53 protein-coding genes (2 of these 53 running past the window's edge) are annotated in these 56,277 nt (G+C 73.9%); 32 read left to right on the forward strand and 21 right to left on the reverse strand.

All coding sequences use genetic code 11. The features are described 5' to 3' along the window. The 5 genes from H7X46_RS19740 to H7X46_RS19760 all read right to left on the reverse strand — a co-directional run. Nucleotides 1–64 carry the beginning of an ATP-dependent Clp protease proteolytic subunit gene (locus tag H7X46_RS19740; RefSeq protein WP_255426176.1) on the reverse strand. 629 nt of this gene lie to the left of the window's left edge, so 64 of the gene's 693 nt are visible here — the first part of the coding sequence; its start codon is at nt 62–64; the stop codon falls past the left edge of the window. Next, nucleotides 64–657, reverse strand: coding sequence for an ATP-dependent Clp protease proteolytic subunit (locus H7X46_RS19745; RefSeq protein WP_186362786.1), 594 nt, complete (start codon nt 655–657; stop codon nt 64–66). Before H7X46_RS19745 ends, H7X46_RS19740 begins: the two co-directional genes overlap by 1 nt. 306 nt (nt 658–963) lie before the next feature. Then, on the reverse strand, nt 964–2,439 hold the full coding sequence (gene tig, locus H7X46_RS19750) for a trigger factor (protein ID WP_186360807.1): 1,476 nt from the start codon (nt 2,437–2,439) through the stop codon (nt 964–966). Nucleotides 2,440–2,658: 219 nt separating this feature from the next. Further along, entirely contained in the window at nt 2,659–2,970 is a 312-nt protein-coding gene (locus H7X46_RS19755; RefSeq protein ID WP_186360808.1) for a hypothetical protein, read from the reverse strand. Between the two features lie 92 nt (nt 2,971–3,062). Further along, nucleotides 3,063–3,245, reverse strand: coding sequence for a CsbD family protein (locus H7X46_RS19760; RefSeq protein WP_186360809.1), 183 nt, complete (start codon nt 3,243–3,245; stop codon nt 3,063–3,065). A 154-nt stretch (nt 3,246–3,399) separates the two neighbouring features. On the opposite strand from H7X46_RS19760, the gene H7X46_RS19765 reads away from it, so the two are divergent. The 3 genes from H7X46_RS19765 to H7X46_RS19775 are packed head-to-tail and all read left to right on the forward strand — an operon-like array spanning nt 3,400 to nt 4,897. After that, nucleotides 3,400–3,999: a sigma-70 family RNA polymerase sigma factor gene (locus H7X46_RS19765; protein WP_186360810.1), complete on the forward strand. Its 600-nt coding sequence runs from the start codon at nt 3,400–3,402 to the stop codon at nt 3,997–3,999. After that, nucleotides 3,990–4,541 (forward strand): Asp23/Gls24 family envelope stress response protein, encoded by a 552-nt coding sequence (locus tag H7X46_RS19770; RefSeq protein WP_186360811.1) that lies wholly within the window; start codon nt 3,990–3,992, stop codon nt 4,539–4,541. Before H7X46_RS19765 ends, H7X46_RS19770 begins: the two co-directional genes overlap by 10 nt. Further along, nucleotides 4,538–4,897 carry an Asp23/Gls24 family envelope stress response protein gene (locus H7X46_RS19775; protein WP_186360812.1) on the forward strand — a complete coding sequence of 120 codons (360 nt, stop codon included), beginning with the start codon at nt 4,538–4,540 and terminating at the stop codon, nt 4,895–4,897. Before H7X46_RS19770 ends, H7X46_RS19775 begins: the two co-directional genes overlap by 4 nt. A gap of 140 nt (nt 4,898–5,037) precedes the next feature. On the opposite strand, the gene H7X46_RS19780 is transcribed toward H7X46_RS19775, so the two are convergent. After that, on the reverse strand, nt 5,038–5,892 hold the full coding sequence (locus H7X46_RS19780) for a (2Fe-2S)-binding protein (RefSeq protein ID WP_222131366.1): 855 nt from the start codon (nt 5,890–5,892) through the stop codon (nt 5,038–5,040). Between the two features lie 536 nt (nt 5,893–6,428). On the opposite strand from H7X46_RS19780, the gene gltB reads away from it, so the two are divergent. Then, nucleotides 6,429–11,000 (forward strand): glutamate synthase large subunit, encoded by a 4,572-nt coding sequence (gltB, locus tag H7X46_RS19785; RefSeq protein ID WP_186360814.1) that lies wholly within the window; start codon nt 6,429–6,431, stop codon nt 10,998–11,000. Then, nucleotides 10,993–12,444: a glutamate synthase subunit beta gene (locus tag H7X46_RS19790; RefSeq protein WP_186360815.1), complete on the forward strand. Its 1,452-nt coding sequence runs from the start codon at nt 10,993–10,995 to the stop codon at nt 12,442–12,444. The genes gltB and H7X46_RS19790 overlap by 8 nt, the downstream gene beginning before the upstream one ends. A gap of 1,191 nt (nt 12,445–13,635) precedes the next feature. Here the strand turns inward: H7X46_RS19790 and H7X46_RS19795 are convergent. Beyond that, nucleotides 13,636–14,259 (reverse strand): VTT domain-containing protein, encoded by a 624-nt coding sequence (locus H7X46_RS19795; protein WP_186360816.1) that lies wholly within the window; start codon nt 14,257–14,259, stop codon nt 13,636–13,638. 160 nt (nt 14,260–14,419) lie between these two features. Between H7X46_RS19795 and H7X46_RS19800 the strand changes: the two genes are divergently transcribed. Together H7X46_RS19800 and H7X46_RS19805 are read left to right on the forward strand one after the other, a co-directional pair. Further along, nucleotides 14,420–14,818, forward strand: a complete 399-nt coding sequence (locus H7X46_RS19800) for a DoxX family protein (protein WP_186360817.1) — start codon at nt 14,420–14,422, stop codon at nt 14,816–14,818. Nucleotides 14,819–14,913: 95 nt separating this feature from the next. Continuing rightward, nucleotides 14,914–15,621, forward strand: a complete 708-nt coding sequence (locus tag H7X46_RS19805) for a DUF2188 domain-containing protein (protein ID WP_186360818.1) — start codon at nt 14,914–14,916, stop codon at nt 15,619–15,621. Nucleotides 15,622–15,690: 69 nt separating this feature from the next. On the opposite strand, the gene H7X46_RS19810 is transcribed toward H7X46_RS19805, so the two are convergent. Then, entirely contained in the window at nt 15,691–16,836 is a 1,146-nt protein-coding gene (locus H7X46_RS19810) for a PIN domain-containing protein (RefSeq protein ID WP_186360819.1), read from the reverse strand. A gap of 99 nt (nt 16,837–16,935) precedes the next feature. On the opposite strand from H7X46_RS19810, the gene H7X46_RS19815 reads away from it, so the two are divergent. After that, nucleotides 16,936–17,931 (forward strand): nitroreductase family protein, encoded by a 996-nt coding sequence (locus H7X46_RS19815; protein WP_186360820.1) that lies wholly within the window; start codon nt 16,936–16,938, stop codon nt 17,929–17,931. Nucleotides 17,932–17,991: 60 nt separating this feature from the next. Then, the gene (locus H7X46_RS19820; RefSeq protein WP_186360821.1) at nt 17,992–18,636 is read left to right on the forward strand and encodes a response regulator transcription factor; all 645 of its coding nucleotides are present in this window, start codon (nt 17,992–17,994) and stop codon (nt 18,634–18,636) included. Between the two features lie 15 nt (nt 18,637–18,651). Here H7X46_RS19820 and H7X46_RS19825 read toward each other — a convergent pair whose 3' ends face one another. Continuing rightward, entirely contained in the window at nt 18,652–20,346 is a 1,695-nt protein-coding gene (locus tag H7X46_RS19825) for a GAF domain-containing protein (protein WP_186360822.1), read from the reverse strand. 191 nt (nt 20,347–20,537) lie between these two features. Between H7X46_RS19825 and H7X46_RS19830 the strand changes: the two genes are divergently transcribed. Next, complete coding sequence (locus H7X46_RS19830; protein WP_186360823.1) at nt 20,538–21,491, forward strand: nitroreductase; 954 nt, start codon at nt 20,538–20,540, stop codon at nt 21,489–21,491. 5 nt (nt 21,492–21,496) lie between these two features. On the opposite strand, the gene modA is transcribed toward H7X46_RS19830, so the two are convergent. Both modA and H7X46_RS19840 read right to left on the reverse strand, forming a co-directional pair. Continuing rightward, nucleotides 21,497–22,270 carry a molybdate ABC transporter substrate-binding protein gene (modA, locus tag H7X46_RS19835; protein ID WP_370588868.1) on the reverse strand — a complete coding sequence of 258 codons (774 nt, stop codon included), beginning with the start codon at nt 22,268–22,270 and terminating at the stop codon, nt 21,497–21,499. An 88-nt stretch (nt 22,271–22,358) separates the two neighbouring features. Beyond that, a complete protein-coding gene (locus tag H7X46_RS19840) occupies nt 22,359–23,528 on the reverse strand; it encodes a low temperature requirement protein A (RefSeq protein WP_222131367.1) in 1,170 nt (389 codons plus the stop codon). Nucleotides 23,529–23,592: 64 nt separating this feature from the next. Between H7X46_RS19840 and H7X46_RS19845 the strand changes: the two genes are divergently transcribed. The 4 genes from H7X46_RS19845 to H7X46_RS19860 all read left to right on the forward strand — a co-directional run bounded on the left by H7X46_RS19845 (nt 23,593) and on the right by H7X46_RS19860 (nt 26,454). Beyond that, nucleotides 23,593–24,759 carry a low temperature requirement protein A gene (locus H7X46_RS19845; RefSeq protein ID WP_370588869.1) on the forward strand — a complete coding sequence of 389 codons (1,167 nt, stop codon included), beginning with the start codon at nt 23,593–23,595 and terminating at the stop codon, nt 24,757–24,759. A gap of 15 nt (nt 24,760–24,774) precedes the next feature. Then, entirely contained in the window at nt 24,775–25,110 is a 336-nt protein-coding gene (locus H7X46_RS19850; RefSeq protein ID WP_186360824.1) for a GNAT family N-acetyltransferase, read from the forward strand. After that, nucleotides 25,107–26,075 carry a pirin family protein gene (locus H7X46_RS19855; protein ID WP_186360825.1) on the forward strand — a complete coding sequence of 323 codons (969 nt, stop codon included), beginning with the start codon at nt 25,107–25,109 and terminating at the stop codon, nt 26,073–26,075. The genes H7X46_RS19850 and H7X46_RS19855 overlap by 4 nt, the downstream gene beginning before the upstream one ends. A gap of 124 nt (nt 26,076–26,199) precedes the next feature. Beyond that, entirely contained in the window at nt 26,200–26,454 is a 255-nt protein-coding gene (locus H7X46_RS19860; RefSeq protein WP_186360826.1) for a DUF2795 domain-containing protein, read from the forward strand. A 15-nt stretch (nt 26,455–26,469) separates the two neighbouring features. Here the strand turns inward: H7X46_RS19860 and paaK are convergent, their stop codons facing one another. Together paaK and paaZ are read right to left on the reverse strand one after the other, a co-directional pair. After that, nucleotides 26,470–27,729 carry a phenylacetate--CoA ligase PaaK gene (gene paaK, locus H7X46_RS19865; RefSeq protein WP_255426722.1) on the reverse strand — a complete coding sequence of 420 codons (1,260 nt, stop codon included), beginning with the start codon at nt 27,727–27,729 and terminating at the stop codon, nt 26,470–26,472. A gap of 65 nt (nt 27,730–27,794) precedes the next feature. After that, nucleotides 27,795–29,831 carry a phenylacetic acid degradation bifunctional protein PaaZ gene (gene paaZ, locus H7X46_RS19870; RefSeq protein WP_186360828.1) on the reverse strand — a complete coding sequence of 679 codons (2,037 nt, stop codon included), beginning with the start codon at nt 29,829–29,831 and terminating at the stop codon, nt 27,795–27,797. Between the two features lie 189 nt (nt 29,832–30,020). Here paaZ and H7X46_RS19875 point away from each other — a divergent pair, with 189 nt between their 5' ends. Continuing rightward, the gene (locus tag H7X46_RS19875) at nt 30,021–30,830 is read left to right on the forward strand and encodes an enoyl-CoA hydratase/isomerase family protein (RefSeq protein ID WP_186360829.1); all 810 of its coding nucleotides are present in this window, start codon (nt 30,021–30,023) and stop codon (nt 30,828–30,830) included. 4 nt (nt 30,831–30,834) lie between these two features. Next, nucleotides 30,835–31,434, forward strand: a complete 600-nt coding sequence (locus H7X46_RS19880; RefSeq protein WP_370588870.1) for a TetR/AcrR family transcriptional regulator — start codon at nt 30,835–30,837, stop codon at nt 31,432–31,434. Nucleotides 31,435–32,033: 599 nt separating this feature from the next. On the opposite strand, the gene H7X46_RS19885 is transcribed toward H7X46_RS19880, so the two are convergent. Beyond that, nucleotides 32,034–32,981, reverse strand: a complete 948-nt coding sequence (locus H7X46_RS19885; RefSeq protein WP_186360830.1) for a DUF559 domain-containing protein — start codon at nt 32,979–32,981, stop codon at nt 32,034–32,036. A gap of 1,347 nt (nt 32,982–34,328) precedes the next feature. Between H7X46_RS19885 and paaA the strand changes: the two genes are divergently transcribed. The 7 genes from paaA (at nt 34,329) to H7X46_RS29900 (ending at nt 40,056) form a co-directional block, all read left to right on the forward strand. Next, the gene (gene paaA / locus H7X46_RS19890; protein ID WP_186360831.1) at nt 34,329–35,288 is read left to right on the forward strand and encodes a 1,2-phenylacetyl-CoA epoxidase subunit PaaA; all 960 of its coding nucleotides are present in this window, start codon (nt 34,329–34,331) and stop codon (nt 35,286–35,288) included. Beyond that, the gene (gene paaB, locus H7X46_RS19895; protein WP_186360832.1) at nt 35,285–35,653 is read left to right on the forward strand and encodes a 1,2-phenylacetyl-CoA epoxidase subunit PaaB; all 369 of its coding nucleotides are present in this window, start codon (nt 35,285–35,287) and stop codon (nt 35,651–35,653) included. The genes paaA and paaB overlap by 4 nt, the downstream gene beginning before the upstream one ends. Then, entirely contained in the window at nt 35,650–36,564 is a 915-nt protein-coding gene (gene paaC / locus H7X46_RS19900; protein ID WP_186360833.1) for a 1,2-phenylacetyl-CoA epoxidase subunit PaaC, read from the forward strand. The genes paaB and paaC overlap by 4 nt, the downstream gene beginning before the upstream one ends. After that, nucleotides 36,561–37,064, forward strand: a complete 504-nt coding sequence (gene paaD / locus H7X46_RS19905; protein WP_186360834.1) for a 1,2-phenylacetyl-CoA epoxidase subunit PaaD — start codon at nt 36,561–36,563, stop codon at nt 37,062–37,064. The genes paaC and paaD overlap by 4 nt, the downstream gene beginning before the upstream one ends. After that, nucleotides 37,064–38,263: a 1,2-phenylacetyl-CoA epoxidase subunit PaaE gene (gene paaE / locus H7X46_RS19910; RefSeq protein WP_186360835.1), complete on the forward strand. Its 1,200-nt coding sequence runs from the start codon at nt 37,064–37,066 to the stop codon at nt 38,261–38,263. Before paaD ends, paaE begins: the two co-directional genes overlap by 1 nt. A gap of 23 nt (nt 38,264–38,286) precedes the next feature. After that, nucleotides 38,287–38,889, forward strand: coding sequence for a phosphoribosylanthranilate isomerase (locus tag H7X46_RS19915; RefSeq protein WP_186360836.1), 603 nt, complete (start codon nt 38,287–38,289; stop codon nt 38,887–38,889). A gap of 246 nt (nt 38,890–39,135) precedes the next feature. Continuing rightward, nucleotides 39,136–40,056: a hypothetical protein gene (locus H7X46_RS29900; RefSeq protein ID WP_255426177.1), complete on the forward strand. Its 921-nt coding sequence runs from the start codon at nt 39,136–39,138 to the stop codon at nt 40,054–40,056. Nucleotides 40,057–40,065: 9 nt separating this feature from the next. On the opposite strand, the gene H7X46_RS19925 is transcribed toward H7X46_RS29900, so the two are convergent. After that, the gene (locus tag H7X46_RS19925; RefSeq protein ID WP_186360837.1) at nt 40,066–40,884 is read right to left on the reverse strand and encodes an IclR family transcriptional regulator C-terminal domain-containing protein; all 819 of its coding nucleotides are present in this window, start codon (nt 40,882–40,884) and stop codon (nt 40,066–40,068) included. Between the two features lie 153 nt (nt 40,885–41,037). Between H7X46_RS19925 and H7X46_RS19930 the strand changes: the two genes are divergently transcribed. Further along, on the forward strand, nt 41,038–41,589 hold the full coding sequence (locus H7X46_RS19930) for a flavin reductase family protein (RefSeq protein WP_186360838.1): 552 nt from the start codon (nt 41,038–41,040) through the stop codon (nt 41,587–41,589). A 61-nt stretch (nt 41,590–41,650) separates the two neighbouring features. Further along, entirely contained in the window at nt 41,651–43,231 is a 1,581-nt protein-coding gene (locus H7X46_RS19935; protein WP_186360839.1) for a 4-hydroxyphenylacetate 3-hydroxylase family protein, read from the forward strand. Nucleotides 43,232–43,315: 84 nt separating this feature from the next. Here H7X46_RS19935 and H7X46_RS19940 read toward each other — a convergent pair whose 3' ends face one another. After that, nucleotides 43,316–44,110, reverse strand: a complete 795-nt coding sequence (locus H7X46_RS19940; protein WP_186360840.1) for a GAF and ANTAR domain-containing protein — start codon at nt 44,108–44,110, stop codon at nt 43,316–43,318. A gap of 210 nt (nt 44,111–44,320) precedes the next feature. On the opposite strand from H7X46_RS19940, the gene H7X46_RS19945 reads away from it, so the two are divergent. From H7X46_RS19945 to H7X46_RS19960, 4 genes are all read left to right on the forward strand, one after another. After that, nucleotides 44,321–44,602: a metal-sensitive transcriptional regulator gene (locus H7X46_RS19945; RefSeq protein ID WP_186360841.1), complete on the forward strand. Its 282-nt coding sequence runs from the start codon at nt 44,321–44,323 to the stop codon at nt 44,600–44,602. 25 nt (nt 44,603–44,627) lie between these two features. Beyond that, nucleotides 44,628–44,840 carry a heavy-metal-associated domain-containing protein gene (locus tag H7X46_RS19950; RefSeq protein ID WP_186360842.1) on the forward strand — a complete coding sequence of 71 codons (213 nt, stop codon included), beginning with the start codon at nt 44,628–44,630 and terminating at the stop codon, nt 44,838–44,840. 89 nt (nt 44,841–44,929) lie between these two features. Next, complete coding sequence (locus H7X46_RS19955) at nt 44,930–45,892, forward strand: hypothetical protein (protein ID WP_186360843.1); 963 nt, start codon at nt 44,930–44,932, stop codon at nt 45,890–45,892. After that, entirely contained in the window at nt 45,892–48,189 is a 2,298-nt protein-coding gene (locus H7X46_RS19960; protein ID WP_186360844.1) for a cation-translocating P-type ATPase, read from the forward strand. Before H7X46_RS19955 ends, H7X46_RS19960 begins: the two co-directional genes overlap by 1 nt. A 972-nt stretch (nt 48,190–49,161) precedes the next feature. Here the strand turns inward: H7X46_RS19960 and H7X46_RS19965 are convergent. After that, nucleotides 49,162–50,703 (reverse strand): long-chain fatty acid--CoA ligase, encoded by a 1,542-nt coding sequence (locus tag H7X46_RS19965; RefSeq protein ID WP_186360845.1) that lies wholly within the window; start codon nt 50,701–50,703, stop codon nt 49,162–49,164. A gap of 201 nt (nt 50,704–50,904) precedes the next feature. Here H7X46_RS19965 and H7X46_RS19970 point away from each other — a divergent pair, with 201 nt between their 5' ends. The 3 genes from H7X46_RS19970 to H7X46_RS19980 are packed head-to-tail and all read left to right on the forward strand — an operon-like array spanning nt 50,905 to nt 53,349. Next, nucleotides 50,905–52,053 (forward strand): acyl-CoA dehydrogenase family protein, encoded by a 1,149-nt coding sequence (locus H7X46_RS19970; protein ID WP_186360846.1) that lies wholly within the window; start codon nt 50,905–50,907, stop codon nt 52,051–52,053. Nucleotides 52,054–52,079: 26 nt separating this feature from the next. Beyond that, complete coding sequence (locus H7X46_RS19975) at nt 52,080–52,694, forward strand: TetR/AcrR family transcriptional regulator (RefSeq protein WP_186360847.1); 615 nt, start codon at nt 52,080–52,082, stop codon at nt 52,692–52,694. A gap of 10 nt (nt 52,695–52,704) precedes the next feature. Beyond that, nucleotides 52,705–53,349 carry a trimeric intracellular cation channel family protein gene (locus tag H7X46_RS19980; RefSeq protein ID WP_186360848.1) on the forward strand — a complete coding sequence of 215 codons (645 nt, stop codon included), beginning with the start codon at nt 52,705–52,707 and terminating at the stop codon, nt 53,347–53,349. Nucleotides 53,350–53,360: 11 nt separating this feature from the next. Here the strand turns inward: H7X46_RS19980 and H7X46_RS19985 are convergent, their stop codons facing one another. The 4 genes in view from H7X46_RS19985 to H7X46_RS20000 are tightly spaced (at most 31 nt apart) and all read right to left on the reverse strand, a layout consistent with a single transcriptional unit that may run on beyond the window. After that, complete coding sequence (locus H7X46_RS19985; RefSeq protein ID WP_222131368.1) at nt 53,361–54,689, reverse strand: MFS transporter; 1,329 nt, start codon at nt 54,687–54,689, stop codon at nt 53,361–53,363. Between the two features lie 31 nt (nt 54,690–54,720). Further along, nucleotides 54,721–55,968 carry an alpha/beta hydrolase gene (locus tag H7X46_RS19990; protein ID WP_186360849.1) on the reverse strand — a complete coding sequence of 416 codons (1,248 nt, stop codon included), beginning with the start codon at nt 55,966–55,968 and terminating at the stop codon, nt 54,721–54,723. Then, nucleotides 55,965–56,213 (reverse strand): hypothetical protein, encoded by a 249-nt coding sequence (locus tag H7X46_RS19995; protein WP_186360850.1) that lies wholly within the window; start codon nt 56,211–56,213, stop codon nt 55,965–55,967. The genes H7X46_RS19990 and H7X46_RS19995 overlap by 4 nt, the downstream gene beginning before the upstream one ends. Then, on the reverse strand, nt 56,210–56,277 hold the 3' portion of the coding sequence (locus H7X46_RS20000) for a VOC family protein (RefSeq protein WP_186360851.1). 574 nt of this gene lie beyond the right edge of the window; only the last 68 of its 642 coding nucleotides appear in the window; the start codon falls outside the window, past its right edge; the stop codon is at nt 56,210–56,212. Before H7X46_RS20000 ends, H7X46_RS19995 begins: the two co-directional genes overlap by 4 nt.

Below are 56,277 nucleotides of genomic sequence, written 5' to 3' on the forward strand. Positions count from 1 at the left end.
CGTACCCGCCGGGACCGCGGAGGTCGGCGACCGACTCGGGGTGGCGCGGATCGAAGGTGCTCATCAGGCGCTCCCGTTCTGCGACCCGACACCGCCGGCGTGGGTCACGACGTGGTCGACGAAGCCGTACTCCTTGGCCTCCTGCGCGGAGAACCAGCGGTCACGGTCGGAGTCCCGCTCGATGGTCTCGAGCGACTGCCCGGTGTGCTGGGCGATCAGCTCGGCCATCTCCCGCTTGGTCTTGCGGAGCTGGTCGGCCAGGATCGTGATGTCGGCCTCGGTCCCGCCGATGCCGCCCGAGGGCTGGTGCATCATGATCCGCGCGTGCGGCAGCGCGAAGCGCTTGCCGGGGGTTCCCGCGGACAGCAGGAACTGTCCCATCGACGCGGCGAGCCCCATCGCGGTCGTCGACACGTCGCACGGGATCAGGTTCATGGTGTCGAAGACGGCCATGCCGTCGTTCACCGAACCGCCCGGCGAGTTGATGTAGAGCTGGATGTCCTTCTCGGGGTCCTCGGCCGCGAGCAGCAGCATCTGCGCCGCGATCCGGTTCGAGATCTCCGAGTCCACCTGCTGGCCGAGCACGATGATCCGCTGCTGGAGCAGCCGCTCGTACACCGAGTCGGACAACGACATGCTGTGGTTCACGGACCGCATCTGCGGTCCGGTACCGCGGCCCGCGAGCGGGCCGATGTCCTGCTGGCTCACTTCACCCTGCTTTCCGAAGTCGGGCCCGTGCCGGCACGACACGCGCGCCGGTGCGGGTCGGAGAAAGTCTTCCTCTGGATCGCTCTCGGTTCTCCGGTGTCGGGTCTTGCGAACCCGTTCACGGCCCCTCGCCGGGACCGGTTCGAGGTCGACCCTACGCGGGCCGGAGGGCCCGCGTAGGGAACGACGCCCGATGTTCGCCCAGAGCGCACCGCCTGCCGTGCCGGGGTGCGCTCCGGACGGCGAACGGCCAGGTCAGGCCTTGGCGTCCGCGGTCTCGCCGGTGGCGTCCGACCCGGTGCCACCGTCCTCACCGGACGCGGCCTCCTCGGTGCCGGCCCCGTCGGTGGCCTCGGCGTCGGCCTCGTCGGACCCGGCCGGGGCCTCCTCGACGGTGGTCTCCTCGTCGTCCGGGCCCAGGAGGTCGGACAGGTCGACGGCGTCGCCGTTCGGGAGGGTGACCGACGCGGCCCGCACGGCGGTGATCAGCGCCTTGGACCGGCGGACGTCCTGGTAGATCGCCGGGATCTGGCCGGCCTGCTGGATCTGCTGGACGAACTGCTCCGGCGCCATGCCGTACTGCTGGGCCTGGTACAGGATCCGCTCGGTGAGCTCCTGGTCGTTGACCGAGACCTCCTCCTTGTCCGCCAGCGCGTCGAGCACCAGGCGGTAACGGACGGCCTTCTCGGCCTCCTCGCGCGACTCGGTGTCGAACTGCTCGCGGGTGCGGTCCTGCGAGGCGAGGAACTCGGCGAAGCGCTCCTCGTCGTGGTCGAACGCGTGCACCGCGTCGTGCAGCCGGTTGTCGACCTCGGCCTGGACGACGCTCTCCGGCAGCGGGACCTCGGTGCCCTCGACCAGCTTCTCGAGCAGCCGGTCCCGGGCCTGGGTGGCCTGCTCCATGCGCTTGGACCGGCCGAGGCGCTCCCGGAGGTCGGCCTTCAGCTCGTCGAGCGTGTCGAACTCGGAGGCGAGCTGGGCGAACTCGTCGTCGGCGTCGGGGAGGTGACGCTCCTTGACCGTGGTCACCTTGACGGTGATCTCCGCGTCCGCGCCGGCGTGCTCCCCCGCCACCAGCTGCGAGGTGAAGGTCTTCTCCTCGCCGGCCGACATGCCCTCGAGGGCCTCGTCGATGCCCTCGATCAGGCCGCCCTGGCCGACCTCGTACGAGAAGCCGGTGGTGGTGGCCTCCTCGATCTCCTTGCCGTCGACCGAGGCCGAGAGGTCGATCTGGACGAAGTCGCCGGTCCGTGCCGGGCGCTCGACGCCGGCCAGGGTGCCGAACCGGGCCCGCAGCTGGTCGAGCTGCTCGGTGACCTCCTCGTCGGTCACCTCGGTCTCGTCGACCTCGACGGCCAGGCCGTCGAGCTCGGGCAGCTCGATCTCCGGCCGGACGTCGACCTCGGCGGTGAACGCGAGGCGCTCGCCGTCGGCGATCTCGGTGACCTCGATGTCGGGCTGGCCGATCGGCTTGACGTCCTCGGAGGAGACGACGGCCTCCTGGTACTTGACCGGGATCGCGTTGTTGACGACCTCGTCGAGGACCGGGGCGCGGCCGATGCGTGCCTCGAGGATGCGGGCCGGGGCCTTGCCCGGACGGAAGCCGGGGACACGGACCTGCTGGGCGATCTTCTTGTACGCGCGGTCGAAGTCGGGCTTGAGCTCGTCGAACGGCACCTCGACGTTGATCCGGACGCGCGTCGGGCTGAGGTGCTCGACGGTGCTCTTCACGGTGGAACTCCTTGCCGGTACGGGCTGGTGTGCTGGCGGGCCGCGGCGAGCGGCCCGATCTGTTCTCCCGCCCCCGCCCGGACGGAACGGGCGGACGACCCCGGGATCGCACCGGGCGTCCCCTCCCGGCCCACGGGGCACGCGAACGTGCCGCTGCGGCGGCGGGGGCCCGCGCGAGTCTAGGCGAGGCCGGTCACGGCGGGTCCGGCCGGGCGTGCGTCACGGCGCGGCGCCGCCGCCCGCCGGTTCCCCGGCCGTGCCCACGTCGGCCACGGTGACCTCGACGGCGACGGTGTCGTCGCGCAGCGCGGCACGGACCAGGGCGGCGATCCCGTCGGCGATCTCGGGAAACGGGACACCCAGCGCGACGACGACGGCGATCTCGACCGGGTCGCCGAGCCGCACCCCCCACACCCGGCGGCCGGGGAGGTAGGAGGCGATCGACCCGAACGGGCCGCCGTCGAGCCGAAGCACCGACGGGTGCCCCAGGACGGCCGCCGCCACGTCCTCGGGGCCGGCTTCATCGGTCACGCGGTCACCGTAGCGGGGCGCGCCACCGGCCCCGGGCACACGACGGCGGCGGCGCCCCCGCACGGGGACGCCGCCGCCGGACGGTGCACGCGTCAGCGCTTGAACGCGTCCTTGAGCTTGTCGCCGGCCTGCTTGAGGCTCCCGGTCGCCCGGTCGCCCTTGCCCTCGGCCTCCAGACGCTCGTCGTCCGTGGCCCGGCCGGCGGCCTCCTTGGCCTTGCCCGACAGCTCCTCGGTCTTGTGCTCGAGCTTGTCCTTCTTGTCGTCGAGGCTCATCGGCTCACCTGCTTCCTCTGCGTGTCCGGCGGGCGACCGCACGTGGCGGTCACTACCGTCGTGTGCGACTCCCGCGTACCCCGCCGGCCGGTCCCCACACACGACCGGCCCCGGCGGACCCGGAGCCACCCGACCAGCGACGGAGACGACGGACGTGCAGGTCACCGAGCGGAGGGCCCGGGACCGGCCGCCCCCGGCCGCGCCCGGCTCCCCGGCCGCCCTCGACGAGGCGACCCTGGTCGCCCGCGCCCAGGACGGTGACGTGCACGCCTTCACCGAGCTCGCCCGCCGGCACCAGGACGCGCTCTACCGGGTCGCGGTCCGCGTGCTCGGCCAGCGCGCCGACGCCGAGGACGCGCTGCAGGAGGCGCTGCTGGACGCGTGGCGGAGGATCGGGACGTTCCGTGGCGACGCCGCCTTCTCCACCTGGATGTATCGCATCGTGACGAACCGCTGCACGGCCCTGGCACGGCGGAACCGGCGGACGGCCCCGCTGCCCGACGACACCCCGGCCCCGGACCCCGGCGCCCGCTCGCCGGAGCGGGCCGCCGAGGTGGACGCCGAGCTGGCGGCGCTCTCGCAGGCGGTCCGCGAGCTGCCGCACGACCAGCGCACCTGCTGGGTGCTGCGGGAGCTGGAGGGCCTGGGGTACGCCGAGATCGCCGAGGTCACCGGCGCCGGGGAGGCCGCGGTACGGGGGCGGATCCACCGGGCACGAGCGGCGCTGGCCGAGAGGATGCGGTCATGGCGGTAGAGCAGGTGGAGCCACTGGCCTGCGGCCGGGACGCCGCCGACGTGTGGGAGCACGCCGAGGCAGGGACGCTCGACGAGCACGAGCGGACCTGCCCGCACTGCCGGTCGGCGCGCGCCGACCACGACCGGCTCGGCGTGCTGGTCGGCCGGCTGGCGGCCGAGCAGCTGCGGCCGCCGCCGTCGGTGCTGGACGAGGTCCGGGGAGCGGTCGTCGCCGACCTGCGCCCGCACCAGCTGCTCGACATCGGCCCGGACGCCCGGCTGGGCCGGCCGGCCGCCGAGTCGGCGTTGCGGCACGTCGTCGACACCATGGACGGGCTGCGGGCGCTGCGCTGCCGGGTCGAGCAGTCCGCGCGCACCCCGGACGGGGGCGCCCCGCCGGTCTGGGTCCGGATGACGGTCACGGCCCGGTTCGGCGTCGACCTCGCCTCGGTGACCGCCCGGGTCCGCCAGATGATCATCTCGGCCGGGGACCGGACGCTCGGCGTGCCGGTCTCCGGGGTCGACATCCACGTGGAGGACCTGTGGGAGGACCCGGCATGAACGGCGCGCGCCTGCACGTCTCCGACCTGGCCGTCGCCCGGGTCGCCGCCCGCCGCGCCCGCGCGGTGCCGGGCGTCACGGCGCTGTTCGGGGACGCCCGGCAGGCTTTGCGGGGGCTCGCGGCCGACCGGCTGCCCCGCGAACCGGTGCCCGACGAGCTGCGCACCCGGGGCGTCGTCGCCACCGTGGACGGCCGGGAGGCGGAGATCCGGGTGACCGTCGGCGTCCGGCTCGGGACGCCGTGCGCGGAGCTCGCCGCGCGGGTGCGGCGCGAGGTGGCCGAGGAGGTCGCGGCGGTGACCGGCCTGACCGCGCGGGTGCACGTGACGATCGCCGACATCGCGCTCCCCCGCTGACCGCGCCCGCCCCGCCACGAACCCGTACGTGCCCGGACCACCCCCGCCGAGGTGCAGTGCAGCGCGAATTGTCGATCCTTGCCGAACCGTGAGCCGCATCTCGGCGGGGAACGGGCCGGGCCCGACGTGGGGGCGGCGGGTCAGCGGCGCGTGGTGAGGACGCAGTCGCCGCAGGTGCCCCCGCCGGGCACCCGCACGTAGAGGCAGCAGGACCGGCGCCGGAACGACCACTCGGTGTCCGGGTCGGCGTCGTCCAGCCGCAGCAGCCGCCCGGTCGCGCCCTCCGGCAGCGGCCCGCGCAGCGCCGGGTGCCCGGCCAGCGCGCCGAGCAGGGCGAGGAACGCGGGGCGGTCCGCCCGGCGCATCGCCTCCATCACCCGGGCCGCGCCGGCGATCGCGGAGACCACGTTGCCGCGCAGCACCCGCTCGGACACCGACACCCGGGCGGTGACGGCGGCGTACAGGGGTTCGAGGTGGGTGCCGGCGAGCTCGCGGGCCAGCAGGTCCGCGGCACCGTCCGGATCCTGGCGCGGATCCGGCGTCCGGACGCCCGCCGGCACGCCCACCGCCGGCCCGGGATCGGCCGATCCGGCCGCGGACCGGAACGTCGCGGCCCCGGCGTGCGAGGACCCGGCCGTGGACACCTCGTCAGCGGCCGGCAGCGCGGGCGCCCACGGGTCGTCCGCCGCCGGGTCCCGGTGGAGCTCGCCCAGCCGCGGGAGCACGCCGTGCAGCGCCACCGCTGCGAACGGCATCGACACCAGCCGGGCCGCCATCCCCTGCACCGCGATCGAGGCCGCCACCCGCCGGCCGGTGCCCAGCGACGCCGCGACCTGGGCGATCCGGGCCGACAGCGGGTCGGCGCCCGCGCCCGGCGGCGTGTACAGCTCGTCCCACCGGCGCCATCCCGCCGGCGGCCGGCCCGGCGGCAGGACACCGACCGCGAACCACGGGCCGATCCGGGCGACGTCCGCGAGCTCCCTCCCGACAGGCACCCGTTCGGGTGACGCAGGCATGACGGGACGCGCAGCGGGGACGGACATCACGACCCAGTCTCCCCCATCTCCCGGAGACGTAACGGACCGAACACGATCAGCGATAGGCCCTGAGAAAGCCCCTCCTGCCGGACTGTCACGCGTCGCTCACCGTCCGGACACGAGTGGGCAACATTGCGCTGCTCTACTGGCCAGCGATCCACATCACGGGACGAGGCACCACTCGTCTGTAGCGCACTCGGGTAGCGGCGTGCGACTCTGTGCACTCGCCAGACCGCACTCGCCGGGGTGTGCGGTCGAACCGTGCCGCAGGGATGGCCGGGTTCTGAAAGCCAGCGCCCGGCCGCTCGTCGTGCCCGAAGGAGAACTCCGTCGGCCCCGCGCCGGCGGCACGGTGCACCCGAACGGCCTACGTCGCACGTCCCGCTCCGGGGCTCGCTGTACTCTGAAAACCCTTTTCGGACCGCAGCAAGCTGCCGGGTCCCGGGTCGTCCGATGCGGGTGGCAGAGGTGCACCGAGACGACAGGAGGAGCAGTTGGCCGCGATCAGTGACCAGACGCGTCGCCCCTCGCCCGGTGGTCTGTACGCCGCCGATCACGAGCACGACGCCTGCGGTGTGGCCATGTTGGCCGACGTCACCGGCAAGCGCGACCACGCCATCGTGCAGAAGGCCATCGAGGCACTGCTGAGATTGGAACACCGTGGTGCACGCGGCGCCGAGCACAACACCGGTGACGGCGCCGGGATCCTGATCCAGGTTCCCGACGAGTTCTACCGCGAGGTCACCGACTTCGAGCTGCCCGCTGAAGGCGCCTACGCGACCGGTATCGCGATGCTGCCGCGGGACGCCGAGGAGGCCGCCGCGGCCGTGGCCGCGATCGCCGGCCTGGCCGCCGAGGAGAACCTCACGGTGCTGGGGTGGCGCGAGGTGCCCACCGACCCGGACGCCGCCGAGCTGGGCCCGACCGCACTGGCGGCGATGCCCGCGTTCCGGCAGCTGTTCGTGGGCGGCATCGAGCTGGCCGGCGACGCGCCGGAGAGCGCGCCGACCGGGATCGAGCTGGAGCGGCGCACGTTCTGCCTGCGCAAGCGGATCGAGCACGCGCACGACACGTACTTCGCCTCGCTGTCGCCGCGCACCATCGTCTACAAGGGCATGCTCGCCGAGCCGCAGGTCGCCGCGTTCTACCCGGACCTGACCGACGAGCGCGTCACCTCGGCGCTGGCCATCGTGCACTCGCGGTTCTCCACGAACACGTTCCCCGCCTGGCCGCTGGCCCACCCGTTCCGCTACGTCGCGCACAACGGTGAGATCAACACCCTGCGCGGGAACCGGAACTGGATGGCCGCGCGCGAGGCCCTGCTGGAGTCCGCGAACCTGCCGGGCGACCTGTCGCGGCTGACCCCGATCGTCACCCCGGACGCGTCGGACTCGGCCACCTTCGACGAGGTCCTCGAGCTGCTGCACCTGGGCGGCCGCAGCCTGCCGCACGCGGTGCTGATGATGATCCCGGAGGCCTGGGAGCACAACACCGAGATGGACCCCGCCCGGCGGGCGTTCTACGAGTACCACTCCACCCTGATGGAGCCCTGGGACGGACCGGCGCTGGTCGCGTTCACCGACGGCACCCGGATCGGTGCGGTGCTCGACCGCAACGGCCTCCGCCCCGCCCGCTACTGGGTCACCGAGGACGGCCTGGTCGTGCTCGCCTCCGAGGTCGGCGTGCTGGACGTCGAGCCGGAGCGGATCGTCCGCAAGGGCCGGCTCGAGCCGGGCCGCATGTTCCTCATCGACACCGAGCGCGGCAAGATCGTCGACGACGCCGAGATCAAGGGCGAGCTGGCCGCCGAGCACCCGTACGCCGAGTGGCTGCACGCCGGCCTCATCCGGCTCGAGGAGCTGCCCGACCGCACCCGCGAGGTCCCGTCGCACGACACGCTGACCCGCCGCCAGCAGGCCCTGGGCTACACCGAGGAGGAGCTCAACGTCATCCTCCGCCCGATGGCCGCGTCGGGGGCCGAGCCGATCGGTTCGATGGGCAACGACGCGCCGCTCGCCGCGATCTCCGAGCGCCCGCGGCAGCTCTACGACTACTTCAACCAGCTGTTCGCCCAGGTCACGAACCCGCCGCTGGACGCGATCCGCGAGGAGCTCGTCACCTCGCTGTTCAGCCAGCTCGGGCCGGAGCAGAACCTGCTGGACGCGACGCCGGCGCACTGCCGCACGATCGTCGTCCCGTTCCCGGTGCTGACCAACGACGACCTCGCGAAGATCGTCCACATCAACGACGACAACGAGCTGCCCGGGTTCGCCTCGCACGTCGTCTGCGGCACCTTCCTGGCCCGCGACGGCGGCAAGGGCCTGCTGTCCCGGCTCGCCGAGATCAAGCAGGAGGTGTCCCGCGCGATCGAGCGCGGCGCCCGGCTGATCGTGCTGTCCCAGCGCGGTGTCGACGCCGAGCGCGCGCCGATCCCGTCGCTGCTGCTGACCGGGGCCGTCCACCAGCACCTGGTGCGGGAGCGCACGCGCACCCGGGTCGGCCTGGTCGTCGAGTCCGCCGACGCCCGCGAGGTGCACCACATCGCGCTGCTGCTGGGCTACGGCGCGTCCGCGGTGAACCCGTTCCTGGCGATGGCCACCGTCGAGGACCTCGCCGATCGCGGTGACATCCCCGGCGTCGACGGCCGGACCGCGGCGAAGAACCTGGTCAAGGCGCTCGGCAAGGGTGTCCGCAAGACCATGTCCAAGATGGGCGTCTCGACCGTGGCGTCCTACACCGGCGCGCAGATCTTCGAGGCCGTCGGCCTGGGGCAGGACGTCATCGACTCCTGCTTCACCGGCACCTCGTCGCGGCTGGGTGGGGTGGGCTTCGATGTCCTCGCCGAGGAGGTCCTGGCCCACCACCGGCGCGCCTTCCCGGCCGACGACGTCCGCGCGTCGCACCGGGCCCTCCCGGTCGGCGGCGAGTACCAGTGGCGCCGCGAGGGCGAGCTGCACCTGTTCAACCCGCAGACCGTCTTCAAGCTCCAGCACTCGACGCGCTCCGGGCGCTACGAGATCTTCAAGGAGTACACGACGGCGGTCGACGAGCAGGCCAAGCGGCTCATGACGCTGCGCGGCCTGTTCCGGTTCAAGGACGGGTTGCGGCCGCCGGTGCCGATCGACGAGGTCGAACCGATCGAATCGATCATGACCCGGTTCGCGACCGGCGCGATCTCCTACGGCTCCATCTCCCAGGAGATGCACGAGACCCTCGCGATCGCGATGAACCGCATCGGCGGCCGGTCGAACACCGGCGAGGGCGGCGAGGACCCCGACCGGTTCACCACCGACCCGAACGGCGACTCCCGCCGCAGCGCGGTCAAGCAGGCCGCGTCCGGCCGGTTCGGCGTGACCAGCGAGTACCTGGTCAACGCGGACGACATCCAGATCAAGATCGCGCAGGGCGCCAAGCCCGGCGAGGGCGGCCAGCTGCCCGGCAGCAAGGTCTACCCGTGGATCGCGACCACCCGGTACTCGACGCCGGGCGTCGGCCTCATCTCGCCGCCGCCGCACCACGACATCTACTCGATCGAGGACATCAAGCAGCTCATCCACGACCTGAAGAACGCCAACCCGCGGGCCCGCATCCACGTGAAGCTGGTGTCCCAGGTCGGCGTCGGGACCGTGGCGGCCGGCGTGTCCAAGGCGCACTCCGACGTCGTGCTCATCTCGGGCCACGACGGCGGCACCGGCGCCTCCCCGCTGTCGTCGATCAAGCACGCCGGCGGGCCGTGGGAGCTCGGCCTGGCCGAGACCCAGCAGACGCTGATGGCCAACAACCTGCGCGACCGGATCACCGTGCAGGCCGACGGCCAGCTGAAGACCGGCCGGGACGTGGTCATCGCCGCGCTGCTCGGCGCCGAGGAGTACGGCTTCGCGACCGCCCCGCTGGTGGTCTCCGGCTGCATCATGATGCGGGTCTGCCACCTCGACACCTGTCCGGTCGGCGTCGCCACCCAGAACCCGGAGCTGCGCAAGAAGTTCGACGGCAAGGCCGAGTACGTCGTCAACTTCATGCGGTTCGTGGCCGAGGAGGTGCGGGAGTACCTGGCGCAGCTGGGCTTCCGCTCGCTCGACGAGGCCATCGGCCGCGCCGACGTCCTCGACGTCGACGCCGCCGCGCAGCACTGGAAGTCGAAGCACCTGAACCTGGCCCCGATCTTCGAGGTCGGCGATCACGGCGACGAGGTGCCGCGCAAGCGGACCCGCGAGCAGGACCACGGCCTCGACAGGGCACTGGACAACACCATGATCCAGCTGGCCGAGGGCGCGCTGCGCAACGGCGACCAGGTCACCCTGGACCTGCCGGTGCGCAACGTGAACCGCACCGTGGGCACCATGCTCGGCTCCGAGCTGACCCGGATCCACGGCGGCAAGGGCCTGCCCGACGACACGATCGACGTCACGCTGACCGGGTCGGCCGGCCAGAGCTTCGGCGCGTTCGTGCCGAAGGGCATCACCCTGCGGCTGGTCGGCGACACCAACGACTACTTCGGCAAGGGCCTCTCCGGTGGGCGGCTGACCGTGCGGCCGGACCCGGGGGCGCCGTTCCCCGCGGAGGAGAACGTCATCGCCGGCAACGTGATCGGCTACGGCGCCACCTCCGGGGAGATGTACATCCGCGGCGTGGTCGGCGAGCGGTTCTGCGTCCGGAACTCGGGCGCGGTGGCCGTCGTCGAGGGCGTGGGCGACCACGGCTGCGAGTACATGACCGGCGGCCAGGTGGTCGTCCTCGGCCGGACCGGGCGCAACTTCGCGGCCGGCATGTCCGGCGGGGTGGCGTACGTGCTGGACCTGAACACGGCCCGGGTCAACAAGGAGATGGTGGACCTGGACCCGCTGACCGACGAGGACCGGTCGATCATCCGGGACCACGTCGAGCGGCACCACGCCGAGACCGGCTCCACCGTGGCGCACGCGCTACTCACCGACTGGGAACGCGCGGTCGAGCGGTTCGGCAAGGTCATGCCCAAGGACTACAAGCGCGTGCTGCTCGCGACGGAGAACGCGGAGCGCGAGGGGCGCGACGTCAACGAGGCGATCATGGAGGCTGCTCATGGGTGACCCCAAGGGCTTCATGACCACCCCGCGGGAGACGCCGAAGCGGCGTCCGGTGGACCTGCGGCTGATGGACTGGCGCGAGGTCTACGAGGACTTCCCGCGGCAGACCCTGGAGAAGCAGGCCGGGCGCTGCATGAACTGCGGCATCCCGTTCTGCCACCAGGGCTGCCCGCTGGGGAACCTCATCCCCGAGTGGAACGACCTCGTCCACCGCAAGGACTGGCGCGAGGCGATCGAGCGGCTGCACGCCACCAACAACTTCCCGGAGTTCACCGGGACGCTGTGCCCCGCCCCGTGCGAGGCGGCGTGCGTGCTGGCCATCAACGACGACGCCGTCACGATCAAGCAGGTCGAGGTCGAGATCATCAACCGGGCCTGGGACGAGGGCTGGGTGACCCCGGAACCGCCGAAGGTGAGGACCGGGAAGAAGGTCGCCGTCGTCGGGTCGGGGCCGGCCGGGCTGGCCGCCGCCCAGCAGCTCACCCGGGTCGGGCACGACGTCGTCGTGTTCGAGCGGGCCGACCGGATCGGCGGGCTGCTGCGCTACGGCATCCCCGAGTTCAAGATGGAGAAGTCGCGCCTCGACAAGCGGCTCGAGCAGATGGTCGCCGAGGGCACCCACTTCCGGGCCTCGGTCGACGTCGGCACCGACATCACCGTCGAGGAGCTGCGCGCGGGCTACGACGCGATCGTGCTCGCGGGCGGGGCGACGGCGTGGCGGGACCTGCCGGCCGCCGGCCGCGACGCCGAGGGCGTCTACCAGGCCATGGAGTTCCTGCCGTGGGCCAACCACGTGCAGCAGGGCGACCTGGACGCCCCGCCGGTCTCCGCCGAGGGCAAGGACGTGGTCATCATCGGCGGCGGGGACACCGGCGCCGACTGCCTGGGTACCTCGCACCGCCAGGGCGCGCGGTCGGTGACCCAGCTGGAGATCATGCCGACCCCGCCGGAGCACCGCACCGAGAACATGCCGTGGCCGACGTACCCGACGGTGTACCGGGTGTCCTCGGCGCACGAGGAGGGCGGCGAGCGGCTGTTCTCGGTCAACACGACCGAGTTCGTGAAGGACGCCGACGGCAAGCTCGCCGGCATCCGCATCGTCGAGGTCAAGCGCGGCGACTCCGGCTTCGAGCCGATCCCGGGCACCGAGCAGGAACTGCCGGCCCAGCTGGTGCTGCTGGCGATGGGCTTCGTCGGCCCGGAGAAGGGCCGGCTGCTCAGCGACCTCGAGGTGGAGCTCGACGAGCGCGGCAACGTCGCCCGCAACGACGACTACATGTCGTCCGCGGACGGCGTGTTCGTGGCCGGTGACATGGGCCGCGGGCAGTCGCTGATCGTGTGGGCCATCTCCGAGGGCCGCGCCGCGGCCGCCGGGGTGGACGCCTACCTGACCGGCCGGACCGTCCTGCCCCGGCCGATCAACCCCACGGACCGGCAGATCGCCTGACGCCGCCACGGGTGGACTCCGCACGCTCGGAGTCGCCACGGGGCATCCCGACGACCGGGCCCGGCCGCGCACGCCCGCGCGGCCGGGCTCGTGTGCGTGCGCGGACCGTGTGCGGTCGCGGCCGGGATCGCGTGCGTTCGCAGCCGGGCCCGCGTGCGTTCGCGGCCGGGCCGGCGTGCGTTCGCGGGCGGGCCGGCGTGCGTTCGCGGCCACGGCCGTATGGGGGTCGGCCGGGCCTGCGCGGTTTCCGTCCGGCGTCGCCCGGCGACCGGAGAGCGCGCCGGTGGGGCTCCGGCCCGCCGTACGGAACCGATTCACCCCGCCCGGCGCGGGCACGATGCCGCTCACGGTCGGGTCCCCGTTGGCGGGCACTCCGACCACAACCTGGGGCGGTCTCGGGCGTTGAACCCGTCGACCGGCACCTGCAGAACCGGGAGCCCCTGTCGGTGCCGGGCACCATCGGGACACCGGGTACCGCGGTCACGACCGCGGACCCGGTGTCCGGTGGGACCTTCATCGTCCGCGAGCGCGTCCTGCGCCGGGTGTCGCGCGAGCCCCTCCGGGCTGCATGATCATCAGCACGGAAACGCCCCACCAAGGGCGAAAACGCGATCCCGGCGCCCGACCGACACATCGATCAGCACGCTCTCGCCCCGCCGAGGGCGGAAACGTGAGCCTGGCTCCCCGCCCCCAGATCGATCAGCACCCTCTCGCCCCGCCGAGGGCGAAAACGTGAACCTCGCCCCCGCCCGCCGAGATCGATCAGCACCCTCTCGCCCTGCCGAGGGCGAAAACGTGCACCAGGACGCCCACGCACATATCGATCAGCACCCTCCCGCCCGACCAAGGGAGAAATCGCGCAACTCACCCTGACGTCGCATGATCATCAGCACGGAAACGCCCCATCAAGGGCGAAAACGCGACCCTGGCGCCCGACCGACACATCGATCAGCACGCTCTCGCCCCGCCGAGGGCGGAAACGTGAGCCTGGCTCCCCGCCCCCAGATCGATCAGCACCCTCTCGCCCCGCCGAGGGCGGAAACGTGAGCCTGACCCCCGCGCTCCCAGATCGATCAGCGCGTTCCTGCCCCGGAGGTGGCGACATCGTGCGAGTCACCCCGGCGGAGCGCGTCGCGATCAGCACGTGGCCGAGGGCGAGACGCCCGGCACCGGCGCGGTGATCGCCCGAGATCAGTTGGCTGCGAGCGCCGGAGCCGGGGCCGGTGCGGGAGCCGGCCGCCGGGCGGCCCGGACCCGCCGGGCGATCGCGAACGCCCCCGCCGTCAGCACCGCCAGCACCGCGCCGGCCAGGACGCACAGCAGCGGGTTGCCGCCGGTCACCGGGCCCAGTGCGAGGCCGATCCCGAGCATGTAGCACGCCCACAGCGTCGAGCTGACCGCGGAACCGGCGACGAACGACCCCAGGCCGAGGCCCAGGCGACCGGCCGCGGCGCAGCTGACCAGGCGGCCGCCGGGCAGGAACCGGGCCGCGGCCAGCGCGGTCACCGGCCGGCGGAACAGGTTCGAGCGGATCCAGCGGGCGACGCCGTGCTCGGCCTGCGCCGACCGCGGGAGCAGCCGGTGCGAGCCGCGGCCGAGCGCGTGCACCGCCAGGTCCCCGGCCATCGAACCGGCCGCGGAGGCGAAGAACAACCCGGCCAGCATCGGGAGGTTCCGGGCGACACTCGCCGACGCCACCGACGACATGAGCAGGGTCTCGCTGGGCAGCATCGGCACCGGGCCGTCCACGGCGATCATCAGGACGAGCGCGGGCAGCAACCACGCGCTCTGCAGGATCGCGGTGACCAGCTCCACCCGAAGACCTCCCTGCCGGTGACTTTCCCCCACCCTGGCAGATCCGGGCCCCGGGGTGAGTGGGGCATCCCCCCGAACTGCGGCGACTCTCACAGATGAGTTCGGACCGGTGCGCCGGTCACAGGGGTGACAACCCGTCACGAAGCTCCGGAGGCCCGCCATGTCCGTCCCGCCCGTCACCCACCGGTCCCTGTCCCCCGCCGCGCACCGCGCCCTGTGGGTGCTGCAGATCCTGCTCGGCCTGTTCTTCGCGCTCGCCTCGGCCGCCCCGAAACTGTGGGGCGACCCGTTCGCCGTCGCGATCTTCGACGGGATCGGGGTCGGCCAGTGGCTGCGTTACGTCGTCGGGTTGCTGGAACTTGCCGGTGGGATCGGCTTGCTGACCAGGCGGTTCTGCGGGCCCGCGGCCGTCGGGCTGGTGCTGCTGATGATCGGTGCCGCGCTCACGCAGGCCTTCGTGCTGCACGGCGGCGCGCTGGTGGTGACCCCGATCGTGCTGGGCGTGCTCGCCGCGGTGATCGCCTACGGGCGCCGGGAGACCCTCACCACCACGCGGTGACCTGCGTTTGTCCGGCCGGACCGGCGGGAACGCGACAGGTGAGACCGGCGCCGGGGACCCGGCGCCGCCCCACCACTCGTGCAGGAGGACATCCGATGGCGGATCGCCACGTGAAGCCCGTCGACGACGGCTGGGCCGTCGAGAAGGAGAACGCCCAGCGCCCCAGTGCCAGGGCGACCACCCGGGCGGAGGCGATCAACCGGGCAGTGGAGATCATCGCCAATGACGGCGGCGGTAACCTCGTCGTCTACGGCACCGACGGTTCGGTCCGGGAGCGCCGGGCCGTGGAGGCCGGCTCCGACGAGCCGGCCGGCACGGCGGTGAAGGCCACCACCTCCGCGACCGGCAACGCGGCCAGGGACACCGCGGCCGGCGCCGCCCGCACGGTCGGCGCGGCTGCCGACGAGGTGCGCACGGACACCGCGGAGACCGCCCGGAAGGTCACCGACGAGGTCACGGCGTCGGCCGAACGCTCGGCGGGCACCGCGCGAAGCGTCGCCGACCGGGGTGCGGACTCCGCGGTGCGCACCGCCGACCGGGCCGCCCGGATCGGTGCGCGCGCCGAGGACGACCTCGACGACGCCGGCGCCCGGTTCGCCCGCAGGCTCCGGGAGGACGGCGAGCGCGCCGCCACCCGGATCGACGAGCTGGCCGCGCGCGTCTCGCGGCCGTTGAACCCGGTCCGGTTCGGCAGCCGGGTCGCCGCCGGCGCGGTCGCGACGGCGTTCGGCGTGACCGGCGCGGTCACGGCCGGCGCGGGGCGGCTGTTCCGGCGCGGCACCCGCACCACGACCGGCCGCTGACCGCGGCCGGCGCGCCCTTCAGGCGGCCACGCCCGGCCCACCGGCAGGTGGGCACGTCCCGGCGCGTTGTCACGCGGGCCGGAGCACGTAGTCGCCGGTCTCGTCGCTCCACTCCATGTCGATCAGCTCCCGGGCCCGGGCCGCCTTCGCGAACGACAGGAAGCTGCCGAAGCCGTAGCGCTTCTCCGAGAAGTCCGGGACCCGCTTGCGCAGCTGGTCCTTCAGCCCGGAGAGCTGCGGCGGGCCGCCGGCCGCCGTCAGGTCCCGCACCACCTCGACCAGCAGCGCGAACGCGTCGTGGTCGGCGGCCGGGTCCTCCGGGATCCCGATCTCCGGGTCGCCCTGCGCGTTGCCCGCGGTCAGTGTGACCTTCCGCTGGCCCTCGAGGTGACGCAGCAGCTCGCCGAACCCGCGGAAGCCGTGGTCGGCCTCGTCGAACGTGGGGTCCTTGCGCAGGATCGCCCGCTTGAGCCGGGACGCCAGCACCGGGCCGTCGGCGTGCCGGAGCAGGCCGGTCAGCGTGCTCACCACGAGCCCGTCCACGTCGCGTTCCTCGGCCCCGGTGGTGGCGGTCTCCTCCGCGGTCTCCGCCGCGTCGCGGAACGTCACGTCGAACGGGGCGGGCGCCTCGACCGGCTCCGGCTCCGGAACGGCGACCGCCGCCACGGGCACCTCGGGGGACGCCGGCGGGCGGGTTCCCCGGCGGCGCCGCGGCGGGGCCGGCGCCTGGGTCGGCTCGACCCCGGGGAGCCGGTCGTAGAACAGGAACTCGTCGCAGGCCGGCGGCAGCAGCGCCGACGTCGACGACTGCACCCCGATCCCGATCACCCGCTTGTCCAGCTCGCGCAGCTTGTGCATGAGCGGGGTGAAGTCCGAGTCGCCGGTGGCGATGGCGAACGTCGTCACGAACCCGCGCTCGTAGGCGAGCTCGATGGCGTCGACGGCGAGCTTGATGTCGGCGGCGTTCTTGCGCGAGCCGCCGATCCGCTGCGGGATCTCGATCAGCTCCACCTGGGCGCGGGCCATCAGGCGCCGGTCCTCGTCGAACGCCGACCAGTCGGCGTACGCGCGGCGGACCACCACCCGGCCCCGCTCGGCGAGGGCGTCGGAGACCGGGCCGAAGTCGAACGGGACGACCCCGAGCCCGTCCCGGGCCCCGATCGCGAGGTTCTCGTAGTCGAGCAGCAGGGCGATGCGTTCGTCCTCATGGGCCACTGCGGCAGGGTATGCCCCGCCCGAATGGAGTGCTCACGAGGTCTGTCCGGCGGGCCCGGTCCGGAGGACACTGGGAGATTCCGACGAGGGGAGGACCACATGACCGCCGCACCGGAGACCACCGGCCTGCCCCGTACCGAGACGGTCCGCCACGCCGTCGACTCAGCGCTGCTGGCGCCGTCGGTGCACAACTGCCAGCCGTGGCGCTGGCGGATCAGCACCGACCGGGTGGAGCTGTACGCCGACCCGGACCGCAGGCTGCCCTTCACCGATCCCGACCGGCGCGACCACCTTGTCAGCTGCGGCACCGCGCTCACCACCCTGCACGTCGCGCTGGCCGCGGCCGGCGTCGGTCACGAGATCATCCGGTTCCCGAGCGACGACACCCACCACCTGGCGACGGTCCGGTTCACCGGGCAGCCACCGGGCGACACCGACCGGGCCGACGCGATCCTCGCCCCGGCGATCCGCCGCCGGCGCACCGACCGGCGCGCGTTCCCGGACGGTGGGCTCCCCGAGCGCACCCGCGACGCGCTCGCCGCCCGCGCGGCGCGGTACGGCGTCGCGCTCACGGTCGTCCCCGAGTCCGCCCACGACCACCTCGTCGAGCTGGAACAGGAGGCGGCCCGGGAGATGCGGCAGCGCCCGGGCTACGCGGCCGAGCAGATGCTGTGGACCCACCGCTACGCGGGTTCCCGCGACGGCGTGCACGCCGAGACGGTCCCCGGTTTCGGACCGCGCGAGCCGGAGCTCGGCGTCCGGTTCCCCGCCGGGTCGATGCCGGTGACGGCACTCGAGGCCGACCGGGCGACCGTCGTCGTCCTCACCACCCCGGCCGACGACGACCCGGCCCACCTGGCCGCCGGGGAGGCGGCCGGTGCGGTGCTGCTCGCCGCGACCCGGGCCGGGCTCGGGACCTGCCCGCTGTCCCGGATCCTGGAGGCCCCGGTGACCCGGAAGGCGCTGACCGCCCGGCTCCTGCACGTCTCCGACCACCCGCAGCTGCTGATCCGGATCGGGCACCCGCCGGACGACCGCGAGCTGCCGGCCACGCCGCGCCGACGGCTCCACGACGTGCTGGTGCACGGGAGCTGATCCGGCGGGAGGGCACTAGCCTCGGTCGCGGACCAGGACGACCGGCGGCCGGAGGCGATCGTGACGATCTCGGTGTTCCTGCTCGACGACCACGAGATCGTGCGCCGCGGGCTGGCCCAGCTGCTCGAGCTCGAGGACGACATCACCGTGGCCGGTGAGGCCACCACGGCCGCGGAGGCGGCGGCCCGGCTGCCGGCGCTGCGCCCGGACGTGGCGATCCTCGACGTCCGGCTGCCCGACGGCGACGGCGTGACCGTCTGCCGGGACGTCCGGTCCTCGACCACCCCGCCGCCGGCCTGCCTGATGCTGACCTCCTACGCCGACGACGAGGCCCTGTTCGGCGCGATCATGGCCGGCGCGTCCGGGTACCTGCTCAAGCAGGTCGCCGGGGTGGACCTCGTGGGCGCGATCCGGACGGTCGCCGCCGGCGGTTCGCTGCTCGACCCGAAGGCGACCGCCGCCGTGCGGGAACGGATGCGCCGGCGCGGCCCGGAGCCCGACCCGCGCTACGACTCCCTGAGCCCGCAGGAGCAGCGGATCCTGGAGCTGGTCGCGGACGGCCTGACCAACCGCCAGATCGGCGCCCAGCTGCACCTGGCCGAGAAGACGGTCAAGAACTACGTGTCGTCGATGCTGCACAAGCTCGGCTACGCGCGCCGCACCGAGGCCGCGGTGTACGCCGTCGAGCGCCGCCGCCGGGACTGACCGGGCGGCCGCGGGTCAGCCCAGCGGCACCGTCCACACCAGGCGGGTACCGCCGCCGGGTGGGGTGTCCGCGGTGAACGTCCCGCCCAGCTCCGCGGCCCGCTCCGCCAGGTTGCGCAGCCCGCTGCGCCGTCCGGCGGTACCGAGCCCGCTGCCGTCGTCGACGATGTCGACGCGGAGCTCGCGGTCCGCCGCGACCGTCACGGCCAGGGTCGCCGCCCGGGCGTGCCGGACGGCGTTGGTGGCACCCTCCCGGACCACGGCCAGCACGTGGGTCGCGACGGCGGCCGGGACGAGCGTGTCCACCGCACCCACGGTGTGCACGGAGGTCGCGAGCCCGGACTCGGCGGCGACGTCGGCGACCGCGTCGAGCAGCCCGCGGCGCAGGCCACCGGCCGCCTTGTCGGCGGTGTGCAGGTCGAACACGGCCGTGCGGATCTCGCGGACCGTGCGGTCCAGCTCGTCGACGGCCTGGGCGACCCGGTCCCGCACCTCGCCGTCACCGGTGCGGCGCAGCGTGCCCTGCAGGTTCAGTCCCACCGCGAACAGCCGCTGGATCACGTGGTCGTGCAGGTCGCGGGCGATCCGGTCGCGGTCGGCGAGCACCGCCAGCTGCTGCTGGGCCCGCTGCTTCTCGCCGAGCTCCAGTGCCAGCGCGGCCTGGTCGGCGAACGAGACGAGCAACGGCAACTCGGACGGCCGGAACGGCGGGCCGGCCGGGTCGCGCTGGGCGATCAGCACCCCGATCACCCGCTCCACCGCGCGCATCGGCACGGCGACGACCGGGCCACCGGCCTCCCCGGCGGCGGAACCGCCGAGGAAGGCGTGCGAGCTGTCCGCCAGGACCGGCTGGCGGCCCTCGACGACGTCGCGCAGCGCCGTCCCGCCGAGCCCGCCGTGCGGCCACGCCCGGCCCGCGACCGCACCCTCCCGGAAGCCGCCGTCGCCGTCCGGGCCGAGGGCGATCAGCGTGCCGCTGGCCCGGCACAGCTCCAGGCAACGGCGCGCGACGAGGGCGAGCGTGTCCGGCTCGCCGGTGCCGGCCAGCACCTCGCCGCGGATCTCCGCGGACGCCTCCAGCCACTGCTGGCGCAGCAGACCCTGCTCGAACAGGTCGGCGTTCTGTACCGCGATCCCGGCCGCGGCGGCCAGCGCCTGCAGGATGAGCTCGTCGTCCGCGGTGAACCCGGCGGGCCCGCCCTCCGGGCCGATCTTCTCGGTCAGGTAGATGTTGCCGTAGACCGCGTCGCGCACCCGGATCGGGACGCCGAGGAAGCTGCGCATCGGCGGGTGGTTCGGCGGGAAGCCGGCCGATGCCGGGTGCGTCGAGAGGTCGGCCAGCCGCAGCGGCCGCGGGTCCTCGACCAGCTCCCCGAGCAGGCCCTTGCCCTCCGGTGGACGGCCGAGCGCCGCGCGGGTCTCGTCGTCGAGTCCGATGTCGATGAACCGGCTGATCGAGCCGTCCGGGGCGAGCACGCCGAGCGCGCCGTAGCGGGCCTCCACCAGGTCCACCGCGGACTCCACGATCCGGGTCAGGGTGGCGTCGAGCTCCAGCCCGGCGGCGACGACCAGCACCGCGTCGAGCAGCTTCTGCATCCGCCGCCGGGTTCCGGCGATCTCGCCGAGCCGCTCCTGCACCTCGCCGATCAGCTGGTCGAGGCGCAATCCGGACAGCAGGCGGGCCAGCTCGCCCGGCTCGTTCCCGTCCATCGTGCACCACCTTCCACGGCGAACCTGGCAGCACACCGGCACCCGGGCAACCGTTCACGCCGGTAACCCGTGCGCAGCCACGGACCACGCCCGCCGCGGGACCTTCGCACCTGACCGGCCGGGCGCCGCCGGGCGACCATCGTCGCCGTGGCGCGGTGTGCACGCCACGTCAGGCGACGGAGAGGGCCGGCATGGACGCCACCGGTCGCACGGAGCGGTTCGGCGGCGCGCTCGGCCTCGACGCCCGGGCGACCGCCGGCCTGCTCGTGCTCGCCACGCGGGCGCCGTCGCTGCACAACAGCCAGCCGTGGCGGTTCCGGCTGTGCCCGGACCGGATCGAGCTGCGAGCCGACGCCTGCCGGCGGCTACCGGTCGCCGACCCGACCGGCCGGGAGCAGCGGATCGGCTGCGGTGCCGCGCTGTACACGCTGCGGCTGGCGCTGGTCGGCGCCGGGATCCGGCCGATCGTCACGCGGGTCCCGGACGCCCGCGATCCCGACCTGGTCGCCGTCGTCCGGCGCGGTGGCACGGTCCGGGCGAGTGCAGAACAGCAGCGGCTGCTCGACGCGGTACCCCGCCGGCGCACCCACCGGCGGCCGTTCCGGGAGACCCCGGTGCCCGGTACGGCACGGTCCGCGCTGTGCCGCGCCGCGTTCGAGGAGGGGGCGTGGCTCCAGCTGGTCACCGAACCGGCCGAGCTGGTGCAGCTCGGCACGCTCGCCCGGGAGGCGCACACCCGGCAGGCTCGCGACCCGGCGTTCGCCGCCGAGGTGGCCGCGTGGACCGGGGACGCCGGGGTTCGCGACGACGGCGTCCCCGCGTCCGCCGGTGGACCGCGCCCGGCCCCGGTCCGGCCCGGCCGCGCGCCCGGGAACGGCCCGCTGATCGGGGTGCTGAGCGTGCACGTCGACGGGCCGCGGGAGGACCTGCGCGCCGGGGAGGCCCTGCAACGGGTGCTGCTGACCGCGACCGCCGAGGGGCTGGCCGCATCCTTCCTGTCCCCCCTGGTCGAGGTCCCCGACGTCCGCGACCGCGTCCGCCGGCTGCTCGGCGGGACCCGGCCGCCGCAGGTGGTGCTCCGGCTGGGCCACGGTGCGGCGGGGCCGGCGACCCCGCGCCGCGCCCCGGTCGTCGAGCCGGGCTGATCGGGTCAGGGCGTCCCGAAGCCCGCGGCGGTGAGGACCTGCCGGCCCTCGGCGCCGGTCACGAAGCCCACCCACTCGCGGGCCAGATCGGGCTCCTCCGCGTTCTTCAGCACGGTGATCGGGTACTGGTTCACCGCCTGCGCCGCCTCCGGGACGTCGACGCCCTGGGCCTGCCCGCGCGCGGCGGCCACGTCGGTCCGGTAGACCAGCCCGGCGTCGGCGTTGCCGGTGGTGACCTTCTGCAGCACCGCCTTGACGTCCTGTTCCTCGGACACCGGCACGATGTCGACGCCGGCGGCCCGCTCGACCGTCGCGGTCGCCGCCCCGCACGGCACCTGCGGGGCGCACACCACGGTGCGCAGGCCGGGCCGGGTCAGGTCCCGCAGCGACGCGACCGCCTGCGGGTTCCGCGGCGCGACGGCGATCTGCAGCGTGTTCGTCGCGAAGACCTCGGGCCGGCCCTGCTGGTTGCCGGCGTCGGTCACCTTGGTCATGTTGGTGGCGTCCGCCGAGGCGAAGACGTCCGCCGGGGCGCCCTGGTTGATCTGCTGGGCCAGCGTCGAGGACCCGGCGAAGTTGAGCGTGACGTCGGTACCCGGGTGGGCCGCCTCGAACCGCCGCTCGAGCTCGCCGAAGGCACCGGTCAGCGAGGCGGCGGCGAACACCGTCAGCGTCCGGCCCTGCTCCTGGCCGCCGCCCGGTCCGCCGCAGCCGGCCAGGACGGCCACGACGGCCAGCGCGGCCACGGCGGCGGTGACGGATCGGGTGAGGTTCTGCACGAGCGCGCTCCTGGTCGTCGATGATCCTGAACTGCGGAACGTTCGGGATCATACGTACGCAGAAGCGGATCCGGGAAGATCGACCGGATCAGGCCCGGGACTCCGTCATCCGGCTCCCGGACAGCTGGGTCACGACGGCCAGCCCGATCATCACCGCGAGCACGACCAACCCGATCACGATCGCCGGGATCGCGTGCCCGAGCAGCAGCGCCCCCGCCCCGGCCACGACCAGCACCGCGGCGGCGACGTAGCGGCTCCGGTCGACCGAGCCGGTGCGGCCCTGCAGGTAGAGCTTGTTGCCGACGACGTAGAGCAGCGGCCCGCCGACCGAGGTCAGCACCAGCGACGGCGTGTTCTCCGGGTGGGTCAGGTGCAGCTCGATCGCGACCGCGAACAGCACCGCACCCCCGACCATCAGCCCGTGCGCGTAGGCGAACGCCGCCCGGGCCGCGCGGGTGCTGTCGTCGCCCTCGCTCGCGGCGGTCCCGTGGCCGGCCAGCGCGAAGTACGACCACCACAGCGCGACCAGCCCCACGAAACCGAGCACGGTGATCAGCACCGCGTACGGGGTGATCGCCGGCATCCCGGACAGCGTGAAGCCCGTGATCAGGATGGACTCACCGAGCGCGATGATGAACACCAGCCGGTTGCGCTCGGCGAGGTGCTCGACGGTCACCGGCCAGTCCTCCATCGGGGCCGAGCCGAGTCCGGGGACGCGGAAGTCGAACCGCGGCCCGGCGATGTCGACCGCCACCGCGACCGCCCACATCACCAGCCGGACCCCCGGCGGGAGGAACGCCCCCACCAGGAACAGCACGCCGGCGGCCGCGCTCCAGACCAGCAGGTTGCGGTAGTTGCGGGCGAGCACGTGCCCCCGCATCGTGATCCACATGAACAGGGGCCTGCCGATCTGGGCGGCCGCGAAGCAGCCGGCGAACAGCAGGCCACCCCCGGCGAAGGCGGACGGCAGGGCCAGCGCCATCCCGAGCGAGGCGAGCATGAGGAACGCGTTGAGGACCCGGACCGCGAGCCGGCCCGGGTCGAGGTAGTTCATCGCCCAGGCCGAGTAGTTCCACAGCCACCACACGGCCGCGAAGAGCAGCGCCGTCTCCACGGCGCCGAGCGGCGTGAGGTGGTGCAGCAGGGTGTGCGAGACCTGGACGATCGCGAAGACGTAGACGAGATCGAAGAACAGCTCGATCGGCGCGACCTCGTCGTCGCCCTCGCGGCGCAGCAACTGCGGACGGCTCCCCGGCATGATGATCCGCTTCCTTCCCGTGTCGGCGTCGCCGAACGGTAGTGCGGCGCGCAACCATGTCGCCGTGACGACCCCACGGTTCGGCCTGCGCACCATGCACCCCCGCGACCCGGAGGAGCCGCACCGCACTGCCAGCCCGCTGGAGCTGTTCTTCGACCTGGTGTTCGTCGTCGCCGTCGCGCTGGCGTCGGCGAACCTGCACCACGCCGAGTCCGAGGGCCACATCGGCGAGGGGCTCGGCGGCTACCTGATGGTGTTCTTCGCGATCTGGTGGGCCTGGATGAACTTCACCTGGTTCGCCAGCGCGTTCGACGTCGACGACTGGCTCTACCGGGTCCTCACGCTGCTGCAGATGGCCGGTGCGCTCGTCCTGGCCGCCGGGACGCCCGCCGCGATGACCGACGGGCGGTTCGGCGTCGTCGTGGTCGGCTACGTGGTGATGCGCCTGGCCATGGTCACCCAGTGGCTGCGGGCGGCACGCTCGCACCCCGAGCTGCGCCGGACCGCGCTGATCTACGCCGGCGGCATCACGGTCATGCAGGTCCTCTGGGTGCTGTGGACGCTCTGGTCCCCAAGCGGTGCGCTCGGACCGGTGACGTTCGTGCTGCTCGCGCTCGGCGAGCTGGCGGTCCCGGCCCTCGCCGAGCGCGCCCGGACCACCCCGTGGCACCCGCACCACATTGCCGAGCGGTACGGCCTGTTCACCCTGATCCTGCTCGGCGAGTCGATCCTGGCCTCGACCAACGCCGTCGTCGACGCGATCTCCTCGGCCGAGCACCTCGCCCCGCTGCTGGAGCTGTCCGCGTGCGGGCTCGTGCTGGCCGCCGGCATGTGGTGGGTCTACTTCTGCCGCCAGCACCACCACCACGTCCGGTTCCTGTCCAGCGCGCTGGGCTTCGGCTACGGGCACTACCTGATCTTCGCAGCGGCCGGCGCGTTCTCGGCCGGGATCGAGGTCGCGGTGGACGTCGACACCCGCGCGACCGGGCTCGGCGCGGCAGCCGCGGGGGCGACCCTGACCGTCCCCGTGGCGATCTTCGTGCTGGGCATCTGGGCGCTGGCGCTGCGGGCGACCCTGCCGGCCGGCCGCAGCACGGCCGTCGCCGGGCTGGCGGTGCTGATCGGGCTGTCGGCGCTGGCACCGTGGACACCGGTGGTCGCAGCGGTGCTCATGGTGGCGCTCGTCGTGACGATCGAGTCGGCACCGGAGCGGAACACACCGGCCACCTGAGGGGTTGGAGCGGTCATGTCGGACAACGCGGAGCCGGTCGTCACCCACGACCCGGCGCACGGCCGGTACGAGATCGCCCTCGACGGCGCCCGGGTCGGGCTCGCGGCCTACGTGGACGCCGCCGACCAGCGGATCTTCTACCACACCGAGATCGACGACGCGTACGGCGGACGGGGCCTCGCCGGCACGTTGGTGCGGGCCGCCCTGACCGCCACCCGGGACGAGGGCAGGCGGATCGTCCCGGTGTGCCCCTACGTGAAGAAGTGGGTCGGCTCGCACGACGACGTCGCCGACGCCGTGGATCCGGTGACGCCCGAGGCGCTCGCCGCCGTCCGGGAGGTCGTGCGATGAGCAACGTCGAGGCCGCGCCCGAGGAGGTCGTCTGCGGCGGTGACGCCCCCGCCGTCGAGCTGGTGGAGCCGCGCGACGTCCCGCTGGGCGGCCCGCGCGCGATGACCGTGCGCCGGACCCTGCCGCGGCGGGCCCGCTCGCTGATCGGCGCCTGGTGCTTCCTCGACCACTACGGTCCGGACCGGGTCGCCGGCACCGGCGGCATGGCCGTCCCCGGGCACCCGCACACCGGTCTGCAGACGGTGTCGTGGCTGTTCGAGGGCGAGATCGAGCACCGCGACACGACCGGCGCGCACGCGCTCGTCCGGCCCGGCGAGCTGAACCTCATGACCGCGGGCCGCGGCATCGCGCACTCCGAGTTCTCCACGCCGGACACCGACGTGCTGCACGGGGCACAGCTGTGGCTGGCGCTGCCGTCGGCGCACCGTCAGACCGAGCCGGCGTTCGAGCACCACGTGCCGCCGCAGGCGGAGGTCGACGGCAGCACCCTGCGGGTGTTCCTCGGCTCCCTGGCCGGCGAGCGGTCGCCGGTGCCGACGTACTCGCCGCTGGTGGGTGCCGAGATCGTGCTGCCCGGATCGGGCCGGCTGCCGCTCGCGATCACGGAGGGTTTCGAGCACGGGATCCTCGTCGACACCGGCGCGGTCACCGTGCACGGGACGGTCGCGCACCCCGGCGAGCTCCTGTACCTGCCGCCGGGCCGGTCCGGGCTGGAGCTCCGCGCGGGCGGCGACGGCGCCCGCGTGCTGCTGCTCGGCGGTGAGCCGCTGGGCGAGCGCATCGTCATGTGGTGGAACTTCATCGGCAGCTCGCACGAGGAGATCGCGGGCTACCGCGAGCAGTGGCAGGACGAGCGCGCCGGCGGTGGGACGGCCGGGGGCCGGTTCGGGGCGTTCCCCACCGCGTGGGCGTCGACCCTGCCGGCCCCCGAGCTGCCGCGCGCCCGTCTCACCCCGCGCGAGTAGGCGCTTCTCACCGGCCGGACCGGAAGTGGCGGTGGGCACGCTGGGTGATTTATCCTCGTGACACAGGTCACAGTGGTTCACCGCCGACGCCGCCGGTGCATCCCACGGAGCAGCCGGAGGTGCCATGTCGAGTGGTGAGCACGCCCCCGTCACGCGGGGTGTTCCCGCAGCCGATGCCGAGCACCTGCGGTACGCGCTGCGCCACGTCCTCGCCGGGCTGGCACTCCCCGCACAGCGCTGGCAGATCCTGACCCACGCCGCGGACTGGGGCGCGCCGGCATCGCTGCGGGCCCGCCTCGCGGCCCTGCCCGAGGGCACCTACCGGACCCACGAGGCGATCCTCACGATGCTCACCGGGCGTACCCGGCCCCCGGCCTGACCGGCCCCGGGCGGTTCAGCGGGCGCGGCGGTCCACCAGCCGCTGCAGCTTCCCGACCGACCGCTCCAGGGTGTCCGGGTCGACCACCTCGCAGGACACCGTGACCCCGACCGTCTCCTTCACGGCCCGCACCAGCTCGGCCGCGGCCGGCGCCCGCCGCTCCGCGGGCGTGTCGGGCCGGGCCTCGACCCGCACCCCGAGCACGTCCATCCGGCCCTCGGTCGCCAGCACCAGCTGGAAGTGCGGGGCGAGCCCGGGGGTGCGCAGCACGATCTCCTCGATCTGGGTCGGGAAGACGTTCACGCCCCGCAGGATGATCATGTCGTCGGAGCGGCCGGTGATCTTGGCCATCCGCCGCATCTGGGGCCGCGCGGTGCCCGGCCGCAGCGTCGTCAGGTCCCGGGTGCGGTACCGGATGATCGGCAGCGCCTCCTTGGTCAGGCTGGTGAACAGCAACTCGCCCTCCTCGCCGTCCGGGAGCGGGGTGCCGTCGACCGGGTCGACGACCTCGGGCAGGAAGTGGTCCTCCCAGATGTGCAGGCCGTCCTTGGTCTCCACGCACTCCTGGGAGACGCCGGGCCCCATCACCTCGGAGAGGCCGTAGATGTCCACGGCGTGCATGTTCGTGCGTTCCTCGATCTCGGCCCGCATCTGCTCGGTCCACGGCTCGGCGCCGAAGATTCCCACCTGCAGCGACGTCGCCCGCGGGTCGACGCCCTGGCGCTCGAACTCGTCGAGCAGGGTGAGCATGTAGCTCGGGGTCAGCATGATGACCTCGGGCTCGAAATCGCCGATCAGCTGGACCTGGCGCGGGGTCATGCCGCCGGAGACCGGGATCGCCGTCGCGCCCAGCTTCTCGACGCCGTAGTGCGCGCCGAGGCCGCCGGTGAACAGTCCGTACCCGTAGGCGACGTGCACCCGGTGCCCGGGACGGCCGCCCGCCGCCCGGATCGAGCGCGCCACCAGCGACGCCCACCGGTCGATGTCGCCGGCCGTGTACCCGACGACGGTGGGCTTCCCGGTCGTGCCGGACGACGCGTGGATCCGCGCGACCCGCTCCCGCGGCACGGCGAACATGCCGAACGGGTAGGTCTCGCGCAGGTCGGCCTTGGTGGTCGTCGGGAACTTCGCGATGTCGGCCAGCTCGCGGCAGTCGTCCGGGTGCACGCCCTGCGCGTCGAACTTCGCCCGGTAGTGCGGGACGTTCTCGTAGGCGTGCCGCAGCGTCCACTGCAGACGTTCCAGCTGGAGCGCGCGCAGCTCGTCGACCGACATCCGCTCGGCCGGGTCCAGGAGCTCGGGCGGGGGCGCCTCCCCCAGCCGGGAGCTCGCCGAGATCGTCACTGCCGGGCCTCCTTCTTCGCGACCAGGGTGAGGACGTCGTAGCGGGCGACGGACTCGCCGTCCTGCCGCGTGACGTCGGCGTCCCAGCGGACCTCGCCGTAGCCGGCGGACTCGCGCGGGGTGATCTGCTTGCAGGTCAGGGTCACGGTGAGCTCGTCGTCGAACCGGACCGGGGTGAGGAACCGCAGCCCGTCGACGCCGAAGTTGGCCAGCACCGGCCCCGGGTCCGGGTCGACGAACAGGCCCGCGGCCAGCGAGACGACCAGGTAGCCGTGGGCGACGCGCTGCCCGAACAGCGGGTTGGCCGCGGCCGCCTCCTCGTCCATGTGCGCGTAGAACGTGTCGCCGGTGAACTCGGCGAAGTGCTCGACGTCCTCCCGGGTCACCCGGCGCGGGCCGGCGACCAGGCAGTCGCCGGGCCGGAGCTCCTCGAGGTGCTTGCGGAACGGGTGCACATCGGACTCACGGCGCCCGGCGCCGGTGACCCACCGGCCGGTGATCGCGGCCAGCGAGTCCGGGTCGCCCTGCACGGCGGTGCGCTGCATGTGGTGGAACACGCCGCGGACACCGCCCATCTCCTCGCCGCCGCCGGCCCGGCCGGGCCCGCCGTGGACCAGCTGCGGCAGCGGCGAGCCGTGCCCGGTGGACTCCTTCGCGTCCCGGGCGTTGAGCACGTGCACCCGGCCGTGGAACGGCGCGACGCCCAGCACCACCTCGCGCACGAACTCCGGGTCCGCGCTCACCACCGAGCCGACCAGCGAGCCCTGCCCGCGGGCCGCGTGGTCGACCAGCTGCGCGGTGGAGTCGTAGGGCAGCACCGTCGAGACCGGGCCGAACGCCTCGACCTCGTGCGGCTCTGCCCGGTCCGGGTCGCCGACCAGCAGCAGCGGGGAGACGAACGCGCCCCGGTCGGCGTCGGCACCGGCCACCTCGACGCGGTCGGGGTCACCGAACACGATGCGGCCGGCGTCGCGCAGGGCCTTCACGCTGCGCCGGACCTCCTCGCGCTGGTCGAGGCTCGCCAGCGCACCCATCCGGACCCCCTCGGCGTCCGGGGCGCCGACGACGACCTTCGCCAGGCGCTCGGACACCGCCTCGACGACGGCGTCGACCTGCTGCCGGGGCACGAACGCGCGCCGGACGGCGGTGCACTTCTGGCCGGCCTTGACCGTCATCTCGGTGGTCAGCGCCTTGACGAACAGGGCGAACTCCTCGGTGCCCGGCGTCGCGTCGGGGCCGAGCGCGGCCAGGTTCAGCGAGTCGGCCTCGGCGGAGAACCGCACCGCGTTGCGCACGATCGCCGGATGGCTGCGCAGCGTCTGCGCGGTCGCCGCCGACCCGGTGAACGACACCAGGTCCTGGCCGGTGAGGTGCTCGAACGTCTCGCCGAGCGAGCCGGCGACGAACTGCACCGCGCCGTCCGGGAGCAGGCCGGAGCCGACGATCAGCTCGACCAGCTCCGCGGTGAGGAACGCGGTCGGCGACGCCGGCTTGATCAGGCTCGGGACGCCGGCGAGCAGCGCGGGCGCCAGCTTCTCCAGCGGCCCCCACACCGGGAAGTTGAACGCGTTGACCTGCACCGCGACGCCGTGCAGCGGGGTGAGGAGGTGCTGGCCGACGAACGTGCCGCCCTTGCCCAGCGGTTCGACGGCGCCCTCGACGAAGAAGGCTTCGTTGGGCAGCTCGCGCTTGGCCTTCGAGGCGTAGGCGAGCAGCACGCCGATACCGCCGTCGATGTCGAACTTCGAGTCGGCGAGCGTGGCGCCGGTGCGCTTCGAGACGGCGTAGAGCTGCTCGCGGTGCTCGCGCAGGTGCTGGCCGAGCGCCTTGAGCAGGGCGGCGCGCTGGTGGAAGGTGAGCTCGCGCAGGGCGGGGCCACCGGTGCGGCGGCCGTACTCGAGCGCGCCGGGGAGGTCGAGACCCTCGGCCGAGATCCGGGCGACCTCCTCCCCGGTCACCGCGTCGTACAGCGGACGCCCGTCCCCGGTCCCGGTCTGCCAGGAACCCGAGAGGTGGCTGCGGAGCAGGGTCATCGGCGACGCCTCCGGAACTTCGTCTCTACGTTGAACCGACCGTTCGTTCGGCTGAGCACGCTAGCACCCTCGCGGGGTGTTGGGGACCCCTCCGGCCCGACTCGGTGCACGGTCGTGACTCGCCCGGCCGTCGTGACTCGTGCGTCGTCGTGCGGGACCGATCGTTCGGTCGGCCGCTAGGGTGGCCGGATGGCCGACACGTCCGACCCCGCCGTTCTCGTCACCCACGACGACACCGACCCGGCCGTCGCCGTGGTCACCCTGAACCGTCCGGCGAAGTACAACGCGCTCACCGAGGAGCTCAAGGAGGCGCTGCTCACCGCCGTCGCCGGGGTGGCGGGCGACGAGAACGTCCGCGCCGTCGTCCTCACCGGTGCCGGGAAGGCGTTCTGCGTCGGGCAGGACCTCGGCGAGCACGCGGCCGCGCTCGAGAAGGACGCCGTGTCGTCGTTCGACACCGTCCGCGACCACTACAACCCGCTCGTCCTGGCGCTGACCGGCACGCCGAAGCCGGTGATCGCCGCGATCAACGGGCCGTGCGTCGGCGCCGGGCTGGGTCTCGCCCTCGCGGCCGACCTGCGGGTGGCGGCGGAAGGACTGAAGTTCACGACCGCATTCACCGCGATCGGGCTCACCGCCGACACCGGGCTGTCGGCGAGCCTGCCGCACGCCGTCGGCGTCTCGCGGGCGACCGAGCTGCTCCTGCTCGGCGAGCAGTTCACCGCCGACGACGCCCGCAACTGGGGCATCGTGCGTGACGTCGTCCCGGCCGACCAGGTGCTCGACACCGCGCTGGATCTGGCCCGGCGGCTCGCCACGGGCCCGACCCGCGCCTACGCCGAGGTGAAGAGCGCGATCCGCTACGGCGCCGTGAACGAGCTCCCCGCCGTCCTCGAGCACGAGGCCGACGCCCAGGCCCGGCTGGCGACCACGGCCGACCACCAGAACGCGGTGGCCGACTTCCTCGCCAAGCGGACCCCGACGTTCGAGGGACGATGATCCCGTGAGCCAGGCACCGGTGAAGCGCGCCCGCCGGCCCAGCGGCGGGCGCGACCAGCTGCTCGAGATCGCGGTCGGCGAGTTCATCACCCGCGGCTACGACGCGACGTCGATGGAGGACCTCTCCCGCGCGGCCGGGATCACCAAGTCGTCGTTCTACCACCACTTCGCCGGCAAGGAGGCGCTGCTGCGCGCGGCACTCGAGCGCGCGGTGGACGGCCTGTTCGGTGTCCTCGCCCTGCCCGCCGCGCGGGAGGGCAGCCCGGCCGGGCGGATCCGGGTCATCCTCGCCGAGCAGGTCCGGGTGCTCATGGCCGAGCTGCCGTACGTGACCCTGCTGCTGCGGGTCCGCGGCAACACCGAGACCGAACGGTGGGCGCTCGAGCAGCGGCGCGCCTTCGACGCGGCGATCCGGGACCTCGTGCGCGAGGCGGTCGACGCCGGCGAGGTCCGCTCCGACGTCGACCCGGCCCTCGCCGCGCGGCTGCTGTCGGGCGTCGTGAACTCGATCGTCGAGTGGTACCGCCCGGGGCGGCCCGGCACCGAGACCCTGCCCGATGACGTCGTGCGGGCCGCCTTCCACGGGATCGTCCCGGCCACCTGAGCGCGCGCGGCGTCCCGGGTTCCCGGTCGACCCGCACGTCGCTGCCGTTCGCAGGGCGCCCTCGGACCTCGAGCCTTCCGGGCGCCGACGCGCTGCCCGTGGGACGAGCACGCACTTGCCCCGGCGCGGGCGAAAGCGCGCAGCCCACCGGCCGACACCTGCTCGACTCGCACGCAATCGCCCTGGCGCGGACGAGGACGCGCAGCTCAGCGACCGACGCCTCCCCGACTCGCACGAAACCGCCCCGTCGCCGGCGAAAACGCGCAGCTCACCGACCGACGCCTCCCGACTCGCACGCAATCGCCCTCGTGCGGGCGAAAACGCGCAGCTCACCGACCCGACGGCTCCGCGACTCGCACGAAACCGCCCCGAGACGGGCGAAAACGTGCAGCTCACCTGCCGGCGCCTCCCCGAGACGCACGAAACCGCCGCGGCAGGGGCCACGGCGCGCAACCCGCCGACAGGTCACGTCTCGACCTGCGCGCAACCGCCCCGACACGGGCATGAACGCGGGCATGAACGCGCCACCCAGCGGCGAACTACTCGACCTGCACAGGACGGCGCGCGCCGGCAGCCGGACTTCCGGACCCGCGGACCGCTCACGCCGACAGCGGCGCCATGCCCGCGGCCGCACGTTGGAACAGGAAGCGTTCGACCACCTGCGCGAGGTGCTCCCGACGCCCCAGGACGTGCTCGGCGGGCGGCCGAAGGATCTCCCAGCCGTGCCGGGTCAGGAACGCCTGCTTCGCGAGGTCATTGCGGGCGCGCTCGGGGTCCAGGTGCTGGTCACCGTCGTACTCGATGCCGAGCAACACGTCCGGATAGGCAAGATCGATCCGATACTTGCCGACCGGATGCTGCAGGACCGGCGGCCGTACGCCGTAGTCGTGCAGCGCCAGACGGATCCTCGTCTCCATGGGCGACTCCGCGAGGGGGCTGGCCAGCGCCACGAAGTCCGGCAGCCGGATCACGCCGCGCTCGCCGGGATGCCGCGTGGCGAGCTCGAGCACGTCCCCGGGCGCGAACCTCCCGACCCGGGACAGCGCGTCGAGCGCGATCACCGCCTCGATCCGATCCTCCCGCCGAGCGAGGTCGAACGCGGTCCGCACGGGGGACGTCGTCGTCACGGTCCGCCCCGGAACGTACCGGTCACGCCATCCCGGAACCGGGATCCGCACCCCAGTCCGGATCTCCCCCGGCAGCGCACGGCCGTGTCGCATCTGCAGACCCTCCTGCGAGCGCCGGTGACCGCCCGTCACCAGGACCTCGACCGGAACGCCGCGGGGTGCGCACTCCGCGCCGAGGGCCTCGGCCGCCGCCCAACCGCCGAGCGCGGTCGGCGCCGGTGACGCATCCGCCGCAAGGTCGGCGAGTGCACCCACCGCCAGCGCGCCGGCCTCGCAGCGCAGGAGGTACGTCTCCTCGACGTCGGCCGCGACGAAGACGCCGCGGAACGGGCTCCGGAACGCCGGGCCCCGGAGCTGCTTGGGAGTGACGAGGCCGGCGGCGACCGCCGCCGAGCCGATGAACGGTCGTGTGAGATCCATGGGGCTTGGACGACCCCGGGCGCGCACCGGTTCCACCTCGCATCGATCCGGCACCGGCAACCGCGGTCCGGGTCTGCCCCAGCTCGGCCTGCCCCAACCCGGCCGGGCCCCGCCCTACGGGGTCCGGCCCGGCCATCTCCTGCCCGGTCCGGCCCGGTCCGGCCATCCCGAGCCCGGTCCGGCCATCCGAGCCCGGTCCGGCCCCTCCCGGCTCGGCCCGGCCCCTCCCGGCTCGGTCCGGCCCGCGATCAACTTCCCGCCTCGCGCGAGTCACATCGCGCCGATCGACAGGGAACCCGCCCGGGTAGCGGCGGCACGCCCGGCGCACCGGGCGTCGACTCGCACGTACTGCCCTGTCGGAGACACCAATGCGCTGATCGAGTGCACGCCCACGTTCGATCAGCGCCCTCGTGCCCGACCGAGACACAATCGTGCTGATCATCATCCGACATCCTGGTCCGTGACCTGCACTTTTCCGCCCCGCCTCGGGCGGAAACGCGTAGATCGATCGCGCACAAACGGCTCACCCGCACGCTCCCGCCCTCGCCGCGACCAAGACGCGTTGATCGACCGCACCTCGCGCGCCCACGCGCACGATTCCGCCCCGCCACGGGCGACAACGCGCTGATCGACAACTCGCGCACGAGCCAGCCGCACGATTTGGCCCCACCACAGACGACATCGTGCTGATCGACAGGCGCCGGACGCCCGGCCGGCTGAACTCGCCTCGCGAAAGGCGGAGACACGGCGGTCGCGGACGGGTCGGCGACCGCGGTCGTGCCGGCGCCGACGGCGCGGCGCCCGGTACCCGCCCCCAGCACCCAATACCCAGCACCCGCCACCCCCGGCACCCCGGCGCTCGCCTCCCCAGCACCCGCCACCCCGGCACCCCGGCGCTCGCCTCCCCGGTACCCGGCACCCCCGGCACTCGCCCTCGGCACCCGGCACCTACCACCACTCGGGACCCCGCCGCCCCGGCACCCTGGCACTCACCCCCGGCACGTCGGCACCTCGGCATCTCGACACCCCGGCACCTCGCCACCCGAGAGGACCGGCCCGAGACGGGCACACCCATGGCGCAACGCAACCGTGTACACGACCCACGCCGCACCCCGCGACGCGGACCCGGCTCCCGACGACCGCCGGCTCGTCACCCACCGAGGGCGCGCCACCGCGCCCGGCTGCGCGATGGCACCGGGTCGCGCCGCCCACCGGCCGGGTACCGCCGCCCCGCGCCGGCGACCGGAGGAAACCGGCCGCGCCCGTCACATCCGGGACGGGGTTGCGCACCGGGGGCTCGGTGCGCCACACTCGTAGCCGAACGAACATTCGGTACGGAGGTGTCCAGTGACGAGCACCGCGCCCACCGAGGCGGATCTGGAAGCTCGGTTCGAGTCGACGATCGCGGCGGACCAGCGGATCGAGCCACGGGACTGGATGCCCGAGGCGTACCGGAAGACGCTGATCCGCCAGATCGCCCAGCACGCGCACTCCGAGATCATCGGGATGCAGCCGGAGGGCAACTGGCTGCTGCGAGCGCCGTCGTTGCGGCGCAAGGCGATCCTGCTGGCGAAGGTGCAGGACGAGGCCGGCCACGGCATGTACCTCTACGCGGCAGCCGAGACGCTGGGCGTCGACCGCGAGGAGCTCACCGAGAAGCTGATCGACGCCCGGCAGAAGTACTCGTCGATCTTCAACTACCCGACCCTGTCGTGGGCCGACATCGGTGTCATCGGGTGGCTGGTCGACGGCGCGGCGATCTGCAACCAGGTGCCGCTGTGCCGCTGCTCGTACGGTCCCTACGCCCGGGCGATGATCCGGATCTGCAAGGAGGAGTCGTTCCACCAGCGGCAGGGCTACGAGTCGCTGCTGGCACTGGTCAACGGCACCGAAGCGCAGCGGGAGATGGTGCAGGAGGCGACGAACCGCTGGTGGTGGCCGTCGCTGATGATGTTCGGGCCGGCCGACGGGGACTCCCCGAACACCCAGCAGTCGATGGCGTGGGGCATCAAGCGGCACACCAACGACGAGCTGCGGCAGCGGTTCGTGGACATGACCGTCCCGCAGGCCGAGGCGCTGGGCGTGACGCTGCCGGACCCGGAGCTGCGCTGGAACGCCGAGCGCGGCGCCTACGACTTCGGCGAGCCGGACTGGTCGGAGTTCAAGGCGGTCATCTCCGGGGCCGGGCCGGCGAACCGGCAGCGGCTCGCCCACCGGCGGCGTGCCCACGAGAACGGTGCCTGGGTTCGCGAAGCGGCCCGGGCCTACGCGGACAAGCAGGCGGCACGAGCGGGAGCAGGGGCATGAGCGAGCAGAACGTCACCGCGGAGGGCGGGCACGGCGCCGTCCCCACCACGGGCGTGGAGACCGGCCGGGGCGAGAAGCCGGCCCGCGGGGCCTGGCCGCTGTACGAGGTGTTCGTGCGCGGCAAGCGCGGCCTCAACCACGTGCACGTCGGGTCGCTGCACGCTGCCGACGACGAGATGGCACTGCACAACGCCCGCGACGTCTACACCCGCCGCAACGAGGGCGTGAGCATCTGGGTGGTGCGCGCGGACGCGATCGCCGCCTCCAGCCCGGACGAGAAGGACCCGTTCTTCGCCCCGTCCGCGGACAAGGTCTACCGCCACCCCACCTTCTACGCGATCCCGGAGGAGGTGCCGCACCTGTGAACGGCGACGCCCACGACGAGGACGCCACCAACGCCTACCAGGCCCTCGCCGGGACCATCGACCACGACGACCCGCGCTGGGCGTTCGGCACCGGCTTCGAGGACATGGAGGCCGACCTCACCGCCCCGGTCCCGGACGGGGCCGCCCCGGCCGACCTGGCCGCGTACTGCCTGATGCTCGGCGACGACGCCCTGGTCTACAGCCACCGGCTCACCGAGTGGGTCTCCAACGCCCCCGAGCTGGAGGAGGAGGTCGCGCTGGCCAACACCGCGCTGGACCTGCTCGGCCAGGCCCGGGTGCTGCTGGCCCGCGCCGGGCACGTCGAGGGGGCCGGCCGGGACGAGGACGCGCTGGCCTACTGGCGCGACGTGGCCGAGTTCCGCTGTGTCGGGCTCGCCGAGCCGTCCGACGATGGCGACTACGCCCGCGCGATCGCGCGCCTGCTGGTGTTCTCGACCTGGCGGCTGGCGCTGCTGAACCGGTTGCAGGACTCGGCCGACCCGGTCGTCGCCGCGGTCGCCGCGAAGGGCGTCAAGGAGGTCACCTACCACCGCGACCACGCCGCCCGGTGGACGCTGCGCCTCGGCGACGGCACCGCCGAGTCCCACACCCGGATGCAGGACGCGCTGGAGTGGGTGTGGCCGTTCCTCGGCGAGCTGTTCCGCACCACCGAGCAGGAACGACGGCTGGTCGCGGCCGGCGTCGCCGTCGACCCCGCCGAGGTCCGCGACGAGGTGGACACCGTCCTCGACCAGGTCCTGACGAGGGCAACGCTGGCCCGGCCGGAGGTGCCCGAGATGGGCACCATCGGCGGCCGGGGCGGCCGGCACGGCGTGCACACCGAGAAGCTGGAGCACGCGCTGGTCGTCATGCAGAGCCTGGCCCGCAAGCACCCGGAGGCATCGTGGTGACCACGCTCGACCTGGGCGCGCGGGACGTCGTCGCACGGGTCGTCGACCCCGAGATGCCCATGCTCACCCTGGACGACCTCGGTGTGATCCGCTCCGTCGACGAGACCGGCGGCGGCGTCACGGTGACGATCACGCCGACCTACTCGGGCTGCCCGGCGATCGAGGAGATGCGCGCCGACATCGTCCGCACCCTCACCGAGGCCGGTTACGGGCCGGTCGCCGTCCGCACCGTCCTGTCCCCCGCCTGGAGCACCGACTGGATCAGCGAGGCCGGGCGGCGCAAGCTCGCCGAGGCCGGCATCGCCCCACCCGGCCGGGCCACGGCGCACGCGCCCGGCCCGATCCCGCTGACGCTCGAGCCGCCGTCGGCCGTGGTCCGGTGCCCGCAGTGCAGGTCCCCGGCGACCGAGGAGTTCTCCCGCTTCGGGCCCACCGCGTGCACCGCGCTGCGGAGGTGCACCGCCTGCCGCGAGCCGTTCGAGCACATGAAGGAGATCTGATGGTGCGCCAGGAACGCAGTGCCGGCCGCCGGGCGGCCGCCTGGCAGGCCCGGGCCGACCGGGCGGCCGGCCGCACCACCCTCGAGCTCGACGACCGGATCGACGCGCTGCTGGCGGACGCCCCGGAGCCGCAGGCCCTGCCGGCCGGGTTCCACGCCCTCGTCGTGTCCGAGGTCGACCGGCTCTGCGACGACGCCGTCGCCGTCACCTTCGACGTCCCGGACGACCTGCGCGAGCACTACACGTTCCGGCCCGGCCAGTACCTCACCCTGCGCCGGGACACCCCGGGCGGCGAGGAGCGCCGGTCGTACTCGATCTGCGCGCCGGCCGGCCACGCTCCGCGGGTCGGGGTGCGGCGGGTCGACGGCGGCCTGTTCTCCGCGTGGCTGGTCGACGAGGTCGCCCCGGGTGACGTCCTCGAGGTCGGTCCCCCGGCCGGGAACTTCACCCCGGAGCTGGCCGCGGGCACCCATCACGGGCTGGTCGCGGCCGGGTCCGGCATCACGCCGGTGCTGTCGATCGCCGCGTCCCTGCTGGCCGCGCACGACGACACCCGGGTCACCCTGATCTACGGCAACCGGCGGACCGACACGGTGATGTTCACCGAGGAGATCGCCGACCTGAAGAACCTGCACGGCCCGCGCCTGCACCTGCTGCACGTGCTGTCCCGGGAACCCACCGAGGCCGAGATCGTCAACGGCCGGCTCGACGCCGACCGGCTCCGGACGCTGCTGTCCGCGCTCGTCGACGTCGACGACGTCGACGAGTGGTGGCTGTGCGGCCCGCTCGGGATGACCGAGGCGGCCGTCGCGGTGCTCGGCGAGCGGGGTGTCGAGCGGACGCGGGTGCACCGCGAGCTGTTCTACGTCGACGAGCCGCCGCCGGAGCTGGTGCGCCCCGACGAGCGTCGCGCCCGGGAGGGTGACGCGGAGGTCACCGTCGTGGTGAACGGGCGGACGACCACGGTGCCGGTCCCCCACGACGAGACCGTCCTGGACGCGGCCCAGCGGATTCGCGGCGACCTGCCGTTCGCCTGCAAGGGCGGGGTGTGCGGGACCTGCCGGGCGAAGGTCGTCGACGGCGAGGTCGACATGCGCCGCAACTACGCCCTGGAGGACGACGAGGTGGCCGCCGGCTTCGTGCTCACCTGCCAGACCCGGCCGGTGTCGGACACGGCGACGGTCGACTACGACGCCTGACCGGCCCACGTAGGGTCGGACCCGTGTTCGTGAAGGTGTGCGGCCTGCGGACCGCCGACGACGTCCGGGTGGCCGCCGAGTCCGGCGCCGACGCGGTCGGGTTCGTGCTCCACCCGGCCAGCCCGCGCTTCGTCGAGCCGTCCCTGGCTCGCGAGCTGGTCGCGCAGGTCCCGGACCGGGTCCTGTCGGTCGTCGTCGTCGCCGAGCACGCGGCGGCCGACGCCGCGCGGATCACCCGGGAGATCGGCGCGGACGTCCTGCAGCTGCACGGCCGCTACACCGCCGACGACTTCGCGGCGGCCGCGGCCGAGCCGATCCGGTTGTGGCGCGCGGCGTCGCTGGCGCACGACCCGGACCTGCACGTGGGGTGCTACGGCGAGGAGGTCCTGCTGCTGGACTCGCCGCGGGCCGGGTCCGGGCGGACCTGGGACGTCGAGGCGCTCGACCGGCCCCCGGACGGGCAGTGGCTGCTCGCCGGCGGGCTCGACCCGGACAACGTCGGCGCCGCGGTGCGGCGCGTGCGGCCGTGGGGGGTCGACGTCTCCAGCGGCGTCGAGTCGGCGCGCGGGGTGAAGGACCACGCGCGGATCGCCGCGTTCGTCGCCGCCGCGCGGTCCGCCCGGTGACCGGCGCCGGCTGATCCGTCCGGCCCACCGGTGGTGGCCTGTCCGGCCGGTGTGCGACCGGGGTCGCTGCCGCTCACAGCGCCGTGACCGCCGGTGACCGCGAAGATCCACCATCGGGGTCAACCGGGCGCCCGCGCCGTCGTACGGTCGGTCTCGGAACGGTAACGGCATCGATCCCCAGCGATGCCGTGCGTGCCCTCGCTCCCCGCTCCGGGCGCGCCCGCTCCGAACGAGGAAGGACACCCCGTGCCGAGGAACTCCCCCGGCGGCACGGCACGCGTCCGGCGCTCCCCGAGCCGGCCGCTGCCGTCCCGCCCCGTCGTGACCCGTGACGTCCATGGCGCCGGATCGCGCATCAGCACCGCGAGTAGCGCCAGCGGATCGCGCATCAGCACCGCGAGTAGCGCCAGCGGATCGCGCATCGACACAGCTCCGGTCCGCAGGCGGCCCGGTGCCGTCGGCGTCCTCACGTCCGCGCTGGCCGGCGGCGGCCTGGTCGCCGGCACCGTCGTCACCGACCCCGGCGCGCCCGAGGTCGACCAGCTCGCGCTGCAGTCGTTCGCCGTGCCGGACACCGCCCCCGCCGACACCGCCCCGGCCGCCGCACCGGCCGTGTCGTCGACGGGCGCGGCGCGGGCGATCGCCGAGCCCCCGCCGCCGGTCGACGTCGACCAGATCGTCGGCGCGGCGACCGGCGCCGTCGGCGACGCCGCGCGGGCCCGCGAGGAACAGCGCCGGGCCGCCGAGGAGGCCGCGGCCGCGGCGGCGCGGGCCGAGCCCGCCGGGGAGGAACCCGCACCCGCGGCCGCCCCGGCGGCCGGGCCGAGCTCGTGCGCGGCCGGCACCGAGGGCATGGACGGAGTCGCATCGAACGTCGCCGAGGCCGGCGAGAAGCTGCGCTGCATGTTCGGCGTGGACACCGTGCTGGGCATCGGGAGCCGGGGCGGCACCTCCGACCACCCCAGCGGCAAGGCGCTCGACTTCATGGTCGACTCCGCGACCGGGGACCGGCTCGCCGAGTACGCGCTGGCCCACGCCGACGAGCTCGACATCAAGTACGTGATCTGGGAGCAGCGGATCAACACCGGCGACGGCTGGGAGATGCAGGAGGACCGTGGCGGCGCCACCGCCAACCACATGGACCACGTGCACATCTCCTTCAACTGATTCAGCAGATCAGTAGAAGCCCTCCCGGTGCGCCCCGAAGCGGGCGCTCGCCGGGCGCCCCAGTGCCCGGCTCAGCCGCTCGGCCGCGGCCTGCACGTGCGGCAGCGCCGTCTCGACCAGGCGCTCCGGGCTGATCCGGCCGAGGCTGGTGGCGGTGGCGATCGCGGCGACGACCGCACCGGTGTGGTCCCGCACGGGGGCCGCCACCGCCGCCAGCTCCGGGTCCAGCTCCCCGACCGACAGCGCCCAGCCGCGGGACTGGACCTCCCGCAGGATGCCGCGCAGCAGCTTCGGGTCGGTGACGGTGCGGGGGGTGCAGGCGGGCAGCCCGGCACCGAGCACCCGGGAGATCGTGTCCTCCTCGGCCCAGGCCAGCAGCACGCGCCCCATCGCGGTCGCGGTCGCCGGCACCCGGGTACCCGGGGAGACGTCGATCTGCATGATCCGGCGGACCGGGACCCGGGCGACGTAGACGGCGTCGGTGCCGTCGAGCACGGCCAGCGACGCGGACTCTCCGGTCTCCTCGGCCAGCGTCGCCAGGTAGGGCCGGGCGTCCTCGGCGATCGAGTGGGTGGCGGTGAACCGCTGCCCGACCGACAGCACCCGCGGGGTGAGCCGCCAGCGGTTGCCGACCGGTTCGACGTAGCCGAGGTGCTGCAGGGTCAGCAGGATCCGGCGCACCGCAGGCCGGGACAGGCCGGTCGCCGCGGCGAGGTCCGAGCTGGTCGGCCGGGGCCGGTCGGCGTCGAACGCGAGCAGGACCGCGAACCCCCGCTCGATGCTCTGGATGCGATCACGCTCGCCGGGACCGCCCGCCGCGTCGCCCATTGTGCTGCCCTCCCTCTCGATCCATCGCGAACCGGTCCGGCAGATGGCGATTCGGACGGCCGCAGCCGTTGACCGGCGCCTCCCGCACCGTCAGAGTGCTAGCGAACGCATAGCGGACGCACCGTACGCACAGCGTACCGAAGGGAGCGGTCAATGGCGATCGACCCGCGAGAACTGAGGCGCTGCCTCGGTCACTTCACGACCGGGGTCACCGTCATCACCTGCCACGGTGGCGACGGACACCCGCACGGCGCGACCGTCAACGCCTTCACCGCCGTCTCCCTGGAGCCACCGCTGGTGCTGGTCTCGCTGGACCGGCGCTCGAAGCTGTGCGGCCTGGTCGAGACCGAGCAGCGACCGTTCACCGTCAACGTGCTCGCGTCGACGCAGAAGGACCTGGCCCTGCACTTCGCCGGCCGGCCCAACCAGGAGGTCGCCTGGCTGCCTGACAGCGGGTGCGGCGCGCCCCGGCTCGACGGCGTGCTGGCGCACATCTCGTGCACCCCCTGGCAGGCCTACGACGGCGGCGACCACGTCCTCTACCTGGGCGAGGTCCAGGAGTTCTTGATCCACTCCGGTACGCCGCTGCTGTTCCACACCGGCAAGTTCCACCACCTCGGCGGCGACCACGAGCCCGTCTTCTGGGACGACTCGGCCGACGGCCCCGGCGGCCAGGCCTGGATCACCCAGTCCGCCGGCCGCTGACCCTCACCCACGATCCCGCGCGAACCGACCCCGGCACATCCGGACGACGAAGGAGTCGACGATGACCCTGCAGCAGGACGCGGTCCCCACCCCCACCGGCGCGGACGGCCGCGTCACCCGGCCGATGACCGGCGACGAGTACGTCGAGAGCCTGCGCGACGACCGCGAGGTCTACCTCTACGGCGAGCGGGTCGACGACGTCACCACCCATCCCGCGTTCCGCAACGCGGTCCGGATGACCGCCCGGCTCTACGACGCCCTGCACGAGCCGGACAGGCAGGACGTCCTCACCACGCCGACCGACACCGGCAGCACCGGTGTCACGCACCCGTTCTTCCGCACCCCGCACTCGGTCGAGGACCTCCGGCGCGACCGGGACGCGATCGCCGAGTGGGCCCGGATGACCTACGGATTCATGGGCCGCTCGCCCGACTACAAGGCCGCCTTCCTCGGCACGCTGGGCGCCAACTCCGAGTTCTACGACCCGTACGCCGCCAACGCGCGCCGCTGGTACACCGAGTCCCAGGAGAAGGTCCTCTACTGGAACCACGCGATCATCAACCCGCCGGTCGACCGGCACCGCAACCCGGACGAGGTCTCCGACGTGTTCATGCACGTCGAGGAGGAGAATGACAACGGCGTCGTCGTCTCCGGGGCCAAGGTCGTCGCCACCGGCTCGGCGATCACCCACTTCAACTTCCTCGCCCACTACGGCCTGCCGATCAAGAAGCGGGAGTACTCGCTGGTCTGCACGGTGCCGATGGGCGCACCCGGGATGAAGCTGATCTGCCGGCCCTCCTACTCCCAGCAGGCCGCCACGATGGGCAGTCCGTTCGACTACCCGCTGTCGAGCCGCCTCGACGAGAACGACACGATCTTCGTGCTGGACAGGGTGCTCATTCCCTGGGAGAACGTCTTCATCTACGGCGACCCGGAGAAGGCCTCGACCTTCTTCCCCGGTTCGGGCTTCCTGCACCGCTTCACCTTCCACGGCGTCACCCGGCTCGCGGTCAAGCTCGACTTCATCGCCGGGCTGCTGATGAAGGGCCTCGAGGTCACCGGCACCAAGGACTTCCGCGGCGTGCAGACCCGGGTCGGCGAGGTCATCGCCTGGCGCAACATGTTCTGGGCCCTGTCGGACGCCATGTGCGCGAACCCCGACGAGTGGATCGACGGTGCCAAGCTGCCCAAGCTCGACTACGGCCTGGCCTACCGCTGGTTCATGACCATCGGCTACCCGCGGGTCCGCGAGATCATCATGCAGGACCTCGGGGCCTCGCTGATCTACCTGCCCAGCCACTCGACCGACTTCCTGTCCCCGGAGGTCCGGCCCTACCTGGACAAGTACGTGCGTGGCTCGAACGGCTACGAGGCCGTCGACCGGGTCAAGCTGATGAAGCTGATCTGGGACTCGATCGGCACCGAGTTCGGCGGCCGGCACGAGCTCTACGAGCGCAACTACTCCGGCAACCACGAGGGCGTCCGCGCCGAGCTGCTCTTCGCCGCGGAGGCCTCCGGGGCCGCCGGGGCGATGAAGGGCTTCGCCGAGCAGTGCCTGTCCGAGTACGACGTGAACGGCTGGACCGTCCCCGATCTGATCAACAACGACGACGTCCGCCTGTTCGGCCGCAACGGCCGCTGAGCGCGCGGGGCCGGGCACGACCGCCCGGGTCCGGCCCCACCCGCCACGTCCGGCGGATCCGCACCGGGGGCGCGCCGCTCCGGGTCACCTTCGGGGGCCACCTCCCGTCCGCCGGACCGGACGGTCCCGGCGCTCCGGCTCCTGCGCGAGGTGCTCGGCGATCGCCCGCAGCTTGATGTTGAGCTGCTGCGAGGCCGTGGCGAGCCGGTCGAACGCGGTCGCCGACGAGATCGCGTACCGCTCCTTGAGGATGCCGATCGCCTCGCCGATGACCTGCCGGCTGCGGATCGCCTCCTGCAGGTTCGCCCGGGTCCGGGCGGCGTCGATCGCGACGGCGGCGTGCGCGGCCAGCACGGTGATCCGGTCCTGGTCGGCCTCGTCGAACGCGTCGACCCGGGCGCCGAAGACGTTGAGCGCGCCGATCGTGCGGGCGTCGGCGAACAACCGGCAGGCCACCATCGACCGGACCCCGCGCCGCGCGGCCGCCGGGCCGTAGCGGGGCCAGCGGGGGTCGGCCGCCAGGTCCCGGACGGCGAAGTTGCGCTCGTCGCGGATGGCCTGCAGGCAGGGCCCCTCGCCGATCTCCTGCTCGAGCTCCTCGAGGGCGGTGGCCTCCGGGCCGGTGGTGGCCGGCGTGCTCACCCGGCCCCCGGTGGTGAGCGAGACGGCAGCGTGGGTGCACCCCTCGACCAGTCCCGTGCAGGCCTCGACGACCCGTGCGCAGGCGTCCGCGGCGTCGTCGGCCGCGTAGAAGTACCGGGACAGCTCGGCCATGGTCCGGGCCAGGTCCTCGGGCGCGGCGGCGGCGTCGGCGTCGGCCCGCCGCTCGGCGAACGCGCCGGCCTCGAGCGCGTCGACCCATGATCGTTCGCTGTCCATGCGCCGCGCTCCCTCGATCTCCGTCGGGTGAGTCCGGACGGCCCCGCCGGCTGCCGATCTGAACCGGCAGGACCTGGGCCGACCTGCGCGCCCGGGCACGCCGACCGGCCTGATCCCGTGGTTACCCGGGTCCGGCGCGGATCACACCCGGTCGCGGTTGATACGACTACCCCCCAGGGGTATGGTCGGAGTCGACCGAGGAGGTGGGCGATGCACGGATACGCCGACAACAAGGACGCACACATCAAGCGGATGCGCCGGATCGAGGGCCAGGTCCGCGGGATCAGCAAGATGATCGAGTCGGACAAGTACTGCATCGACATCCTGACCCAGGTCTCGGCCGTCAACAAGGCGCTCGAGGCCGTCGCGCTCGGGCTGCTCGACGAGCACCTCAAGCACTGCGTCGCCGACGCCGCCGCCGAAGGCGGGCAGGTCGCCGACCAGAAGATCGAGGAGGCCAGCGCCGCCATCGCGCGCCTGGTCCGATCCTGACCCTTCCCCAGGAGGAACCCCGGACATGAGCACGACCACCTACACCGTCACCGGAATGACCTGCGCACACTGCGTCGCCTCGGTCACCGAGGAGATCACCGAGATCGCCGGCGTCACCGACGTGGCCGTGGACCTGCCGACCGGCGCCGTCACCGTCACCAGCGACGGCGACGTCTCCCCCGAGGCGGTCCGCGCGGCCGTCGAGGAGGCCGGCTACCAGGTCACGGCCGGGGCCTGAGCCCCACCCCGCTGGTTCCGCCACCCGCCACGGGTCACGGCGTCCCCGCCGTCCACCCGTGCCGGGTCCGAGACGAAGGACCTTCCGTCATGAACACAGCCGCACGACTGTCCGCCTACGGCGCGGCCGTCGTCCTGCTCGGGGCCGGCGCGTTCGCCGTCGGCTCCACCGTCGGCGCGCCCGCCGACACCCCGCGACCGGCCGCCGCGAGCGCCGCCCCCGCCGGGGCTCCGGCGCCGGCGCAACCGGCCGCCCCCGCCGAACCCGGCGGGCTCGCGTCCAGCCGCAACGGCTACACGCTCGTGCCCCTCACCCCGACGCTGCCGGTGGCGACCCCCACCGAGCTCGCGTACCGGATCACCGGCCCGGACGGCGCGCCGGTCACCCGCTTCGAGGTCGGGCACGACAAGCAGATGCACCTCGTCCTGGTCCGCCGCGACACCGCCGACTTCCAGCACGTGCACCCGGTGATGTCCCCGGACGGGACCTGGCGGGTGCCGGTGACCCTCGCCGGGGGCGGCAGCTACCGGGCGTTCGCCGACTTCGTCCCGACCGGCGGGCCGGCCTCCACGCTCGGCGTCGACCTGTCCGCGCCCGGACGGTTCGCACCGGTCGCGCCGGAGCCGAACCGCACCGCCACCGCGCCCGGCGGCTACCAGGTCACCCTCGACGGCGACCTCACCCCGGGGCGGTCCTCGGACCTCACCCTCACCGTCTCCCGCAACGGGCGGCCGGTCACCAACCTGCAGCCGTACCTGGGGGCGTACGGTCACCTCGTGGCGCTGCGCACCGGCGACCTCGGCTACGTGCACGTCCACCCCGACGGCACGCCCGGCGACGGGGTCACCGCGCCCGGGCCCGGGATCACCTTCCACACCGAGGTCCCCTCGGCCGGCACCTACCGGCTGTTCCTGGACTTCCAGCACGGCGGCGAGGTCCGCACCGTGCAGTTCACCGTCCCGACCGCGGGCGCCGGCTCCCCGGCCACCCCCGCGACCCCGGCCGCCCCGGCCGGCGGACACGGCCACGACGCAGGCGAGGGAGGCCACTGATGACCGCGACACTCCCGCAGCCCGGTGACGAGGTCCGCGAGATCGAGCTCGCCATCGGCGGCATGACCTGCGCCTCCTGCGCGAACCGGGTCGAGCGCAAGCTCAACCGGCTCGACGGCGTCACCGCCACGGTCAACTACGCCACCGAGAAGGCCCGGGTCTCCGCCCCCGCCGGGATCGGACCCGACGAGCTGGTCGCCACCGTGGAGTCGACCGGCTACACGGCCACTCTGCCGGCCCCGGAGCGCGCCGGCGACGACGGCTCCGCCGACGACCGCTCCGCCGACGACGGTGGCGAGGACACCGCGGAGCTCCGGGCGCTGCGGCAGCGGCTGGTCGTGTCGGCGCTGCTCGCACTGCCGGTCGTCGCCATGGCGATGGTCCCGGCGCTGCAGTTCACCAACTGGCAGTGGCTGTCGCTGGTCCTCGCGGCGCCGGTGTGGGCATGGGCCGGTGCCCCGTTCCACCGGGCCGCCTGGACGAACCTGCGGCACGGCGCGGCGACGATGGACACCCTCATCTCGCTGGGCACGACCGCGGCCATGGCCTGGTCGGTCTACGCGCTGTTCCTCGGAACCGCCGGCATCCCCGGCATGACGCACCCCTTCGAGCTCACGGTGTCGCCCTCCGACGGCGCCGGGAACATCTACCTGGAGGTCGTCGCCGGGGTGATCACGTTCATCCTGGCCGGCCGCTACTTCGAGACGCGGTCCAAGCGCCGCGCCGGTGCTGCGCTGCGTGCCCTGCTGGAGCTGGGAGCGAAGGACGTCGTCGTGCTCCGCGACGGCGTCGAGACCCAGATCCCCGCCTCCGCGCTCGCCGTCGGCGACCGGTTCGTCGTCCGGCCCGGGGAGAAGATCGCGACCGACGGCACGGTCGTCGAGGGCCGGTCGGCCGTCGACGCGTCCATGCTCACCGGCGAGTCGGTGCCGGTCGAGGTGGCGGTCGGCGACACCGTGGTGGGGGCGACCGTCAACACCGGTGGGCGGCTCGTCGTGCGCGCGACGCGGGTCGGCTCCGACACCCAGCTCGCCCAGATGGCGAAGCTCGTCGAGGACGCCCAGAACGGCAAGGCCGCGGTCCAGCGGCTCGCCGACCGGATCTCCGGCGTGTTCGTGCCGGTCGTCATCGTCGTCGCGACGGTGACCCTCGGGTTCTGGCTCGGCGCGGGCGCGGGCGTGACCGCCGCGTTCACCGCCGCCGTCGCCGTCCTGATCATCGCCTGCCCGTGCGCCCTCGGGCTGGCGACGCCGACCGCGCTGCTGGTCGGGACCGGCCGGGGCGCCCAGATGGGCATCCTGATCAAGGGTCCGGAGGTGCTCGAGTCGACCCGCAAGGTCGACACCGTCGTCCTCGACAAGACCGGCACCGTCACCACCGGGACGATGACCCTGGCCGGGGTCCGCACCGCCGACGGCGTCGACGAGGCCACCGCACTGCGGCTGGCCGGTGCACTGGAGAACGCCTCCGAGCACCCCATCGCCGCGGCCGTCGCCGGCGCCGCCGCCGAGCGCACCGGCCCGCTGCCCGGGGTCGACGACTTCACCAACCACGAGGGCCTCGGGGTCTCCGGCGTGGTCGACGGGCACGCCGTCCTGGTCGGGCGGCCCCGGCTGCTCGAGCAGTGGTCGGTCCCGCTCACCGGGGCACTCGCCGACACCGCGGCCGCGGAGGCCGCGCGGGGCCGCACCACGGTCGCCGTCGCCTGGGACGGCGAGGCCCGGGCCGTGCTGGTCGTCGCCGACACGGTCAAGGACACCTCCGCCGAGGCCGTCGCCGAGTTCCGCAGGCTCGGGCTCACTCCCGTCCTGCTGACCGGGGACAACCGGGCCGTGGCCGAGACGGTCGCCGCCGAGGTCGGCATCGAGCCCGGGCCCGGGACCGTGATCGCCGACGTGATGCCGGAGGAGAAGCTGGCCGTGATCGAACGGCTGCAGGGCGAGGGCCGGGTCGTCGCGATGGTCGGCGACGGCGTCAACGACGCCGCCGCGCTCGCCCGGGCAGACCTCGGCCTGGCCATGGGCACCGGCACCGACGTCGCCATCCAGGCCTCCGACATCACCCTGGTCCGCGGCGACCTGCGCGCCGCCGCGGACGCGGTCCGGCTCGCCCGCCGGACCCTGGGGACGATCCGGGGCAACCTGTTCTGGGCGTTCGCCTACAACACGGCGGCGATCCCGCTGGCGGCGTTGGGCCTGCTCAACCCGATGATCGCCGGGGCGGCGATGGCGGTCAGTTCCGCCAGCGTGGTCGCCAACAGCCTGCGGCTGCGCACCTTCCGCGGGCACGCGGCCTGACACCGCAGCCGCTCGCACCTCCGCGCCGGGCCCAGCACCGGGCCCGGTGCGGGGCGGCTCGGGACGCTCTCCGCTCACGGTGCACGAGGCCGGCGGATCGGGTGACGGGGGCCGGGGCGTGACGGCACCGCGAGGGCCGACGGCGTGTCACGCTGCGGGCACGTTCCCGTGCCGGCGAGGGTGGGGCGAGGCACGCCGGCGCCCCGCGGGGGTCGGGTGGTGCGCCACGGCCGCCGGGACGTCCGGCGCTCCGCAGCGGGGCACCCCGGCAGGGCCAGACCGTGCAGGTCGGCGACCGCGACACGTCTCGCCTGCGCGTTGCCGTCCTCGCCGGGGCGCGATCGTGCGACTCGGGCCCGCGGGCGCTGGTGATCTGCACCGTGACGCCCCCCGCCCGGGCGGAATCGTGCAACTCACGCTCAGCGGCCACTGATCATCTGCACGTTGACGCCCTCGCCCGGGCGGGATCGTGCAACTCGCGCCCGGGGCCGCTGATCATCTGCACGCAGACGCCCTCACCCGGACGAAATCGTGCGCCTCGAGCCCCGGGCCGCCGATGATCTGCACGCAGACGCCCTCGCCGGGGCGAGATCGTGCGCCTCGGGTTCACGGTCCCTGATGATCAGCACGCTGACGCCCTCACCCCGGCGGAATCGTGCAACTCACACCCCAGGTCGCTGATCATCTGCACGGTGACGTCCTGGCTGGGGCGAATTCGTGCGACTCACGACCCAGGTCGCTGATCATCTGCACGGTGACACCCTCACTCGGGCGAGATCGTGCAACTCAGGCCCCCGAGGCGCAGATGATCTACACGCAGACGCCCCCGCGGGGCGGAATCGTGCGTCTCGGGCTCGCGGTCGCTGGTGATCTGCACGGTGATGCCCTCGCCGGGGCAGGAACGTGCTCCTCGATCGGACGGGGCCAGCACAGGACCGGGCGCCGGGTCGCGCAGGCCGGCCCGGCGGGCGGTCAGGGCCGCTCGGTCAGCTGTTCGCGCAGCTGGTACTTGAGGACCTTGCCGGCCGGGTTGCGGGGCAGCGCGTCGACGCGTTCCAGCCGCACCGGCAGCTTGTATCCGGCGAGGCTGTCGCGGGCGAACTCGCGCAGGTCCTCCAGCTCGACCGTCGCGCCCTCCTGGAGCGCGACGACGGCCGTGACGGCCTCGCCCCACCGCTCGTGCGGCGTGCCGAGCACCGCGACCTCGGCGACGGCGGGGTGGCGGTACAGCACGTCCTCGACCTCGGCCGGATAGACGTTCTCGCCACCGCTGATGATCATGTCCTTGACCCGGTCGACCACCCACACGTAGCCCTCGTCGTCGGCCCGGCCGACGTCCCCGGTGTGGAACCAGCCCTCGTCGTCGATCACCGCGTCGGTGGCCTCCTGGTTGCGCCAGTAGCCGGCCATCACCTGCGGGCCCCGCACGCAGATCTCGCCGCGCTCCCCCGCCGGGACGGGCTGGTTCGCGCCGTCGACCAGCCGCACGTCCGACAGCGGCAGGACCTGGTGGCCGGCAGCGCCGAGCTTGCGCCCGACCTCGTCGGTGCGGAGCACCAGCGCGAGCGGCGCGGTCTCGGTGAGGCCGTAGCCCTGGGCGAACGGGATGCCGCGCTCGTCGTAGCGCCGGATCAGGGCCTCCGGGACCGGCGCACCACCGCAGATGAGGTAGCGGACGCTGGACAGGTCCGCGGAGCCGAACTCGGGCAGCTGGCCGAGGAACAGGAACATCGCCGGCACGCCGAACATCGTGGTGACCCGGTACTCGGCGATCAGCTTCAGCGCCTGCCCGGGGTCGAACGCCGGCATGAGCACGATGTGCCCGCCCTTCTGCAGGGTGAGCAGGGTGGTCACGTTCAGGCCGCCGATGTGGAACAGCGGCGCCGCGACCAGCGAGACGTCGTTCTGGCTGATGTCGAACGAGAGCAGCGCGTTGACGTTGTTCCAGAACAGGTTCCCGTGGGTGAGCATCGCGCCCTTGGGCCGCCCGGTCGTCCCGGACGTGTACATGATCAGCGCGACCTCGTCGGGTTCCGGGTGGACCGGCTCGGCGAGCGGGGCGCGCCCGGCCAGCAGCTCCTCGAGGGGCTCCCAGCCGGGGACCGGGGACAGCGCCAGCGCGCGGGTCACCCCGGCCTCGGCGCGGACCGGATCGACGACGGCCGCGTGCTCGGCGTCGGCCACGAGCGTGTGCACGCCGGCGTCGCCGAGGATGTGCGCCAGCTCGGGCGCGGTGAGGCGGAAGTTCAGCGGGACGAAGATCGCACCGATCCGGGCGGTCGCGAAGAGCGTGACGAGGAAATCCGGATGGTTCGTCCCGAGGTAGCCGACCCGGTCGCCGCGGCCGACACCGCCGGCCGCGAGTTCGGCGGCCAGCCGGTCGATCCGGTCGGCGAGGGCGCCGTAGGTGGTGGTCCGGCCGTCGAAGGTGATCGCCGGCAGGTGCCCGATCGCGGCGGCTCGCCGGGGGATCCAGGAGCCGAGGTCGGTCACCGGGGGCACGGACTGGGCCATGGGGCACTCCTCGTCGGCGTCGTCGCTCCGGCTCGCCGGCCGGACTGCGGGCTCGCGGGCACGCGCCGCACCGGATGTGAGCGCGCTCACCGGGCACCGAGGCTAGCGGTCCCCGGTGCCGAAAAACAATCAAGCGTGCTTGCCTTTTCCGTGCCGGCGACGTCATGATCGGCTCCGTTCCGCACACCCGAAGGAGCCGCGGTGGACGTCTGGGAGACCGAGGAGCGACGCGCCCTGCGCGAGACCGTCCGGCGTTTCGTCGAGACCGACGTGCTGCCCCACCTGGACGACTGGGAGCGGGCCGGCGAGCTGCCCCGCACGCTGCACGAGCGGGCCGGCGAGCTCGGGCTGATCGGGGCGAGCTTCCCGGCCGAGGCCGGTGGTGGCGGCGGCGACCTGATCGACTCCGTGGTGATCACCGAGGAGATGCTGCACGCGGGCGCCTCCGGCGGCGTCCTCGCGTCGCTGTTCACCGCCGGCATCGCCGTCCCGCACCTGACGTGGGCGGGCGACCCGGAACAGATCGAGCGCTGGGTGCGGCCCACCCTCGCCGGGCAGATGATCGGCGCGCTGGCGATCACCGAGCCGGGCGGCGGGTCCGACGTCGGGCACCTGACGACCCGGGCCGTCCGCGACGGCGACGAGTTCGTGGTCGACGGCGCCAAGACGTTCATCACCTCGGGCGTGCGCGCCGACTTCGTCGTCACCGCGGTCCGCACCGGCGAGCCCGGCGCCGGCGGCATCTCCCTGCTGGTGATCGAGAGGGACACGCCGGGGTTCACCGTGACCCGCAAGCTGGAGAAGATGGGCTGGCACGCCTCGGACACCGCCGAGCTGGCCTTCACCGGCGCCCGGGTGCCGGCGGGGAACCTGGTCGGCGCCGAGAACTCCGGTTTCCTCCAGATCGCCCGGGCGTTCGTCGCCGAGCGGGTCGCCCTCGCGGTCCAGGCCTACGCCGGGGCCCAGCGCTGCCTGGACCTCACCGAACGGTGGTGCCGGGACCGCGAGACGTTCGGCCGGCCGCTGATCGGCCGGCAGGCCGTGCAGAACACGCTCACCGAGATGGCCCGCCGGATCGACGTCGCGCGGGTCTACACCCGGCGGCTCGCCGAGCGGGCCGCCGCCGGTGAGGACGACCTGGTCGTCGAGACCTGCTTCGCCAAGAACACCGCGGTCGAGGCCGGCCAGTGGGTGGTGAACGAGGCCGTGCAGCTGTTCGGCGGGCTCGGGTACATGCGCGAGATGGAGATCGAGCGCCAGTACCGCGACATGCGCATCCTCGGTATCGGCGGCGGCACCACCGAGATCATGACCGGGCTGGCCGCGAACCGGCTGGGCTACCGGCGATGACGGCCGTGGCGTGAGCGGCGGTCGCGATGTCCGCACGGGAGCCCAAGCAGGACCGCAGCCGGGCGACGCGCGCGCAGCTGCTCGCCGCCACCGTCGACTGCCTCGCGTCCCGGGGCTGGGCGGCGACCACCGTGTCGGCCGCCGCCGAGCGGGCCGGGGTGTCCCGCGGTGCGGCCCAGCACCACTTCCCCACCCGTGAGGATCTGATCGTCGCGGCCCTGGAGCACATGTTCGACGCCCGGATCGCCGAGCTCCGCGCCGTGCCGGATCCACCGACCGGCACCGAGGACGTCGTCGTGCGCATCCTCGACCTGTTCGCCGGGCCGCTGTTCAAGGCCGCCCTGCAGGTCTGGACGGCCGCGGCCGCCGACGAGGCGCTCCGGGCGCGGATCGTGCCGCTGGAGGCGAAGTTCGGACGGCATGCCCACCGGCTGCTGGTCGAGCTGCTCGGCGTCGACGACGGCGACCCGGTGGCGCACCGCCTGGTGCAGGCCACCCTGGACCTGGCCCGGGGGCTGGGGCTCGCCGACGTGCTCACCGACGACTCCGCACGGCGCGCGCGGGTCGCCGGGCAGTGGGCGGTCACGCTGGACGCCGCGCTGCGGCCGACCGGGCCGGGGGCGCCGATCCGGCCCGGGTAGAACGACGGGCATGAACACCGCGTCCTCGCTCGTCCTGGTCCTCGACCTGATCGGGGTCTTCGCGTTCGCGCTGAACGGGGCGCTCACCGCGGTGCGGGTCGCGCACGTGGACATCGTCGGGGTGATCACGCTCGGTGTGATCACCGCGCTGGGCGGCGGGATCGTGCGTGACATCCTGCTGGACGCGCTGCCCCCGGCCACCTTCGCCGACTGGCGCTACCTGCTCGTCGCCACGGTCGGCGGTCTGCTCGCGTTCGCGCTGAGCCGCCAGCTGCTGCGGCTCACCGGCCCGATCCTGGTGTTCGACGCCCTGGGTCTGAGCCTGTTCGCGGTGACCGGTGCGGGGAAGGCACTGGACCTCGGCCTCGGCGCCGGCCAGGCCGTCCTGCTGGGCGGGATCACCGCCGTCGGCGGGGGGACGATCCGCGACGTGCTCGTCCGCCGGGTGCCCACCGTCCTGCAGAGCGAGCTGTACGCGATCCCGGCACTGCTCGGCGCCGTGGTGGTGGTCGTCGCGTCGGTGGCCGGCGCGCCCGAGCTGCTCGGGGCGCTGCTCGGCGGGACCCTGTGCCTGGCGGTGCGGCTCGCCGGCGTCCACTTCGGTCTCGACGCGCCGCGCCCGCCGGGCCGGCCCCGGCCCGAGCGGCAGGAGTGACCGCGGGCGGGTCAGGACGTGGTGCCGTGGACCTGCCGGACACCGCGCCCGGCCGGTGCGCCATCGCCGCGCGGGACGGCCGCGACCACGATCGCGCCGACGAGCGCCGGCGCCGCGAACGCGAGGAACAGCGCCGTGATCGGGAGCTCCGCGCCGACGAGGAGCGCCCCGTACACCGGGCCGACGATCCCGCCGAGCCGCCCGACCGACAGGGCCGTGCCGATCGCCGTAGCCCGGGCGCGGACCGGGTAGCGGCTCGCGACGAACACGTTGATCAGGATCTGGGTGCCGACCGTGCCGACACCGGCGAGCACGACAGCGGCGTGCAGCAGCCCGGCCGGCAGGGGCTGGCTGAGCACGGCGATCCCGACGACGGCGAGCAGGAACGAGCCCGCGGTCGCGCGGCGGGACCCGATGCGGTCGGCGATCCGCCCGACGACCAGGGGACCGACGGCCGTCCCGATGTTCAGGACCACCAGGAAGGACAGTGCGGAACCCAGCTCGTAGCCGGCCGACCGCATGAGCTGCGGCAACCAGGTGTAGAGCCCGAACAGCACCAGCAACGACAGGAACGTGGCCAGGCCGAACAGGATCGTGGTCGCGCGGTACCGCGCCGAGAACAGCAGCCTCAGGCGGCCCCGGCCCGGGTCCGCGCCGTCGTCGTCCGCGGGTCCCGTCGCGAGGTCCCGGTCGAGACCGAGCCGGTCCGCCCAGCGCAGCGCGTCGTCGGTCCGGCCCCGGCTGCGCAGGTGGATCAGGGACTCGGGCAGGAAGCGCAGCGCCGCCGGGAGGACGACCAGTGCCGCGGCGCCGCCCACCAGGTAGACCACGCGGAAGCCGAACTGCGGTCCGTAGGCGCCCGACACGAGCGCGGCCAGCGCACCCCCGACGCCGACACCGGCGAAGGCGAGCGCGGCGTTGAGGTTCCGCCGCCCCGGCGCGGAGTACTCGTAGACGAGCGCGGCGATCGAGGGCAGCACGCCACCGACGCCGAGCCCGACCAGGAGGCGGCCCACCGCGAACGCGGGCACCCCGGGGGCGGCCGCGCAGAGCAGCATCGCGAGCGAGAACACGGCCGCGCTCAGCAGGACCAGCCTGCGCCGGCCGAGCCGGTCGGTGAGCAGGCCGACGCCGATCGCGCCGACGAGCATCCCGACCGGCGTGAGGCTGCCGAGCACACCGGCCTGGGCGACCGAGACGTTCCACGCCTGGTCGGCGAGCAGGAACGGCAACGCGGCACCGAAGGCGATGACGTCGTAGCCCTCGAGGGTCATGCAGGCGAGGCACAGGAGCAGGACGCTGGGCGGGGTGCGGTCGAGGACCGGCGGGACGGAGGGCACGGCGTCGTGCCTTTCTCTGCGGGCCCGGAGATCAGGCGGGGGGAACGAGTGCGAAACGATCGGACAGCCAGCCGGCGATCTCCCGCGCGGCCAGCTCGTTGCCGGTGGGTTCGCCGTCGGCGATCGGCCCGCCGAAGTGCAGGCCCCGCACGGTCGTGGCCGTCCGGTCGGTGCTGCCCAGCGCGTCGATCATGCGGCGCGAGTCGGACGGGAACGCGGCCTGGTCCCCGCTGAGCTCCACGAACAGCGTCGGGGCGCTCACCCCGGGTGCGCAGCGGACGAAGTCGGCGTTCGAGCTCAACCCGGACCAGGTGGAGAGCCAGGCCTCGGGCGTGGTGAGCCGGCCGAACCCGACCTGCCCGTAGTTGATCAGATCGGGACGCCGGCCGAAGACCGAGCCGTAGGGGCGCTCGCTGGGGTCGAGGGACAGGTCCACGGTGCGCGGGTCCGCGTCAGTGCGGAACACGGTGATGATCTTCGGTGCGAGCGCGCGCCGCCGGTCGGACGCCGCACCCCCGCGCTTGAACGCGGCGCGGGCCTCGGCGGTGCGGGCGAGGTGCTCGCGGGCGACCGCGTCGATGCGGGCGACCCGGTCGCGTTGCGCGGCCCGGTAGCGCTCCAGGAACTCCGGCGCGTACGACGAGCTCGCGGGGGGCTCGGCGAACCCGTTCGCGGCATCGAACGGGTCGAGCTCGGGGACCACCGAGAGCGGGTCGCCCTCGTCTGCGACCGAGGGATCGATGCACCCGAGCAGCAGCCGGCCCTGCCCCGGGTGCGGCGCGAGGAAGATCGCGCCGTCCGGCACCGGCATCGCGGCGTCGGCGAGCGGGACCGGCCGCCCGCCCGGCGTGGTGGCGATGCGCCGTTCCGGCGGGCGGCCCGCCTGCTCGTGGTAGAAGGCGTAGAGGGTGCCGCCCCCCGAGTGGCCGAGGGTGACGACCGCGTCGAACCCGCGCTCGCGCAGGAACTCCGTCCCGGCGGCGACGTCGAGCAGCGCCTGCTCGTGCACGAGGGTGAGGTCGTTGTTGACCGACCGGCTCTGCTGGGTCCAGACCGCGACACCGGCCTGCAGCAGCAGCGGCACCAGCGGGTGGTGCGTGACGTCCTGGCGGGGGTGCATCAGGCACACCACGGTGCGCGCACCGGGCACCGTCGCCAGCACGCCGCGGACGGTGGCCCCGTCGTGCGTGGCCAGCTCGTGGACGCTGGTGACGCCTGACTCCGGGCGGCGGCCCGGGGTCAGGTAGCGCCCCGCCCCGAGCCCCGTGGTCCGGGTCATGCCGGCGCCACCCGCAGCGCGTCCTTGTCGTGCTGGGTGATCCGGCTGCCCCGGGGCACGCCGGCCACGCACGAGTACCAGACGGCGTGCCGGCAGCCGGTGGTCCGGCGGTCGATCACGATCTGCCCCTCGGCGCGGATCTCGAAGTACGGTCCGACCCGGTCGACGACGACGTCCGGGGCCTCCGCGGCGACCTTGGCCACGGAGGTGTTCTCGGGGACGTCGAGGACGTACAGCGTGGTCATCGCGCCGCGACCTCCGGGTCCCAGTCCGCCGCCCGCTCGACGATCAGCTCCGCCTTGCGGGCCA

The organism is Pseudonocardia sp. C8, assembly GCF_014267175.1.
Classification (GTDB): Bacteria; Actinomycetota; Actinomycetes; order Mycobacteriales; family Pseudonocardiaceae; genus Pseudonocardia.

Bases quoted from the DNA above. Each gene is read 5' to 3' on its own strand.
- H7X46_RS19745 (WP_186362786.1), bottom strand. From the start codon at position 657: ATGCGGTCCGTGAACCACAGCATGTCGTTGTCCGACTCGGTGTACGAG.
- H7X46_RS19760 (WP_186360809.1), bottom strand. From the start codon at position 3,245: ATGAGCCTCGACGACAAGAAGGACAAGCTCGAGCACAAGACCGAGGAG.
- H7X46_RS19770 (WP_186360811.1), top strand. From the start codon at position 3,990: ATGGCGGTAGAGCAGGTGGAGCCACTGGCCTGCGGCCGGGACGCCGCC.
- H7X46_RS19775 (WP_186360812.1), top strand. From the start codon at position 4,538: ATGAACGGCGCGCGCCTGCACGTCTCCGACCTGGCCGTCGCCCGGGTC.
- H7X46_RS19790 (WP_186360815.1), top strand. From the start codon at position 10,993: ATGGGTGACCCCAAGGGCTTCATGACCACCCCGCGGGAGACGCCGAAG.
- H7X46_RS19800 (WP_186360817.1), top strand. From the start codon at position 14,420: ATGTCCGTCCCGCCCGTCACCCACCGGTCCCTGTCCCCCGCCGCGCAC.
- H7X46_RS19805 (WP_186360818.1), top strand. From the start codon at position 14,914: ATGGCGGATCGCCACGTGAAGCCCGTCGACGACGGCTGGGCCGTCGAG.
- H7X46_RS19815 (WP_186360820.1), top strand. From the start codon at position 16,936: ATGACCGCCGCACCGGAGACCACCGGCCTGCCCCGTACCGAGACGGTC.
- H7X46_RS19825 (WP_186360822.1), bottom strand. From the start codon at position 20,346: ATGGACGGGAACGAGCCGGGCGAGCTGGCCCGCCTGCTGTCCGGATTG.
- H7X46_RS19830 (WP_186360823.1), top strand. From the start codon at position 20,538: ATGGACGCCACCGGTCGCACGGAGCGGTTCGGCGGCGCGCTCGGCCTC.
- H7X46_RS19840 (WP_222131367.1), bottom strand. From the start codon at position 23,528: ATGCCGGGGAGCCGTCCGCAGTTGCTGCGCCGCGAGGGCGACGACGAG.
- H7X46_RS19850 (WP_186360824.1), top strand. From the start codon at position 24,775: ATGTCGGACAACGCGGAGCCGGTCGTCACCCACGACCCGGCGCACGGC.
- H7X46_RS19855 (WP_186360825.1), top strand. From the start codon at position 25,107: ATGAGCAACGTCGAGGCCGCGCCCGAGGAGGTCGTCTGCGGCGGTGAC.
- H7X46_RS19860 (WP_186360826.1), top strand. From the start codon at position 26,200: ATGTCGAGTGGTGAGCACGCCCCCGTCACGCGGGGTGTTCCCGCAGCC.
- paaK (WP_255426722.1), bottom strand. From the start codon at position 27,729: ATGTCGGTCGACGAGCTGCGCGCGCTCCAGCTGGAACGTCTGCAGTGG.
- paaZ (WP_186360828.1), bottom strand. From the start codon at position 29,831: ATGACCCTGCTCCGCAGCCACCTCTCGGGTTCCTGGCAGACCGGGACC.
- H7X46_RS19875 (WP_186360829.1), top strand. From the start codon at position 30,021: ATGGCCGACACGTCCGACCCCGCCGTTCTCGTCACCCACGACGACACC.
- H7X46_RS19885 (WP_186360830.1), bottom strand. From the start codon at position 32,981: ATGGATCTCACACGACCGTTCATCGGCTCGGCGGCGGTCGCCGCCGGC.
- paaB (WP_186360832.1), top strand. From the start codon at position 35,285: ATGAGCGAGCAGAACGTCACCGCGGAGGGCGGGCACGGCGCCGTCCCC.
- paaE (WP_186360835.1), top strand. From the start codon at position 37,064: ATGGTGCGCCAGGAACGCAGTGCCGGCCGCCGGGCGGCCGCCTGGCAG.
- H7X46_RS19925 (WP_186360837.1), bottom strand. From the start codon at position 40,884: ATGGGCGACGCGGCGGGCGGTCCCGGCGAGCGTGATCGCATCCAGAGC.
- H7X46_RS19930 (WP_186360838.1), top strand. From the start codon at position 41,038: ATGGCGATCGACCCGCGAGAACTGAGGCGCTGCCTCGGTCACTTCACG.
- H7X46_RS19935 (WP_186360839.1), top strand. From the start codon at position 41,651: ATGACCCTGCAGCAGGACGCGGTCCCCACCCCCACCGGCGCGGACGGC.
- H7X46_RS19940 (WP_186360840.1), bottom strand. From the start codon at position 44,110: ATGGACAGCGAACGATCATGGGTCGACGCGCTCGAGGCCGGCGCGTTC.
- H7X46_RS19945 (WP_186360841.1), top strand. From the start codon at position 44,321: ATGCACGGATACGCCGACAACAAGGACGCACACATCAAGCGGATGCGC.
- H7X46_RS19950 (WP_186360842.1), top strand. From the start codon at position 44,628: ATGAGCACGACCACCTACACCGTCACCGGAATGACCTGCGCACACTGC.
- H7X46_RS19955 (WP_186360843.1), top strand. From the start codon at position 44,930: ATGAACACAGCCGCACGACTGTCCGCCTACGGCGCGGCCGTCGTCCTG.
- H7X46_RS19960 (WP_186360844.1), top strand. From the start codon at position 45,892: ATGACCGCGACACTCCCGCAGCCCGGTGACGAGGTCCGCGAGATCGAG.
- H7X46_RS19965 (WP_186360845.1), bottom strand. From the start codon at position 50,703: ATGGCCCAGTCCGTGCCCCCGGTGACCGACCTCGGCTCCTGGATCCCC.
- H7X46_RS19975 (WP_186360847.1), top strand. From the start codon at position 52,080: ATGTCCGCACGGGAGCCCAAGCAGGACCGCAGCCGGGCGACGCGCGCG.
- H7X46_RS19980 (WP_186360848.1), top strand. From the start codon at position 52,705: ATGAACACCGCGTCCTCGCTCGTCCTGGTCCTCGACCTGATCGGGGTC.
- H7X46_RS19990 (WP_186360849.1), bottom strand. From the start codon at position 55,968: ATGACCCGGACCACGGGGCTCGGGGCGGGGCGCTACCTGACCCCGGGC.
- H7X46_RS19995 (WP_186360850.1), bottom strand. From the start codon at position 56,213: ATGACCACGCTGTACGTCCTCGACGTCCCCGAGAACACCTCCGTGGCC.